General features: G+C 59.9%; 50 protein-coding genes (2 of these 50 cut by a window edge). 35 read left to right on the top strand and 15 right to left on the bottom strand.

Going from position 1 to position 57,671, the window contains the following annotated elements; translation table 11 throughout:
* From ICY20_RS06175 to ICY20_RS06185, 3 genes are all read right to left on the bottom strand, one after another.
* Window positions 1-826, bottom strand: partial view of a sarcosine oxidase subunit beta gene (locus ICY20_RS06175; RefSeq protein ID WP_010207084.1) — the 5' portion only. Its footprint begins 425 nt before the window's first position; 826 of the gene's 1,251 nt are visible here — the first part of the coding sequence; it begins with the start codon at window positions 824-826; the stop codon falls past the left edge of the window.
* 22 nt (window positions 827-848) lie between these two features.
* The gene (locus ICY20_RS06180; protein WP_159962992.1) at window positions 849-2,102 is read right to left on the bottom strand and encodes a serine hydroxymethyltransferase; all 1,254 of its coding nucleotides are present in this window, start codon (window positions 2,100-2,102) and stop codon (window positions 849-851) included.
* A 247-nt stretch (window positions 2,103-2,349) separates the two neighbouring features.
* Window positions 2,350-3,072, bottom strand: a complete 723-nt coding sequence (locus ICY20_RS06185) for a TraX family protein (RefSeq protein ID WP_159962991.1) — start codon at window positions 3,070-3,072, stop codon at window positions 2,350-2,352.
* Window positions 3,073-3,162: 90 nt separating this feature from the next.
* Between ICY20_RS06185 and ICY20_RS06190 the strand changes: the two genes are divergently transcribed.
* A complete protein-coding gene (locus ICY20_RS06190) occupies window positions 3,163-4,203 on the top strand; it encodes a threonine aldolase family protein (protein WP_032883981.1) in 1,041 nt (346 codons plus the stop codon).
* 142 nt (window positions 4,204-4,345) lie between these two features.
* Here ICY20_RS06190 and gbcB read toward each other — a convergent pair whose 3' ends face one another.
* Entirely contained in the window at window positions 4,346-5,446 is a 1,101-nt protein-coding gene (gbcB, locus tag ICY20_RS06195) for a glycine-betaine demethylase subunit GbcB (protein WP_159962990.1), read from the bottom strand.
* A 282-nt stretch (window positions 5,447-5,728) separates the two neighbouring features.
* Between gbcB and gbcA the strand changes: the two genes are divergently transcribed.
* The 14 genes from gbcA (at window position 5,729) to ICY20_RS06265 (ending at window position 18,967) form a co-directional block, all read left to right on the top strand.
* Window positions 5,729-7,024 (top strand): glycine-betaine demethylase subunit GbcA, encoded by a 1,296-nt coding sequence (gbcA, locus tag ICY20_RS06200; protein WP_159962989.1) that lies wholly within the window; start codon window positions 5,729-5,731, stop codon window positions 7,022-7,024.
* An 868-nt stretch (window positions 7,025-7,892) separates the two neighbouring features.
* Window positions 7,893-8,387 carry a prepilin-type N-terminal cleavage/methylation domain-containing protein gene (locus tag ICY20_RS06205; protein WP_159962988.1) on the top strand — a complete coding sequence of 165 codons (495 nt, stop codon included), beginning with the start codon at window positions 7,893-7,895 and terminating at the stop codon, window positions 8,385-8,387.
* Complete coding sequence (locus ICY20_RS06210) at window positions 8,362-8,742, top strand: type II secretion system protein (RefSeq protein WP_159962987.1); 381 nt, start codon at window positions 8,362-8,364, stop codon at window positions 8,740-8,742. Before ICY20_RS06205 ends, ICY20_RS06210 begins: the two co-directional genes overlap by 26 nt.
* On the top strand, window positions 8,729-9,235 hold the full coding sequence (locus ICY20_RS06215; RefSeq protein WP_194937149.1) for a type II secretion system protein: 507 nt from the start codon (window positions 8,729-8,731) through the stop codon (window positions 9,233-9,235). Before ICY20_RS06210 ends, ICY20_RS06215 begins: the two co-directional genes overlap by 14 nt.
* 73 nt (window positions 9,236-9,308) lie before the next feature.
* The gene (locus ICY20_RS06220; RefSeq protein ID WP_159962986.1) at window positions 9,309-10,814 is read left to right on the top strand and encodes a lytic polysaccharide monooxygenase; all 1,506 of its coding nucleotides are present in this window, start codon (window positions 9,309-9,311) and stop codon (window positions 10,812-10,814) included.
* A 206-nt stretch (window positions 10,815-11,020) separates the two neighbouring features.
* The gene (gene gspG, locus ICY20_RS06225; protein WP_194937150.1) at window positions 11,021-11,452 is read left to right on the top strand and encodes a type II secretion system major pseudopilin GspG; all 432 of its coding nucleotides are present in this window, start codon (window positions 11,021-11,023) and stop codon (window positions 11,450-11,452) included.
* Window position 11,453: 1 nt separating this feature from the next.
* Window positions 11,454-11,918 carry a transglycosylase SLT domain-containing protein gene (locus ICY20_RS06230; RefSeq protein WP_194937151.1) on the top strand — a complete coding sequence of 155 codons (465 nt, stop codon included), beginning with the start codon at window positions 11,454-11,456 and terminating at the stop codon, window positions 11,916-11,918.
* A complete protein-coding gene (locus ICY20_RS06235; protein ID WP_194937152.1) occupies window positions 11,915-13,099 on the top strand; it encodes a type II secretion system F family protein in 1,185 nt (394 codons plus the stop codon). The genes ICY20_RS06230 and ICY20_RS06235 overlap by 4 nt, the downstream gene beginning before the upstream one ends.
* Before the next feature lie 4 nt (window positions 13,100-13,103).
* Window positions 13,104-14,741, top strand: a complete 1,638-nt coding sequence (locus ICY20_RS06240) for a GspE/PulE family protein (RefSeq protein ID WP_194937153.1) — start codon at window positions 13,104-13,106, stop codon at window positions 14,739-14,741.
* Entirely contained in the window at window positions 14,722-15,447 is a 726-nt protein-coding gene (locus ICY20_RS06245) for a hypothetical protein (protein ID WP_200846630.1), read from the top strand. The genes ICY20_RS06240 and ICY20_RS06245 overlap by 20 nt, the downstream gene beginning before the upstream one ends.
* Window positions 15,444-15,986 carry a hypothetical protein gene (locus ICY20_RS06250; RefSeq protein ID WP_194937154.1) on the top strand — a complete coding sequence of 181 codons (543 nt, stop codon included), beginning with the start codon at window positions 15,444-15,446 and terminating at the stop codon, window positions 15,984-15,986. The genes ICY20_RS06245 and ICY20_RS06250 overlap by 4 nt, the downstream gene beginning before the upstream one ends.
* Before the next feature lie 6 nt (window positions 15,987-15,992).
* Window positions 15,993-16,529: a hypothetical protein gene (locus tag ICY20_RS06255; protein ID WP_194937155.1), complete on the top strand. Its 537-nt coding sequence runs from the start codon at window positions 15,993-15,995 to the stop codon at window positions 16,527-16,529.
* The gene (locus ICY20_RS06260) at window positions 16,526-17,011 is read left to right on the top strand and encodes a hypothetical protein (RefSeq protein WP_159962979.1); all 486 of its coding nucleotides are present in this window, start codon (window positions 16,526-16,528) and stop codon (window positions 17,009-17,011) included. Before ICY20_RS06255 ends, ICY20_RS06260 begins: the two co-directional genes overlap by 4 nt.
* Window positions 17,012-17,029: 18 nt before the next feature.
* On the top strand, window positions 17,030-18,967 hold the full coding sequence (locus ICY20_RS06265) for a secretin N-terminal domain-containing protein (protein ID WP_194937156.1): 1,938 nt from the start codon (window positions 17,030-17,032) through the stop codon (window positions 18,965-18,967).
* 121 nt (window positions 18,968-19,088) lie between these two features.
* Here ICY20_RS06265 and etfB read toward each other — a convergent pair whose 3' ends face one another.
* From etfB to ICY20_RS06295, 6 genes are all read right to left on the bottom strand, one after another.
* Complete coding sequence (gene etfB, locus ICY20_RS06270; protein WP_159962977.1) at window positions 19,089-19,859, bottom strand: electron transfer flavoprotein subunit beta; 771 nt, start codon at window positions 19,857-19,859, stop codon at window positions 19,089-19,091.
* 10 nt (window positions 19,860-19,869) lie between these two features.
* Window positions 19,870-21,090, bottom strand: coding sequence for an electron transfer flavoprotein subunit alpha (gene etfA / locus ICY20_RS06275; protein WP_159962976.1), 1,221 nt, complete (start codon window positions 21,088-21,090; stop codon window positions 19,870-19,872).
* Window positions 21,090-23,033, bottom strand: a complete 1,944-nt coding sequence (dgcB, locus tag ICY20_RS06280; protein ID WP_159962975.1) for a dimethylglycine demethylation protein DgcB — start codon at window positions 23,031-23,033, stop codon at window positions 21,090-21,092. Before dgcB ends, etfA begins: the two co-directional genes overlap by 1 nt.
* Before the next feature lie 153 nt (window positions 23,034-23,186).
* Window positions 23,187-25,247: a dimethylglycine demethylation protein DgcA gene (gene dgcA / locus ICY20_RS06285; RefSeq protein WP_122487180.1), complete on the bottom strand. Its 2,061-nt coding sequence runs from the start codon at window positions 25,245-25,247 to the stop codon at window positions 23,187-23,189.
* Window positions 25,248-25,262: 15 nt separating this feature from the next.
* A complete protein-coding gene (locus ICY20_RS06290) occupies window positions 25,263-25,793 on the bottom strand; it encodes a DUF5943 domain-containing protein (RefSeq protein ID WP_122512650.1) in 531 nt (176 codons plus the stop codon).
* A 55-nt stretch (window positions 25,794-25,848) separates the two neighbouring features.
* Window positions 25,849-26,826 (bottom strand): dipeptidase, encoded by a 978-nt coding sequence (locus ICY20_RS06295; protein ID WP_015373138.1) that lies wholly within the window; start codon window positions 26,824-26,826, stop codon window positions 25,849-25,851.
* Window positions 26,827-27,045: 219 nt separating this feature from the next.
* Between ICY20_RS06295 and ICY20_RS06300 the strand changes: the two genes are divergently transcribed.
* Genes ICY20_RS06300 through ICY20_RS06310 form a run of 3 tightly spaced genes read left to right on the top strand, consistent with a single transcriptional unit; the run spans window position 27,046 to window position 28,413 of the window.
* Window positions 27,046-27,447, top strand: coding sequence for a lysozyme inhibitor LprI family protein (locus ICY20_RS06300; protein WP_159962973.1), 402 nt, complete (start codon window positions 27,046-27,048; stop codon window positions 27,445-27,447).
* 39 nt (window positions 27,448-27,486) lie between these two features.
* Window positions 27,487-27,969 carry a DUF3592 domain-containing protein gene (locus tag ICY20_RS06305; RefSeq protein WP_194937157.1) on the top strand — a complete coding sequence of 161 codons (483 nt, stop codon included), beginning with the start codon at window positions 27,487-27,489 and terminating at the stop codon, window positions 27,967-27,969.
* A gap of 27 nt (window positions 27,970-27,996) precedes the next feature.
* The gene (locus tag ICY20_RS06310; RefSeq protein WP_159962971.1) at window positions 27,997-28,413 is read left to right on the top strand and encodes a DUF3010 family protein; all 417 of its coding nucleotides are present in this window, start codon (window positions 27,997-27,999) and stop codon (window positions 28,411-28,413) included.
* Between the two features lie 125 nt (window positions 28,414-28,538).
* On the opposite strand, the gene ICY20_RS06315 is transcribed toward ICY20_RS06310, so the two are convergent.
* Window positions 28,539-29,717 carry an ATP-binding protein gene (locus ICY20_RS06315; protein ID WP_159963404.1) on the bottom strand — a complete coding sequence of 393 codons (1,179 nt, stop codon included), beginning with the start codon at window positions 29,715-29,717 and terminating at the stop codon, window positions 28,539-28,541.
* A gap of 272 nt (window positions 29,718-29,989) precedes the next feature.
* Here ICY20_RS06315 and ICY20_RS28305 point away from each other — a divergent pair, with 272 nt between their 5' ends.
* Window positions 29,990-32,698 (top strand): RHS repeat-associated core domain-containing protein, encoded by a 2,709-nt coding sequence (locus ICY20_RS28305; protein ID WP_159963403.1) that lies wholly within the window; start codon window positions 29,990-29,992, stop codon window positions 32,696-32,698.
* Here the strand turns inward: ICY20_RS28305 and ICY20_RS06325 are convergent.
* Window positions 32,695-33,645 carry a GlxA family transcriptional regulator gene (locus ICY20_RS06325; RefSeq protein WP_194937158.1) on the bottom strand — a complete coding sequence of 317 codons (951 nt, stop codon included), beginning with the start codon at window positions 33,643-33,645 and terminating at the stop codon, window positions 32,695-32,697. The genes ICY20_RS28305 and ICY20_RS06325 overlap by 4 nt on opposite strands.
* 193 nt (window positions 33,646-33,838) lie before the next feature.
* On the opposite strand from ICY20_RS06325, the gene ICY20_RS06330 reads away from it, so the two are divergent.
* The 5 genes from ICY20_RS06330 to ICY20_RS06350 all read left to right on the top strand — a co-directional run bounded on the left by ICY20_RS06330 (window position 33,839) and on the right by ICY20_RS06350 (window position 37,907).
* Complete coding sequence (locus ICY20_RS06330) at window positions 33,839-34,771, top strand: choline ABC transporter substrate-binding protein (protein ID WP_159963401.1); 933 nt, start codon at window positions 33,839-33,841, stop codon at window positions 34,769-34,771.
* A 73-nt stretch (window positions 34,772-34,844) separates the two neighbouring features.
* Window positions 34,845-35,732, top strand: a complete 888-nt coding sequence (locus ICY20_RS06335) for a BKACE family enzyme (protein ID WP_159963400.1) — start codon at window positions 34,845-34,847, stop codon at window positions 35,730-35,732.
* Window positions 35,733-35,855: 123 nt separating this feature from the next.
* The gene (locus ICY20_RS06340) at window positions 35,856-36,821 is read left to right on the top strand and encodes an L-carnitine dehydrogenase (RefSeq protein ID WP_194937159.1); all 966 of its coding nucleotides are present in this window, start codon (window positions 35,856-35,858) and stop codon (window positions 36,819-36,821) included.
* Between the two features lie 112 nt (window positions 36,822-36,933).
* Window positions 36,934-37,419: a thioesterase family protein gene (locus ICY20_RS06345; protein ID WP_194937160.1), complete on the top strand. Its 486-nt coding sequence runs from the start codon at window positions 36,934-36,936 to the stop codon at window positions 37,417-37,419.
* Window positions 37,420-37,643: 224 nt separating this feature from the next.
* A complete protein-coding gene (locus tag ICY20_RS06350; RefSeq protein WP_122487171.1) occupies window positions 37,644-37,907 on the top strand; it encodes a hypothetical protein in 264 nt (87 codons plus the stop codon).
* Between the two features lie 106 nt (window positions 37,908-38,013).
* Here ICY20_RS06350 and gbdR read toward each other — a convergent pair whose 3' ends face one another.
* Both gbdR and ICY20_RS06360 read right to left on the bottom strand, forming a co-directional pair.
* Window positions 38,014-39,117: a choline metabolism transcriptional regulator GbdR gene (gene gbdR / locus ICY20_RS06355; protein WP_005792167.1), complete on the bottom strand. Its 1,104-nt coding sequence runs from the start codon at window positions 39,115-39,117 to the stop codon at window positions 38,014-38,016.
* A gap of 520 nt (window positions 39,118-39,637) precedes the next feature.
* Window positions 39,638-41,014 (bottom strand): L-serine ammonia-lyase, encoded by a 1,377-nt coding sequence (locus ICY20_RS06360; RefSeq protein WP_194937161.1) that lies wholly within the window; start codon window positions 41,012-41,014, stop codon window positions 39,638-39,640.
* A gap of 414 nt (window positions 41,015-41,428) precedes the next feature.
* Between ICY20_RS06360 and ICY20_RS06365 the strand changes: the two genes are divergently transcribed.
* From ICY20_RS06365 to choV, 3 genes are all read left to right on the top strand, one after another.
* The gene (locus ICY20_RS06365) at window positions 41,429-42,376 is read left to right on the top strand and encodes a choline ABC transporter substrate-binding protein (RefSeq protein ID WP_159958093.1); all 948 of its coding nucleotides are present in this window, start codon (window positions 41,429-41,431) and stop codon (window positions 42,374-42,376) included.
* A gap of 68 nt (window positions 42,377-42,444) precedes the next feature.
* Complete coding sequence (gene choW / locus ICY20_RS06370; protein WP_017735985.1) at window positions 42,445-43,290, top strand: choline ABC transporter permease subunit; 846 nt, start codon at window positions 42,445-42,447, stop codon at window positions 43,288-43,290.
* Window positions 43,287-44,465: a choline ABC transporter ATP-binding protein gene (gene choV / locus ICY20_RS06375; RefSeq protein ID WP_194937162.1), complete on the top strand. Its 1,179-nt coding sequence runs from the start codon at window positions 43,287-43,289 to the stop codon at window positions 44,463-44,465. Before choW ends, choV begins: the two co-directional genes overlap by 4 nt.
* Window positions 44,466-44,635: 170 nt before the next feature.
* Here the strand turns inward: choV and ICY20_RS06380 are convergent, their stop codons facing one another.
* Complete coding sequence (locus ICY20_RS06380) at window positions 44,636-46,570, bottom strand: BCCT family transporter (RefSeq protein ID WP_324187950.1); 1,935 nt, start codon at window positions 46,568-46,570, stop codon at window positions 44,636-44,638.
* A 380-nt stretch (window positions 46,571-46,950) separates the two neighbouring features.
* On the opposite strand from ICY20_RS06380, the gene betI reads away from it, so the two are divergent.
* The 8 genes from betI to dbpA all read left to right on the top strand — a co-directional run.
* A complete protein-coding gene (gene betI, locus ICY20_RS06385; RefSeq protein WP_194937163.1) occupies window positions 46,951-47,544 on the top strand; it encodes a transcriptional regulator BetI in 594 nt (197 codons plus the stop codon).
* A gap of 110 nt (window positions 47,545-47,654) precedes the next feature.
* Entirely contained in the window at window positions 47,655-49,127 is a 1,473-nt protein-coding gene (betB, locus tag ICY20_RS06390; RefSeq protein ID WP_194937164.1) for a betaine-aldehyde dehydrogenase, read from the top strand.
* Between the two features lie 161 nt (window positions 49,128-49,288).
* A complete protein-coding gene (gene betA / locus ICY20_RS06395) occupies window positions 49,289-50,983 on the top strand; it encodes a choline dehydrogenase (protein WP_159958087.1) in 1,695 nt (564 codons plus the stop codon).
* 189 nt (window positions 50,984-51,172) lie between these two features.
* Entirely contained in the window at window positions 51,173-52,615 is a 1,443-nt protein-coding gene (locus ICY20_RS06400) for a TldD/PmbA family protein (protein ID WP_159958077.1), read from the top strand.
* Window positions 52,615-53,931 (top strand): TldD/PmbA family protein, encoded by a 1,317-nt coding sequence (locus tag ICY20_RS06405; protein ID WP_194937165.1) that lies wholly within the window; start codon window positions 52,615-52,617, stop codon window positions 53,929-53,931. The genes ICY20_RS06400 and ICY20_RS06405 overlap by 1 nt, the downstream gene beginning before the upstream one ends.
* A gap of 257 nt (window positions 53,932-54,188) precedes the next feature.
* On the top strand, window positions 54,189-55,037 hold the full coding sequence (locus ICY20_RS06410) for an alpha/beta fold hydrolase (protein WP_194937166.1): 849 nt from the start codon (window positions 54,189-54,191) through the stop codon (window positions 55,035-55,037).
* A gap of 37 nt (window positions 55,038-55,074) precedes the next feature.
* Window positions 55,075-56,502, top strand: coding sequence for a multidrug transporter subunit MdtD (gene mdtD / locus ICY20_RS06415; protein ID WP_194937167.1), 1,428 nt, complete (start codon window positions 55,075-55,077; stop codon window positions 56,500-56,502).
* A gap of 130 nt (window positions 56,503-56,632) precedes the next feature.
* Window positions 56,633-57,671, top strand: partial view of an ATP-dependent RNA helicase DbpA gene (gene dbpA / locus ICY20_RS06420; protein WP_267463997.1) — the 5' portion only. Its footprint extends 299 nt past the window's final position; 1,039 of the gene's 1,338 nt are visible here — the first part of the coding sequence; its start codon is at window positions 56,633-56,635; the stop codon falls past the right edge of the window.

Raw genomic sequence — 57,671 nt, forward strand, 5'->3', positions numbered from 1 at the left:
TGATCACGCTATCGATAATCGGCTTGATCGGCTCCGACACCAACGCTTGCAGCGGGTGGGATTCAATCGGCAGACGAAAACCGGCCAGCGAGGCCATGTGCCCGGAGTTACCGGCGGTGACTACACCGACGCGCTTGGCGCCGATAAAGCCCTTGTTGGTTTCCACACCGATGCACACGCCGTTTTCCTTGCGAAAACCGATCACTTCGGTCTGCTGGATCAGGTCCACGCCCAATGCGTCAGCGGCGCGAGCAAAGCCCCACGCCACGGCATCGTGACGGGCCACGCCGCCGCGACGTTGCACGGTGGCGCCGAGTACTGGATAGCGGGTGTTCTTGGAGCAATCGAGGTACGGGATCTCGTCGGCCACTTGCTTGGCGTTGAGCAGCTCGCCGTCCACGCCGTTGAGGCGGTTGGCGCTGACGCGGCGCTCGGAATCACGGATGTCTTGCAGGGTGTGGCACAGGTTGTACACACCGCGCTGGGAGAACATCACGTTGTAGTTCAGGTCTTGAGACAGGCCTTCCCACAGTTTCATCGCGTGTTCATACAGGTGCGCCGACTCGTCCCACAGGTAGTTGGAACGCACGATGGTGGTGTTGCGCGCGGTGTTCCCGCCGCCCAACCAGCCTTTCTCGACCACGGCCACGTTGGTGATGCCGTGCTCTTTGGCCAGGTAGTAGGCGGTCGCCAGACCATGCCCGCCGCCGCCGACGATGACCACGTCGTAGACCTTTTTAGGGGTCGGCGTGCGCCACATCTTCTGCCAGTTTTCGTGATGGCTGAGGGAGTGCTTGAAGAGGCCGAAGCCTGAGTAGCGTTGCATAGTCATTACTCCAAAACCGCGCTCAGCGATAAACCGGGAAATCAGCGCACAGGGCAGACACGTGCTTGGCCACGTTGGCCTCGACATCGGCGTCGCCGAGGTTGTCGAGGATGTCGCAGATCCAGCCAGCCAACTCGACGCACTGCGCCACTTTGAAACCACGGGTGGTCACCGCCGGGGTGCCGATACGCAGGCCCGAGGTCACGAATGGCGACTGCGGGTCATTGGGTACGGCGTTCTTGTTGACGGTAATGTGGGCGCGGCCCAGGGCGGCATCCGCCTCTTTGCCGGTGAGGCCCTGACGGATCAGGCTGACCAGGAACAGGTGGTTATCGGTGCCGCCGGACACTACATCGTAGCCACGTTTGATAAACACGCTGGCCATGGCCTGGGCGTTGTCGATCACTTGTTGCTGGTAAACCTTGAAGCCAGGCTCTTGTGCTTCCTTAAAGCAAACAGCCTTGCCAGCGATGACGTGCATCAGCGGGCCACCCTGGGCGCCCGGGAATACGGCAGCGTTGAGTTTCTTTTCAATTTCTTCGTTGGACTTGGCCAGGATCAAACCGCCACGTGGACCGCGCAGAGTCTTGTGGGTGGTGGTGGTGACCACGTCGGCGTACGGCAGCGGGTTCGGGTACAGGCCAGCAGCAACCAGACCAGCGACGTGGGCCATGTCAACGAACAGCAGCGCGCCCACCTTGTCGGCGATCGCACGGAAACGTGGGAAATCCAGGGTCTTGGAGTAGGCAGAGAAACCGGCCACAACCATTTTCGGCTTGTGCTCCACCGCCAGACGCTCGACTTCGTCGTAGTCGATCAGGCCGGTGTCGGTGTTGATGCCGTATTGCACCGCGTTGTACAGCTTGCCCGAGGACGACACTTTGGCGCCGTGGGTCAAGTGACCGCCGTGGGCCAGGCTCATGCCCAGGATGGTGTCGCCCGCATTGATCAGCGCCAGGTACACGGCGCTGTTGGCCGACGAACCGGAGTGCGGCTGCACGTTGGCGTAATCGGCGCCGAACAGCTGCTTGGCGCGTTCGATGGCCAGGGCTTCGACTTTATCCACATGCTCGCAGCCACCGTAGTAGCGCTTGCCTGGGTAACCTTCGGCGTATTTGTTGGTGAGGCCGCTGCCTTGAGCTTCCATCACGCGCTTGCTGGTGTAGTTCTCTGACGCGATCAGCTCGATATGATCTTCCTGGCGCTGCTCCTCGGCATTCATGGCCGCCAGCAGTGCGTCGTCATATCCCTGAATCTGGTCTTGTTTGCTGAACATCGCGTCTCTCCCAGCCTTTCGTATTGTTGAGGCCCGTGTGGGGCCCTTTGATGCGATGGTAGGGCTGGCGCCTGTAGATCAAATGCCTACGGGCGCCACGCAAAGGTGCGTTTACGACATTGCTGAAACAACACCGGATAAATGTGGAAGGACTTCTGTGGGAGCTGGCTTGCCTGCGATGGCATCCCCTGGGTGAAACTGACACACCGAGGTGCCAGCATCGCAGGCAAGCCAGCTCCCACAAGGGTTAGGCGATGGTCTGGCGGACGAGTAGCAGCAGCAGGAAGTGCAGCGGATAAAGGGTATAAGCCCAGCGCCGCATGGCCGGTGGCGAGGCATTTTTGGCATGTCGCAATAAGACCAGCCCCGCCAATGGCGCGATCAGGCATGCGGCCAATCCCGACAGCGCCACCAGCGACCCACTGTTGAGCAGCACTTGCCATTGGTTGGCCGCCACACACACCAACCCCGGCAGCACGCTGAAATACCAGGGCCGCCGAAACACCAAAAGCATCGCCAACGGCAGCAACACACCAAAAACTCCGAACATCAGTTGATTGGAAAACACTGCGCCGATCGTGACGGCAACCATCGCCAATCCCCGATCAAAAAGCGCCTTCTGCTGCCATCCCCGCGCAACCAGCAGCCCCAGCGCCAATGTCGGCAACACATTCAACGTATCGGCATCTTCGATAAACAGGCGATACGGCACTTCGCTGATCACACTGAACAGCAGCAGCCAGCCCAGGTAGCGCCAACTGACCTGCGCGCTTTTCATCCGATGCAGATTGGCCGCAATCGCCAGGCAAAACCACGGGAACGCCAGGCGCCCCGGCACATAGAGGCCATCCAGACTCAAACCGACATAGCGCAGGTGATCAAGCACCATGCACAGCAGCGCCAGCCACTTGAGCAGGTCCAGGGCGCCATCTCGGACGCGTCCGACAGGCAAGGTGTGAGTCCCGTGCATAATTCCTCAACGACTTTGCATTTACAGTACGTGCGCAGCGCCAACAATCTTGGTTACAGTGCGCACCAACATCGACCACAGGAACGGGCCATGACCGACAAGAGCCAACAATTCGCCAGTGACAACTATTCCGGCATCTGCCCGGAAGCCTGGGCCGCCATGGAGCAAGCCAACCAAGGCCATCAACGGGCCTACGGCGATGATGAATGGACCCACCGCGCCGCCGACGGTTTCCGCAATCTGTTCGAAACCGACTGCGAAGTGTTCTTCGCCTTCAACGGCACCGCCGCCAACTCCCTGGCGCTGTCCTCGTTGTGCCAGAGCTACCATAGCGTGATTTGCTCGGAAACCGCCCACGTCGAAACCGACGAATGCGGCGCGCCGGAGTTTTTCTCCAACGGCTCCAAGCTGCTCGTCGCCCGCACTGAAAATGGCAAGCTGACCCCGGAGTCGATCCGCGAGATCGCCCTCAAGCGCCAGGACATCCATTACCCCAAGCCCCGCGTCGTCACCCTGACCCAGGCCACTGAAGTCGGCAGCGTGTACACCCCGGAAGAAATCCGCGCCATCAGCGCCACCTGCAAAGAGCTGGGCCTGAACCTGCACATGGACGGCGCGCGCTTCTCCAACGCCTGCGCGTTCCTCGGCTGCTCGCCGGCCGACCTGACCTGGAAAGCCGGTGTGGACGTGCTGTGCTTTGGCGGCACCAAAAACGGCATGGCGGTGGGTGAAGCGATCCTGTTCTTCAACCACAAACTGGCCGAAGACTTCGACTACCGCTGCAAGCAGGCCGGTCAGTTGGCGTCGAAAATGCGCTTTTTGTCGGCCCCGTGGGTGGGCCTGCTGGAAAACGATGCGTGGCTCAAACACGCGCGCCATGCCAACCACTGCGCACAGCTGCTGAGCAGCCTGGTGGCGGATATTCCGGGCGTTGAGTTGATGTTCCCGGTGCAGGCCAACGGCGTGTTCCTGCAACTGTCAGAACCGGCGATTGCGGCGCTGACGGCCAAGGGCTGGCGGTTCTACACCTTTATCGGTAAAGGCGGCGCGCGGTTTATGTGTGCGTGGGATACCGAGGAAGAGCGTGTGCGCGAACTGGCGGCGGACATCCGCGAAGTCATGGGCGCCTGACAATTACTCACTGATGTACACAGAAAACATGTGGGAGGGGGCTTGCCCCCGATTGCAAAGTGTCAGTCGATATCTATGTGACTGACCCACCGCTATCGGGGGCAAGCCCCCTCCCACATTTGAATTGTGCATGTCTGGAAAATCAGAACTCTATGCGCACATCACCCTTCGGCACACTGCAGCACGACAGGATGTAACCCTCGGCTTCATCTTCCTCGGTGATCCCGCCGTTGTGCTCCATCTCGACCTCCCCGCCCAGCTTCATCACCTTGCAGGTGCCACAGATCCCCATGCCGCAGGCTTTGGGGATCATCAAGCCCAGCTTGGCGGCCGCCGCGTGCACGGTTTCGCCCGGCGCCACACGAATGCTTTTGCCGGAAGCAATGAACTCCACCTGGTGCAGGTCCGCCAGGTCGACTTCCGGCGCATCCGCTGCTTGTTCGGCTTGCTCTACCGCATCGGCACGGGCTTCCGGTGGCGTGGCGCCGAAGGACTCTTCGTGATAACGCGTCATGTCGAACCCTGCCACTTCCAGCAGGCGCTTCACCGCGTTCATGTACGGCGTCGGGCCGCAGCAGAACACTTCGCGCTCCAGGAAGTCGGGCACCATCAGTTCGAGCATCTTGTGGTTCAGGTAGCCGCGATAACCGGCCCAAGGCTCGCCCAAGCCGTGTTTCTCGCAGATCAGGTGCAGGCTGAAGTTGTCGATCCGCGACGCCATGTGCTCCAGCTCGCGGTGATAGATGATGTCTTTGGGCGAGCGGGCGCTGTGGATAAACGTCATGTCGACGTTGGCGTTGGTGTCATAGAACCAGCGCGCCATGGACATGACCGGCGTGATGCCGACGCCGCCGCTGAGATAGAGCACTTTCGGGCTTGGGAAGTCGATGGCGTTAAACAGCCCCACCGGCCCGTGCACTGCCAACTCTTGCCCTTCATGAAGGGTATCGTGCAGCCAGTTGGACACCTTGCCGCCCGGCACGCGCTTGATCGTCACCGAAAAACTGTAAGGCACCGACGGCGAGCTGGAAATGGTGTACGAACGCATGATCGGCTGGCCTTCGATCTCCAGCTCCAGGGTGACGAACTGCCCCGGTTTGAAAAAGAACAAAATCGGCTGGTCGGCCATAAAGCAGAAGGTGCGCACATCCCAGGTTTCCTGGATGACTTTGACGCAACGGACGATGTGCCGACCATTGGCCCAGGTCTGGGTGGTTACCGGGTTCAGGAAGCTGTTGGACATGCTGATTCTCCACTGCCGATGTTCGGCTTTATGGTGGCGATTCTGCGTAACGCCGCAATCGCCCATTTACCTATCTGCGACATTCACATACTTATCGCGACCAGCCCCCAACGACCTAGGGTTGCGCGTCGGGAACAGATTGGGCCATGTCGCCCATGGATAAGGTTCGACGCATCGGCGGCCCCACACTCGCAGCCAACAACGACGCTTTCTTTACGCCTTGCTGCAAACCTGATTAGCCACTTATCTGGGCCACACAGAATGGCCACGAGGACACACACGATGGACGTCACCGCAACCTTAAGCTTGGGCGATCCGCTGGAACCCGCACGCAAGGCCACCGCGCAAATGCTGCAAGAGCGTGAGCGCACGTTCTCGCTGCCGCAGCCGTTTTACTCTGATGAGCGGCTGTTTGATATCGACATGCAGGAGATCTTCCAGAAAGAGTGGTTGATCGCCGGCATGACCTGCGAGATCCCCACCAAGGGCAACTACATCACCCTGCAAATCGGCAAGAACCCGATCATCGTGATCCGTGGCGCCGAAGGCGTGGTGCATGCGTTCCACAACGTGTGCCGCCACCGTGGCTCGCGCTTGTGCACCAGCGACAAGGGCAAAGTCGCCAAGCTCGTGTGCCACTACCACCAGTGGACTTACGAGCTGGACGGCCGCCTGCTGTTCGCCGGCACCGAGATGGGCGCCGACTTCGACATGAAGCAATACGGCTTGAAGCCTGTGAACGTGAAGACTGCCGGCGGCTACATTTTCATCAGCCTGGCCGAAACTCCGCCGGCCATCGATGACTTCCTGTCGACGCTGAACCACTACATGGAACCCTACGACATGGAGAACACCAAGGTGGCGATTACCACCACCCTGGTCGAAAAAGCCAACTGGAAACTGGTGCTGGAAAACAACCGCGAGTGCTACCACTGCAACGCGTCGCACCCGGAGCTGTTGAAAACCTTGCTGGAATGGGACGACGTCACCGACCCCCGCGCCGACCAGGCCTTCAAGGACCACGTGGCCGCTTCGGCCGCTGCCTGGGATGCCGAAAAGATCCCTTACGCCCACGCCAGCTTCGGCCTGCGTAACCGCATCGTGCGCATGCCATTGCTCAAGGGCACCGTATCGATGACCCTGGACGGCAAACAGGGTTGCCAAAAATTGATGGGCCGCATCAAGAACCCCGACCTGGGCTCGATGCGCATCCTGCACCTGCCCCACTCGTGGAACCACTGCATGGGCGACCACATCATCGTGTTCACCGTGTGGCCGATCAGCGCCCAGGAAACCATCGTCACGACCAAGTGGATCGTGCACAAGGACGCTGTTGAAGGCGTGGACTACGACGTGGAGCGCATGCGCCAGGTGTGGGACGCCACCAACGACCAGGACCGTCGCCTGGCCGAAGAGAACCAACGCGGCATCAACTCCACCGCCTACCAGCCAGGGCCGTATTCAAAGACCTATGAGTTTGGCGTGGTGAACTTCGTGGACTGGTACAGCGAACGCCTGCTCAGCAACCTGGGCGCGGCGCCGGCGCCGTACCTTAAAGGCGTCGCCGCCCACGAATAACTGACACTCACAGATCAAACTGTGAATACAGGCTTATGTGGGAGGGGGCTTGCCCCCGGTAGCGGTGTGCCAGTCTGAGTATTTCTCACTGGTCCACTGCCATCGGGGGCAAGCCCCCTCCCACATTGGGCTCTGCACAATGTTCAAAATTTGAGCAACTCCCACGAAAGCCACTAATCCTCTGCCTTACAGCCTTTGCCCAACAACTTATCCACAGAGCCACCCACAGCAATTGTGGGCAAGTGCATGGCTGTATCGAAATTAAATCAAGAAAATCCGTGACTTATTCAACTTCACGGTTTTAACCCACACCTGATCAATTATTAACCAAACCTCCAAGAACCCTGTATTCCGTGGCCTGTAGCGGTACGCAAACACCTTATCCACAGAAGCGCCAACAGACTTTGGGTGTAACTTTGCCAGCGTTGTGGAAAACCCCGCCAAACCTTCATAAACCGGGGGCCTGAGCGTTTTCATTCTCATCCAGCAGCACTTTGATCAATTTTTAACCAGAACCATGAAAGCCTTTAAACATATGGCCTGTAGCCGATAGCAAACATCTTATCCACAGAAGCGCCAACAGACTTTGGGGGCAAGTTAAAAGTGGATCACGCGCTTATCCACACAAAAATGCTCGTAAAAACCGTCACTTAGCCTGGTCATTTTTCGTACAAGGGCCTGTAACCCTTTATTCATATGGCCTGTGGGCAACCACGAACACCTTATCCACAGCTGCGCTCACAGCAATTGTGGGTAAACCATCAACTGTACAAAAAACATCCTGCATCTACACTCTCCCTTGCAGTTCATTTCACATGCCTGGGTTAATGCGGAAGTCCTTGGCGGGATTACAGGAGAGACGACGGTGATGCGGCAGGGTCAAACCAGCCATCACTACGCCACAGGTTTTACGCTGATTGAATTACTACTGACGCTGGCCCTGTTGGCCACGCTCGCGACAGTGGCTTATCCGCTGACGGCATTGATGGGTAAACGCGATCGGGAATTGGACTTGCAACGTTCATTGCGGGAGGTTCGCCGCGCCATCGATTTGTATAAAGAAGCCAGCGACGACGGGCGCATTGAAAAGAGCGTCACCGACTCGGGTTATCCACCCACCCTGCAAGTGCTGGTTGCAGGGGTCACCGATAAAACCAACCTGCAAGGCAACAAACTCTATTTCCTGCGACGCATTCCCCGCGACCCGGTGTGTGAATGCCCCGAACGTGCGCCCGAACAAACCTGGCAACTGCGCAGCTACAAGAGCACCGCCGACAACCCACAAGAGGGAGAAGATGTATTCGACGTTTCATCCCGCAGCACCCGGGAGAGTTTGAATGGAACGTCATACAGCCAGTGGTAATCGGGGTTTTACCCTGATCGAGTTGCTGGTGGTCATGGCCATCATCGCCACCCTCATGACCCTGGTGACGCCCCAGTATTTCCGCCAGCACGCCAAGGCCCAAGAAACCGTGCTGCGCCATAACCTGTCGTCAATCCGCCAGGCGCTGGACCAATACCGTGAAGACCACGGCGCGAATCCCGAATCACTGCAAGCCCTGGTAGACCGCCGCTACCTGCGCGAAATCCCCGTAGACCCCGTGACCGGCAAGCGCGACACCTGGCAACTGCAACCCTCCGACGAGCAAGGCCTGGGCGACGTACGCAGCGGCGCGCCCGGCACCGCCAAAGACGGGAGTGCCTATGCCGACTGGTAAGCAGCGCCAGCATGGCTCGGTGTTCATGGGCATGTTGGTGACGGTGGCCGTAGTGGCCGTGATGCTGATGGAAGTGGGCACGCTGTGGTCCAGCGTGTTGCAGCGCGAGCGCGAGTTGGAATTGCTGGCACGCGGCAATGAAATCCGCCGGGCGATTGGGTTGTATTACCGGGAGGGCAATATGTTTCCCAAGTCCCTCGAAGACCTGGTGCTCGACCGACGCCAGCCTACGATCAAGCGCTACCTGCGCAAGGTCTACACCGACCCCATGACCGGCACCACCGACTGGGGTGTGGTTGAAGGGCCCGGTGAAACCATCATGGGTGTGTTCAGCAATGCCAAGGGCACGCCGTTTAAACAAGGCAATTTCATAGCCGCCAATCAACGTTTTACAGGGCAAGGTAGTTATCAAGGGTGGGTGTTTCTGTATGGCTCTGTACAGAGTAATCCTGCAACCCGCGTCGCTCCCATGGGAGATCAGCCAAACCAATGATGTATTGCACTTAACACACTGATCGTTCCAGCAGTTCGGAACTTGTTTATCTGAATTGAAGGTGGACTAGAGCATGAATAATTTATTGCGAACCCTACGTTTTTATCTTAAGTGGGCACTGGCGGGAATTGCCTTGATTCCGGCACTGGCATTGGCCCATGTAGCCACCGACATACCGGTGGCGCGGCAGTTACATTGTTATGTCCAGCCGGATTTCTGGAGTAACCCGAAAGACCCCGGTTGCAAACTACTCAACGAAGTCAGTGGCACCTACCCTGGGCAACAATGGAACGAAGTGGCCAAGTTGATCGAAGACTATAACAACCAGGCTACCGTCGAACGCTTAATTCCTGACGGCAAGCTTTGCTCCGCTGCCGACCCGCAGAAAGCGGGTCTCGACCGACCTTCTGCCAATTGGTACAAAACCCCCATGACGCCAAAAAACGGCTTCGTGGAAGTGCGAATTGCAGGCACTGCCCCTCACGTCAGCAGCATCGTAGAAATTTACTTGAGCAAACCCGGTTATAACCCCGCGACAACGCCGTTGAAATGGAGTGACCTTGAATTGGTTCACAAGGAAACCGTCACCGTCGCACGGACCGATTGGACTCCCCCCTCTCTAATAGGCGGTCTGCCAGGTAACTTCGTATTCAAAGTAGCCGTCCCCGCCGGACGCTCGGGCGATGCCGTGCTGTTCTCTCGATTCCAGCGAATAGATCCTGCTGGTGAGGGCTTCTACAACTGCAGCGATATCACGCTTCACAACGATGGCCCCACCCCTACACCCGAATGGCACGCCAAAGGGCTTTTCCAACCGCCTGGGTTTAATCCAAAAGTGGGCGACAAAATTCACTTTCGGGTACTGGGGTCAAGCAAGTCGCATGACGAAGTCGTAGATATTATGTATCCCGTTACCGATGCCAACCCAATCGTCTGGGGCCCGGGGTTGGTGCAAGCGTTGTCATCCTCAAAAGCGATTGTTCAGATAGGCGAATTGAAGGGCACAAGCATCGTCTACAACACTGCAGAGCCTGCAAACAACCAGATCTACCTCGCGGACGAGAACGCCTCTAAAGCGATGTCGATCATTGCTGGAGAAGACCCAGGGCCTGTCAACCCTGCGCCGCCGATTGCACGGATTACCGGGCCAACCACATTGACGTCCGGGCAAGCCTATACATTCAACGGCACTGGATCGACAGGCAGCAACGGACCATTGCTCTACCAATGGGCCGTTCTTGGGCAAGAGGGTGCAACTAATGGCAGCACTGTCAGCGGCAAAGCTTACAAGGTCACTGTACCGACCAAGTTCGAGGCACGCCTACTTGTGAAAGACCAACAAAATAGCAAGAGCCACGATACGTTCCTCGAGTACACCATCGTGCCAAGTGGTGGTGGCGAAGAATACCCGGCTTATGTAGAAGGCACCGCCTATAAAGCCGGCGATAAAGTGACCAACATCGGTGAAAACTATGAGTGCAAACCCTGGCCGTACACCAGCTGGTGCGCAGGCGCTAGAGAAGTTTATGGCCCAGGCGAAGGCAGGGCGTGGCAAGAAGCCTGGAACAAAATTCCGTGATTCGCCGTCGTACTATCGCCTATTCAGTATTGAATAAGCGTTAGCGCCAAACGTTATAGGGCGCCTCAAGGCGCCTTATATCGAGCACCGCTACAGTTCAATATGTACTTGTTGTAACGCAGTTCTACCGGCGGTGCCCGCTCAACAGCGGGCCGGGAGAGTTATTTACAACCGCCTTACCTTGGCACTCCCAACAGGGTATCCCCATGCGCGCATCCGAACTTATCCACAGCTCAAATCGTGGCTTCACTTTACTGGAGCTACTGGTCGTCCTGCTGATCATCGCCCTGCTCGCCGGCTACGTCGGCCCGAAGATGTTCGACCGACTCGAACTCGCCAAAATCCAAACCGCCCAAGGCCAGATGAAATCGCTGGCTGATGCCTTGAACCAGTACCGCTTGGACAACGGCAACTATCCCGATGAAACCCTGGGCCTGAACGCGCTCACCACCCGGCCCGCCAACACAAACAACTGGCAAGGCCCGTACCTGAAGACCCTGCCGCCAGACCCGTGGGGCAACCCTTATCTGTTCAAGAACCCCGGCGCCCCGCCCAACGACGCAGAGATTATCTCCCTGGGCCGCGATGGCAAGGCCGGAGGTGAGAACACGTACGCCGACATCGTCTACGGCCTGTGACATGCGCACCCCGTGGATTGCCCTGACCCTGCTGTGCCTGGCGGGCATCGCCCAGGCCAACTGCTGGCAACTGGCGGCCAGTCGTTACCACGTCGACCCGTTGTTGCTGTACGCCATCGCCCAGGTCGAGTCCGGCCTCAACCCTCGCGCACGCAACATTAACGGGGACGGTAGCCAGGACATCGGCCTGATGCAGATCAACAGCCGCCACTTACCCGCCCTCGCCCAGTTCGGCATCACCGAACAGCACCTGATCAACCAACCGTGCACCAGCGTAATGGTCGGCGCGTGGATTCTGGCCGGGTTCATTCAAGAAAAAGGTTACGGCTGGCAGGCTGTCGGTGCCTATAACGCAGGCGCCAAACCGGGTCGCGAAGCGCGCCGTACACGCTACGCCATGGCGGTGTGGCGCTACTACGGCACGCTTGTGCAACAACGCCAGCAGTTAGCGAGGCAGGCGCCATGATCGACATCGACGCGCGCATCATCCGCGACGGCCATTTGCAAACCCTGCGTGTGCAAGCCCACGACGTCGCCCAGGCCCGCCAGCAACTGCAAGCCGATGGTGCCCAGGTCATCTCGCTCAAGGCGCAGCGCCAGCTCACGTTGCCCAGTCGTCGCGCCAAATTCGCACTCGGGTTGTTTATCCAGGAACTGGTGGTGCTGCTCGACGCCGGGCTGGTACTGGTTGAAGCGGTGGAAACCCTGCGGGACAAGGCCCCACCGGGGGTCAACCGACACGTCATGAGCGACTTGCTGGCCTCTATGTACGAAGGCAACTCACTGTCCAAGGCAATGCAGCTCAAGCCACAGACGTTTCCCGAGTTATTGATCGCTACCGTGGCTTCTTCCGAGCACAGCGGCCAACTGGCCGTGGCGCTGCGCCGCTATCACCATTTCGAAGCGCACCTGGAGACGGTGAAAAAACGCGTCAGCGGCGCCCTGATGTACCCCTTGGTGGTGCTCAGCGTGGGCGCGTTGATCTTGCTGTTTTTGCTGTTTTTCGTGATCCCGCGCTTTGCCTCGGTGTTCGACGCGGTGGCCGACCTGCCCGCCACTGCGCGCTTTATGGTGTGGTGGGGAGCACTGGTCGACACGCGGGGCACAGAGCTGCTGATTGGCCTGGTGCTGGCGGTTGTCGCCCTGGTACTGCTGTTTCGCAGCGCCGCCTTCAAGCGCCGCGCCGCCCACCTGTTCTGGAAAATTCCCAGCCTGGGCGCCCAGCGCACGTTGTTTATCCTGGCGCGGTTTTATCGCACCGCCGGCATGTTGCTGATGGGCGGCATGCCGGTGGTCACGGCGGTGCAATTGTCTGGCGCGCTGCTGCCCGTTGAGCGTCAGGCCGACCTGCGCCACGCCATAACCGAGATCCAGGCCGGCCAGCCGCTCTCCACTTCACTGGCCCGCCATCAACTGACCACCGCCGTTGCCGAGCGCCTGCTGCGCGTAGGTGAACAAAGCGGCGAACTGGCGGCGATGTGCGAGCGCATTGCGCAATTTCATGATGAGGCGCTGGAACGCGCCATCGAGCTGTTCAGCAAAGTCTTCGAGCCGTTGCTGATGCTGGTGGTGGGCGGGCTGATCGGCCTGATCGTGTTCATGTTGTACATGCCGATTTTCGAACTGGCGGGTTCCATTCAGGGGTGACGCAATGAGCGACGAGACGCGCAAATGGCAAGCGCTGGCAACGCAACGGGGCATCACCCTGGCCGCCTACCTGACCGAGGTACTGACAACAGCTCCCGACCAATTGCATACCATCGCCCGGCCTCTGGGGCTGCTCGACATCCCGCCGCCAACCCTCAGCGAAGGTTGGCGTTTTGACCTGCTCCCTCTGCCCCAGGCGTTGACCCACAACGTGCTGCCAATGGACTACCTGGGCCAGCCTTGCCTGGTACTCGGCGACCCTTTCACCTTGGGCAGCCGACAGTGGCTGCAAGCCTCCAAGACGTTAGGGCATTTGCCGTTGGCCATGAGCCTGCCGGGCGCGGTCAAGGCTCAACTGGCCTTGGCCGAAGCCAGCCAACGTGTGATGCAGCCGTTTGGCGACGACGATCTCGGCACCCACGTCAGCGCGGCCGCTCAAGAGATTTCCCTGAGCAGCATCGCCCGCGACGACAACCCGGTGGTGCGCCTGGTCAACTCGATGCTGTTCGATGCGCTGCAAAGCCGCGCCAGTGATATTCATGTGGAAACCACGCCTGCGGGGCTGGTCATCAAGTACCGCATCGACGGCGTATTACAGCAGATGGGCCAAGCCAACGGCCTGGAGATGGCCGAGCAAGCCCTGTCGCGCATCAAGGTCTTGTCAGAGCTGGATATCGGCGAACGACGGGTGCCTCAGGACGGGCGCTTCAAGATGAGAATCCAGGGCCGCGAAGTGGATTTTCGGGTGTCGATCATGCCCAGCATCCACGGTGAGGACGCGGTGCTGCGTATTCTCGACAAATCGCAACGGGGCGAATCCCTGAGCCTGGAAAACCTCGGCCTGGCCGCCGACACCATCGCCCGCATTCGCGTTTTGGCCAGCGAGCCCTACGGCATGTTGCTGGTCACCGGGCCCACCGGCAGCGGCAAGTCCACCACCTTGTACGCAGCCTTGTCAGAGACCAATACCGGCGAAAAAAAGATCATCACCATCGAAGACCCGGTGGAATACGAACTGCCCGGCGTGCTGCAGATCCCGGTGAATGACAAGAAGGGCCTGACCTTTGCCCGTGGCCTGCGCTCGATCCTGCGCCATGACCCGGACACGATCCTGGTGGGGGAAATCCGCGACGGTGAAACCGCTGGTATTGCCGTGCAAGCTGCACTCACCGGGCATTTGGTGCTGTCCTCGGTGCATGCCAACAGCGCGTTCAGCGTGCTGGAGCGCTTTACCTACATGGACGTGGACCCCGCCAGCTTTGTCGAAGCCCTCAATGGCGTAGTCGCGCAACGCCTGGTGCGGCGCATCTGCCCGGACTGTGGCATAGACGCCAAACCCGACCCGGACATAGCCCGGCTCGCCCAACTGCCCGCCGTTCAACTCAAACAAGGCACCTACCGCGTCGGCCAAGGCTGCGAGGCCTGCCGCCATACCGGCTATCGCGGTCGGTTGGCCCTGGCCGAAGTGCTGACGGTCACCGACAGCATCAAGGAGGGCCTGCTGAGCCGCAGTTCGGCGTCCACCTTGCGCGAACTGGCGCGTGAAGCCGGCCATGTGTTTATCCGCGATATCGCCTTGGCGCACGCGGCCCAAGGCGACACCACGCTCAAGGAGATCCACCGTGTCATTTCCCTTTATTGAGCATGTGGTGTGGCTGCACAGCACCGGTGCCGCCTGGGCTGCGCGCCAGCGTTGGCGTGGCGCGCAGATCTGGCATGGGCAACAGGCCGACGAGCCACTGGGGGCCTGCGCCGAGCTGCTGGAGCAGGCACCTCGCGGCCGCGTGCGCTTTCTTGACCGGGCCACGGTGTTGCTGGGGTTTCCCCATGTGCACTACCTGATGTTGCCGTGGCAGGCGGGCCTGAACAGCCCGGCTGACTGGCAAGGCTTCGCCCAAGCCACGTTCAGGCAACAGGCCGGTATCGACCCTGAGCAGTGGCACCTGCAGATCGCCAACAGTACATTCGGCAGCGAACGCCTGGCGGTGGCGGTGTCGCGCGAACTGCTGCAAGACCTGCGAGAGCTGTTCAAGCTGCACCGTCTGCCGCTGGTGACCTGCACGCCGCTGCTGACGGCGGTGGCGCAGCAGTACTGGCGCCAATTGCCCGATGACTGCGTGCTGGCGGTGCCTGAAGCGCAAGGCCTCAGTTGCCTCTACCGGCAACACGGGGCGCCCCATCAGGTGTGCGTGTTGCCCACCCTGCCCGGCAGTGACTTGAGCGACAACCTGTTCACCGCCGACCTGTTGGCACAACACCATGCGCCCACCACGCTGATCGTTGCCAATCGACCGACCGAGCATTGGCTGGGGCCATTGCACCCGTGGCTGGAGGAGGCGCCGGTATGAAGTTCGCATGGCCACGCTTGCACGCTTCGCGCCCGCCCGGCGTGAATTTTCAGCAGCCCGGCAACGCTCATCGCCCACTGGTGGCGGTGCTGTGGGCGGTGGCCGTGGGCGTGACCTTTATCACCTGGCAGCACTGGCAACACATGGAGCACGCGCAGCAGCAGACCGATGTTCTGGAACAGCAATTTATCCAACTGACGCGCCGTCAGGAGCAGTTGATCCAAGCGGCCATCCGACTCTCGCCCCATCAAAAACAACAGATGGCGGCCTTCGCCCAGCAAACGGCCACACCCTTTTCATTGATAGACGCCGTGGCCCGGTCGTGGTCCGGCGAAGTCGCCCTGACGCGCGTCGAGGTCAACACCCTGGCCGGTCAGTTGCAACTGGAGCTGGAAGCGAAAAAATTGGGCGACGCGTTTCGCTTTGTCGAGCGGCTCAACGCCCAACCCGGGGTGCACGTGAACCTGCAACAAAGCGCCCGCAAGGCCAACGACCCGCAGCACCCTGTGCAAGTCAAACTCACCGTTGGCGCGGGGTAGCCTGAAATGCGTACGCTCACTCGCCACTGGCCCCGCCTGCGCTGGCAACTGATGCAATGGCACCAAGGCCTGGGCTTTTGGGGCCTGCTGGCGTTGGGTGTGATGGCGGCAGCGTTGCTGGTCGACGTGGCGGTGATCCACCCCGCCAACGTCGCCGACACTCAACGCCGCCTTGAGCTGCAAGCCGGCATCGCCGAACAACCGCAGGACGTGCAAGTGACCGAGCCGGCAATGGTGGAAAAGCTGCCCACCGCGCAGGACTTCCCCCCGCGCCTGGAAAAGCTGCTGGCCGTTTTGACCCAACGCGGCTTCGTCATCGAGCAGACGACCCTGGCTTACTCCGCACCGGGCGATACCGGCGTACAGAGACTGGATGTAGAAATCCCCCTCACTGGCCCTTACGTACTGCTGCGCGACGCCCTGACAGATGTAGCACTGGAACCGGCCGTGCGCATCGAAAGCCTGACCCTGGAACGCAAAGAGATCACCAGTGGCATGCTGACAATCAACCTCAAGCTGAGTGTGCTGGGGGTGGTGGAATGAAACTTCCCCTGTATCTGCGCGCACTGCTGTTGTTGACCCTGGTCGCTTGCGCCTGGCTGTTATGGCAAGACACGCCCGACAGCCCCGTTACCGCACCTGTCGCTGGGGTTGCCAAGCCCGTCGAACCCGCGCCGCTACCAACGCCTGAGCCCACAGCGGCCGCAGTGATCGACCTGTTCCCCTCGCAAACCTGGGCACCGCCCCCCCTGCCGACAGCGGTGGATAACTCCCCGCCCAAGCCACCGCCGTTGCCCTTCACTGTCAGCGCGCAATGGCGCTACGAGAACCAAGCGAAGATCGTCGTGCTGCGCGGCAACGGCACCCAGTACACCCTATGCAACCGTTGCTCGGTGCCGGGTCGCATCGTGCCCGGCAAGATGCTCGACGCCCACTACCGGCTGGACAAACTGACCGACACCGCCGTGGTGCTGACCTACATGCCGTTGAAGCATGCCAGCACCTTGCGCCTGGACACTCACTGACTCGCAAAGGCTAGGATCATGACGCTACGTACGCTGTTGCCCCTGAGCCTGGTGCTGATACTGGCAAGCGGCTGCGAGACACAAAGGGCGCTCAAAGAAAGCGAAGCCTTGCGCCAGCAGGGCGATATCGTTCGTTCGGTAGAAGTGCTGCAAGCCGAAGCCAAGGAAGATCCCGACGATATTCAATTGCGCATCGCACAGTTCGGCAAACTCGAACTGCTGGTAGCCCAATACAGCCGTGAGGCCAGCACCGCCCTGATGCGTGGCGATGACACTGGCGCCATACGCGCCCTGGAAACCATCCTCAAATACGACCCCAGCAACCTCGGCGCCCGCCAGGAAATCCAAAGCATCCAGGCCATGAAACACCTGCGCCCGCAATTGGCGCGGGCCTATGAAATGAAACGCGCCAACCCGGTGGAGGCTCTTAACCTGGTACGCCAGATCATCGCGCAAAAACCCAACTACCGAGAGGCGCTGGATTTTCGCAATGCCCTGACCCGCGAACTGGTGAGTGCCGACTACCTGAGCGCCAACCTGTCCGACGCTATGCGCAAGCCCCTGAGCCTGGAGTTCAGTTCCCAAAGCCTGAGCACGATCTTCGAGACCATCGCCCGCCTGTCGGGGGTCAACTTTGTCATCGACAAGGACGTCAACCCCAGCGCTGCCGCCAGCATGACGGCCACGCGTACCACCGCCGAAGATGCGTTGAACCTGCTGCTGACCACCCAGGGCCTGGAGAAGAAAATCCTCAACCAAAACACCATTCTGGTTTACCCCCGGCGCCCCGACAAAGAACGCGAATACCGCGAGTTGGCGGTGCGCACGTTTTACCTCAGCCACGGTGACGCCAAGATCGTCGCCGCCGAGATCAAGCAGGTACTTAAACCCAAGGAAGTACTGGTGGATGAGCGCCTGAATGCGGTGATCGTGCGCGATGGGTTGGACACTTTGAGCGCCGTGGAAAAGATGGTGGAGGCCATTGATATCGCGCAGTCCGAAGTGACCGTGGACATCCAGGTGCTGGAGGTCAGCCTAACGGACGAACTGAACCTGGGCATCAAGTACCCGGAGAGCATCGGCCTGTCGGTGGGCAACCTGGCCAATGTGCCGGCCGGGCTGGCCGGCACCCCCATCAGTGCGCTACGCGGCATCAATGGCGACAACATCCTGCTGGACTCGGGCAGCACCTCGGCGCGCATCAATATGCTGCAGCGCAGCGGCAATACCGTGACCCTCGCCAACCCTCGCGTGCGGGTGCGCAACCGGGAAGAAGCCCAGGTCAAAATCGGTGACAAGATCCCGGTGGTGACCACCACCACGGCCAACCAGATCACCACGTCATCCGTGGCCTACCAGGACGTCGGCCTGCAAATCACGGTCAAGCCCATTATCAGCCTGAGCGATGAGGTAAACCTGGAAGTGGATGTGGAAATGAGCCATATCACCAAACGCATCCCCGGTTCCGAGAACGTACCGGCGACCTTCGAACTGGGCTCGCGCGCCACCAAGACGCTGCTGACCGCCCGCAACAATGAAACCCAGATTGTCTCGGGGCTCATCCGCACTGCCGATACCGACGAAGGGACAGGCCTGCCGTGGCTGAGCCAAATTCCGTGGATCGGCAAAAAACTGTTCGGCACTAACCAGAACACCCAGCAGAAGACCGAGATCATCCTGCTGCTCACGCCCAGGATCGAACGCAATCTGGACCTGCCGATCTCGCAGATCAGCACCTTCCACAGCGGCACCGAGGCGCGCAGTTCGACGGAGGGGATGATTTTGCGTGATACGACCGAGAAGATGATCCTCAAGCCCACCGGCGGCGACCCGACACCTGCGCTGCCACCGCCGATGCAACAGCCGGATGCCAACTGGGCACCGCTGCCGGCGCCGTTGCCGGAGTTGGTACCCAAACCAGCACCTGCTCCGGCACCAACACCTCAGACACAATGAAGATCCAATGTGGGAGGGGGCTTGCCCCCGATGGCAGACTGTCAGTTGATACATCTGTAGCTGACACACCGTCATCGGGAGCAAGCCCCCTCCCACAGTTAGTTTTGTGGTGAGTTTGGGGTCAGCGTACGACACCTTCCTCAACCAACAACTTGAGAATGGCCTGCGCGCCCTCCTCCGGGCTCACGCCCTTGAGCACCTGCCCGCCGCCGCCACTGGCCTTGGCCGTGGCCGCTTTCATCCGGTCCGCACCGCTCTTGGCCTTGATCACCTTCAAACGCTTGGGCCGAGGCTTGGCCGGTTGCAGTACCGCGCCTGTGAATAACTCATCGGCTTCGACCTCAACCTCATGGGCCGCCAGCTCGCCGCGCTGCGCCGGGCCATAGGCACTCTGGCGTGGCTTGGGCGCGGCGTTATCCACCGTGGCCAGGAACGGCAAGCGCACCTTCAACCGCCGGCGCTGGCCACGGGGCAAGGCTTGCAGCACATGCGCCACGCCACCGTCGATGGACTCCACTTGGGCCAGCCCGACAATCAACGGCCAGCCCAATTGCTCGGCGAGCAAAAACGGCAACATACCCGAGCCTTCACCGGTTTCCGCCTGGCTGCCGGCAAGTACCACGTGGGCACCGGCATCACGCAGGTACTCACTGAGCACCGGCAACGCATCGCTGCCCACCGGTTGCTCCAGCACATGCAGTTGCGGCAGGCCCATGCCGAGGTAGCTGCGCAGGGTTGGCTCATTGATGTTGCCGGCGTGCAGCACCTGCAACTTATCCCCAGCCAGTTGCAAACCCAGCTCCACCGCACGCGCATCTTGCTCGGCGCGGCGCGGGCGGCCGGAGGTGGGGTGGGCACCGATGGACACCAGGCTGATTACATTCGTATTCATAGCCATTTCCTTAAGCCGCATCGCGCTTGGCGCCGTTGCGGTAGGTCTCGACCGCGGCGATCAAGGCTTGCAGAATCGCGGCGCTTTCGCCGATCACCGACAGGTCGGCACGCTTGATCATGTCGCAGCTTGGGTCGAGGTTGATCGCCACCACCTTGTCGCAGGCACCAATGCCTTGCAGGTGCTGGATCGCGCCCGAGATACCCACCGCCACGTAAACCCGCGCGGTAACCCAGGTGCCGCTGGCCCCGACCTGACGGTCGCGGGCCATAAAGCCGTCGTCCACCGCCACCCGCGAGGCGCCTTCAGTGGCCCCCAGTGCAGCGGCGGTCTGATGGAACAGCGCCCAGTCCTTCACGCCGTTGCCGCCAGAGAAAATAAACTCTGCTTCGGCCATCGGAATCGCTGCCGGGTCCACCGCCACCGCGCCGAGGTCCTCAATACGCGGCAGGCTGCGCGCCAAGGTTGTGGATAACTCCACGGGCAACGCTTCGTGACGGGTTTCGCTGACCGGTTCCGCGCATTCGACGGCGGCCAAAATCAGGCGTGGCAGCGAGCGAGCCAAGTCTTGCTGGCCGGCACCGGCGCGGCCGATGCACTCCTCGCCCTTGATCTGCCACACGCGGGTGGCCGGGCGCTCCTTGAGGGCCGCGGCAAAGCGCCGGCCCAACTCACCACCACCGCTGCGGCTGTCCGGCAGCAACCAGTGGCGCGGGTTGAACTGGTTATCCACAGCCCGTAAACCTTGAACGCGTTGCTCAGGTGAATAGCCGTCGAACTCGTGGCCTTCCAGCACCAGCAGGCGATCGACACCAGCGGTCGCAAACGCGCTTTCCTTATGTTCACCAAACACCACCGCCAGAACAGCACCGTCGCTGCCCGCCAACTGACGCGCCAGGCCAAGCAAGTCACGGTCGTGGCTGCTCAGGCGGCCGCCGACCATGTCGGGTACCACGTTGATGTAGAACGCCGGCGCAGGCACCTGATGCAGCGGCAATTGCACGTCCACTGCTGCCGTACGCTTGGCCGCGCCGCCTTGTTGGGCGCCGCTACGGTCAATACGCTTGATGCCGTTGGGGCCGATAAAACCGACGCCATGTACGTTCTTGCGGATGACGCCGTTAGGCCCCATCCAACTGTGTTGTACCGGCTGCATGGCTGCATGCAGCGGGTGCAAGCGGTTGCGGGCGATCCATTCGGCCCGGGGGTCGCGGCGGATAATGTCGCTCATCAGTGCACCTCCGCAGGTTCACGCTTGATAGGGGCCTTGGTGGGCGCAGCATCGTCGAGCAAGGCGTCGGCCACCAGCTCTGCGATGTCCTTGATCAACGGGCGCGGTTCAACCACACCTTCGAGCATCGCGGTGCACTGCGGGCACCCCACCGCCACCAACTCGGCACCGGTTTCGCGAATGTCGTCCATGCGCATGTCCGGGATACGTTGCTTGCCGGGAATGTCGGTAATCGGCGCCCCGCCGCCACCGCCGCAGCAGCGCGAACGGAAGCCCGAACGTTGCATCTCCTTGACCTCGATGCCCAGCGCCCTTAGCACTTGGCGCGGCGCCTCGTATTCGCCGTTGTAGCGGCCCAGGTAGCATGGGTCGTGATAGGTCACGCTGTTGCCCTTGTGCTGGCCCAGGTTCAGCGCGCCTTCGCCGATCAGCTCGGCCATAAAGGTGCTGTGGTGCTGCACGATGTAGTTGCCGTTGAAGGCGCCGTATTCGTTTTTCAGCACGTGGAAGCTATGGGGGTCGCAGGTGACGATGCGCTTGAAGCAGTACTTTTCCAGGGTCTGGATATTGCGTTTGGCCAACAGCTGGAAAGTGGCTTCATCCCCCAGGCGACGGGCCACGTCGCCGCTGTCGCGTTCTTCCAGGCCCAGTACGGCGAAGTCCACTTTGGCGGCTTTCAGCACTTTGACGAACGCACGCAGGGTGCGTTGGTTGCGCATGTCGAACGCGCCATCGCCGACCCAGAACAGCACGTCGCAGCTGCCTTTTTCGCTGAGCAACGGCAGGTTCAAATCTGCCGCCCAGTTCAGCCGACCGCCCGGTGCGAAGCCGCCGGGGTTGTCGGTGGCGATGAGGTTTTCCAAGACTTCAGCGCCCTTGTTCGGCGTGGCACCTTTTTCCAGGGTGAGGTGGCGGCGCATGTCGACGATGGCGTCGACGTGCTCGATCATCATCGGGCACTCTTCCACGCAGGCGCGGCAGGTGGTGCACGACCACAGGGTCTCGGCGTCCACCAGGCCATTGACGATCGGTTGATGCGGGTTGCCGCTGTGTTCGCCAATGGCTTTGCCCGGATAGGGGCTACCGGCGAACTTGGCATCGGTGCCGCCGGCCAGGCCGACGACCATGTCCTGAATCAGCTTTTTCGGGTTCAGCGGCTGGCCGGCAGCAAACGCCGGGCACGCCGCTTCGCACTTGCCGCACTGTACGCAGGCGTCGAAGCCGAGCAGTTGGTTCCAGGTGAAGTCCTTGGGTTTTTCTACGCCCAGTGGCGCGGTTTTATCGGTGAGGTCCAGCGGTTTCAAACCGGTGGAACGGCCGCCGCCAAAACGTTCAGCGCGGCGGTGCCAGGCCAGGTGCAGGGCACCGGCGAAGGCGTGTTTCATCGGGCCGCCCCAGGTCATGCCGAAGAACATCTCGCTCACGCCCCACAGCACGCCGACGCTCAACAATGCCGCGAGCAGCCAGCCGCCGAAGTCCGCCGGCAAAATCCCGGCCACAGGGAGCGTCAGCAGGAAGAAGCTCACCGAGAACGCCATCAGGCTTTTCGGCAGGCGCATCCACGGGCCTTTCGACAAGCGCGACGGCGGGTTACGCCGACGCAGGTAGACGAAGGTGGCGCCGACAAACATCAGCACCGAGGCCAGCAGCAAGGCATAGCCAAGGATGCGGCTTTGCAGGCCGAAGCCGTGTACCAGAATGGCCAGCAGTGCCGACAGCACAAAGCCCAACGCCGTGGCGACGTGGGTGTTGGCGATGTATTTGTCGCGGGCGACTACGTGGTGCAGGTCGACCATGTAGCGCTTGGGCATGGCCAACAGGCCGCCGAGCAGGTCGACTTTGGAGGCGCGGCCACGGCGCCACATGGCGACACGTCGCAGTGCGCCAAGGACGGCAAGGCCCAAGGCGGCAAACAGGAGAATAGGCAGCAAGGTGTTCAACATGGTGAAGCTCCCACAGACCACACAGATCTAATGTGGGAGGGGGCTTGCTCCCGATGGCAGATTGTCAGTTGATGCATCTGTAGCTGACCTACCGCTATCGGGAGCAAGCCCCCTCCCACATTTAGACCGAGTTCACTTTGGTTCGGTGTCGGGTCAGAAATCCTTGCACAAGCGCAGGGCGTCATAGATCGCGGCGTGGGTGTTGCGCTGCGCCACGCAGTCGCCGATGCGGAACAGCAAGTAGCCCTCGCCCGCCTCGCTCAAGCACGGCTGCGGCTTGATCGCGAACAAGGCTTCAACGTCGATCTGGCCCTTGTTGCGCGAACCTTCCTTGAGCCCGTAGTAGATGGCTTCATCAGGGCGCACGCCGTTCTCGACCACCACCTGGTCCACCACCCGCTCTTCTTTGGCGCCGGTGTATTCGTTCTCCAGCACCGCCACCAGCTTGTCGCCTTCGCGGTAGACCTTTTCCAGCATCATGTCGCCGGTCATGATCACTTCTTTGGGGTACATGCTGCGGTAGTAAGTCGGGAATGACGTACCGCCGATGGCCACGCCGGGCTTGATGTCGTCGGTGACGATCTCGACCTGGCTGCCTTTGTCTGCAAGGAAATCCGCCACCGACATGCCGGTGAATTCGCAGATGGTGTCGTACACCAGCACGTTCTTGCCCGGCGCGACTTTGCCGTCGAGCACGTCCCAGCTGCTTACCACCAGGCCTTCAGCCGCGCCCCAGTGCTCGTTTTGCTCGATGAACGGATGCCCGCCCACCGCCAGCACGACTACGTCCGGGCGCAGGTCCAGGATGGTGTCGGCATCGGCCGCCACGCCCAGGCGCAGGTCGACTTTCAGGCGCGCCAATTCCAATTGGAACCAGCGGGTGATGCCAGCAATCTGGTCACGTTGCGGCGCTTTCGAAGCAGTGGTGATCTGCCCGCCAATAAATTCTTTTTTCTCGAACAAGGTCACGTCGTGGCCACGTTCGGCGGCCACCCGTGCGGCTTCCATCCCGGCTGGGCCGGCACCCACCACCACGACTTTGCGCTTGACCCCGGTGGATTTTTCGATGATGTGCGGCACGCCCATGTATTCACGGGAGGTCGCGGCGTTCTGGATGCACAGCACGTCCAGCCCTTGGTACTGGCGGTCGATGCAGTAGTTGGCGCCCACGCACTGCTTGATCTGGTCGATCTGGCCCATCTTGATCTTGGCGATCAGGTGCGGGTCGGCGATGTGTGCACGGGTCATGCCGACCATGTCCACGTAGCCGCCTTCCAGAATGCGCGTGGCCTGGTTCGGGTCTTTGATGTTCTGCGCGTGCAGCACCGGGACCTTGACCACTTCCTTGATACCGGCCGCCAGGTGCAAGAACGGCTCCGGCGGGTAGCTCATGTTGGGAATCACGTTGGCCAGGGTGTTGTGGGTGTCGCAACCCGAACCCACCACGCCGATGAAATCCAGCATGCCGGTGTCGTCGTAGTACTTGGCGATCTGCTTCATGTCCTCGTGGGACAGGCCGTCCGGGTGGAACTCGTCACCACACAGGCGCATGCCCACGCAGAAATCGTCACCCACCTCGGCGCGCACGGCCTTCAACACTTCCAGGCCGAACTTCATGCGGCCTTCAAAGCTGCCGCCCCATTCGTCGGTACGCTTGTTGACCCGCGGGCTCCAGAACTGGTCGATCATGTGCTGGTGCACCGCCGACAACTCCACACCGTCCAGGCCACCGGCCTTGGCACGGCGCGCAGCCTGGGCGTAGTTGCCGATCACGCGCCAGATTTCTTCCGGCTCGATGGTCTTGCAGGTAGCACGGTGCACCGGCTCACGCACGCCGGACGGCGACATCAGCGTCGGCCAGTTAAAGCCGTCCCAACGCGAGCGACGGCCCATGTGGGTAATCTGGATCATGATCTTGGCGCCATGCTTGTGCATGGCGTCGGCCAGGTTCTGGAAGTGCGGGATGATGCGGTCGGTGGAAAGGTTCACCGAACTCCACCACTCCTGCGGGCTGTCGATGGCCACCACCGAGGAGCCGCCGCAGATTGCCAGGCCGATACCGCCCTTGGCTTTCTCTTCGTAATACTGAACATAGCGCTCGGTGGTCATGCCGCCGTCGGTGGCATACACCTCGGCGTGGGCGGTACTGAGCACGCGGTTGCGGATGGTCAGTTTGCCGATCTGAATCGGCGCAAACATTGCTTCGAAAGCCATGGCACGGTCCTCGGCTTACAACGGCTTGACGGTGAACAGGCCGTCATCGTGGCCCTCTTCGGAGCCTCCGTAGACTTGCTCTGCAACGGTGCGGATCTGGCTGCCGCGCGCTTCAAGAATCTGGTCCATGGCGCCGGCAAACCAGCCGGTGAACATGTAGTCCACTTTGCGCCCGACCTTGCCGTACACGTAGACAAAAGCCGAGTGCTCAAGCTTGACGCTGCAGGTGCCCTTGTCGAGGTCGATGTCCTGGATCTTGAACAGGCCCCAGCCGCGTTGCGACAGGCGCTTCATGTAGTGTTCGAACACCGCAACGCCTTCCAGCCCATGGCATTCGGCTTCTTTTTCACACCAGTGCCAGGCGGATTTGTAGCCGGCCTTGTAAAGGATTTCGGCGTAGGCGTCGGCGCCCAACACCTCTTCGATACCCTTGTGGTTGTTGACGAAAAAGTGGCGCGGCACGTACAGCATCGGCAGGGCGTCAGAGGTCCAGACACCGGTTTCGCTGTCGACTTCGATAGGTAATTGCGGGGCGATCTTGGCCATGGAAACTTAACTCCAGAAAATTTGTTGTAGTGAGAGTGCGCAGTGATGCGCTGGCTTATTCGCCCCAGACGTCCTTCAGGACGTTGACCCAGTTTTCGCCCATGATCTTGCGCACCACGCGTTCGCTGTGGCCGCGCTTGAGCAGAGTCTCAGTGAGGTTGGGGAACTCGCCCACGGTGCGGATGCCCAGCGGGTTGATGATCTTGCCGAAGCTGGTCAGGCGGCGGGCGTAGCCCTTGTCATGGGTCAGCATTTCGAAGAAATCCTGGCCATGGCCCTGGGTGAAGTCGGTGCCGATGCCGATGGCGTCTTCGCCGACGATGTTCATGGTGTATTCGATGGCTTCGGCGTAGTCGTCGATGGTCGAATCGATGCCTTTAGCCAGGAACGGCGCAAACATGGTCACGCCGACAAAACCGCCGTGGTCGGCGATGAACTTGAGTTCTTCATCGGACTTGTTGCGCGGGTGCTCTTTAAGGCCGGACGGCAGGCAGTGGGAGTAGCACACCGGTTTTTTCGATTCGAGAATAACTTCTTCGGAAGTTTTGGAACCCACGTGGGACAGGTCGCACATGATGCCGACGCGGTTCATCTCGCCGACGATCTCACGACCAAAACCCGACAGGCCGCCGTCGCGCTCGTAGCAACCGGTGCCCACCAGGTTCTGGGTGTTGTAGCACATCTGCACCACACCGACGCCGAGCTGCTTGAAGATCTCGACATAACCCAGTTGGTCTTCAAACGCATGGGCGTTCTGGAAGCCGAAGATGATGCCGGTCTTGCCCTGCTCCTTGGCCTTGCGGATGTCGGCGGTGGTTTTAACCGGGATCACCAAGTCGCTGTTTTCACGGATCAGGGTCTGGCTGGCCACGATGTTATTGATAGTGGCCTGGAACCCTTCCCACACCGACACGGTGCAGTTGGCAGCGGTGAGGCCACCTTTGCGCATGTCCTCGAACAGGTCGCGGTTCCACTTGGCAATAATCAGCCCGTCGATAACGATGCTGTCGGCGTGCAATTCGGCTGGGCTCATCAGGCGTCCCCTTATTGGCGATTCATGCGCCGAATCGTCTGCCGGCGCTTTGGGGCCAGCATATGCCCAGGGGCAACCCGAGCCGGGTGCAAAAACGACAGGGGAATTGCCGAAAGCGTCAATCCGCGACAAAGGCTGCTATGACAGCTCTGACTGGCGGCTGTTCTTTGTCCTACTCTTGAGCCAGAATTCCCGCATCACCTGATATGAGACGGCGCAATGAAATCGATTTTCCTGGCTTTGGCACTCATCGCAACCACCGCCCATGCGGCCGAAGACACCGACAGCACGCCATGTGATGGCATTGAAAACGACAAGCAAACCCTGGAATGCGCCTCTTACAACAAAACCACTGCTGAGCAACTGCTCAAAGACAACTACCAAGGTTTGCTGGAGCGCATGGCCTCCACCTATGGCAGCGACAAGACCAAGCTGTCGGACATTACCGCTCGTCTGAAGGATGCCCAGCAGAAGTGGGAGAAATTGCGTGATGCCGATTGCGCCGTAGACACCTTCCCGGCGGTGACCGGCACCAAGGCCTACGCGATTGCGGTGAATGATTGCCTGGCGCGCATGAGTGATGAGCGCTCGGAGTTTTTGGAGTCGATCGGGCAGGATTAACCCGGTTCAAGCAACTTGATTCAATGAAAAGGACGTCACATGTACTACGCTCGCGAAGCGGAACGGGATTTCCTGTTCACGCGCGCTGTTCTGCTGTTTCTGTTCACCTTGATTCTGGCGCTGATGCTGTCTCTGTCCATCAGCCGGGGCACACCCTACGGGCTGATCAAGGCAGCCCCAATAGAAACGGTGGGGCAGATCACCCAACTGGAAAGCATCGGCCCCCGCCATTCAAGTACCAACGTCTATTACACGTTCAGCCATGAAGGCCGACGTGAAGACGGCATGGTCAATAATAGTTTCTACGTCGAAGACCCTGGCTACGAAGTGGGAGACCCGGTGCCCGTGGTCTATTCAAAGTGGTTTCCGACGGTGCATAACATCAAGGCCAACTTTCATGCGAGTTCGCCGAATTTCTACATCATGAGCGTCAGCGCCGGCCTGATACTTCTGTTCTGGGCGATGATCACCTGGACCGTGTACCGGATTTATCAGCACAAAGCCGAAGATCGCTACTACTGACACCCTCTTATTCCTATAGGTTTGAACATGACCATCTGCGGCATCGAAATCAAAGGCAGCGAAGCCATCATCGCCGTCGCCTCCCTGGACAACCAGGCGCTCACTCACATCGCCCTGGCCACCAAGAAAATCGCCCTCGAAGACGACGATGAAGCGGCCAACGTCAAAGCCTTCGCCGCGCAGGTGAAGGCGTTTGTGCAGGCCAACGGCATTGAACGTATCGCGATCAAGAAGCGCAGCAAGAAGGGTGAGTTTGCGGGTGGGCCGACCACGTTCAAGATTGAGGGCGTGTTTCAGTTGCTCGACGGTGTGGAGGTGACGCTGCTGTCGCCGCAGACCATCAATGCACAGAACAAGAAGCACAACTTTGAGCTGCCGGCCAGCCTGAACAAATACCAGCATGAAGCCTACAAAGCGGCATGCTCGGCCCTGCTGAAGAAATAAGCCACACCAGAGATCCAGTGTGGGAGCGGGCTTGCTCGCGAAGGCGGTGTGTCAGTCAGTACATCTGAAACTGACATACCGCCTTCGCGAGCAAGCCCGCTCCCACCTTTAGCCTGCGTTGTCTTTTAGATAGATGCCTGGCGCTTGTATTGCAGCCAATCACCGAACGATTTGTCTTCCAGGGCATAGCCTCCCCGGCTCGACTTCCATACCAGCTCCTTGTCGCGCAGGGCGTCGATGCAGGCCTGGATAGTCTGTGTGCCAGGCACCACGTCACTGCCCATCTGTTCCAGTTTCTTGCTCACCGCTGCGAGGGTGCTGTCGGTAAAGGGGGCGAAGGGTTCGTCGCTTTGCGAACGTTCCACCATCACTTCCAGCACCGCACGCTGGGGGATGGTCAGGGCGTTCCAGGCACTTTCGAATTCGGTCCACACACCAGCGCGCAACGATTCGGCGCGGCTGTGCAGCAGTAGGCCCAGGTTACTCGCCTCTCCCAACTCAAGCGCGACTTCACCAATGATGGTACGCAACATCTCCGGACGCCGCCCCACCCGCTCAAAGGCTTCATCCACATCAGTAGCATTGAACTGGTTTGTCGTGGCGAGAAGCGCGTTGAGATGCGAGGTGTAAGCTTGGGTGAACGCCTTACTCAACAGTGGAAATGGTGTGACGCAGGCGCCGAAAAACGGGCGGCTTTTGACCAACATCATGTGGGCAAGTTTGTCGCGATTGGAACTGGTAAACACTAGGCGTAACCCCGTGTCCTCTCCTACTTTTCCTTGATTGAACTGCTCCCTCGCAGCCCTTAAAGCAAACATCGCATTGAGCCCTGACTCGCTGGTTAACGCGTGCTGCGCCTCGTCAATCACCAGCACAACGGGTTTCTCTGCCGCACTATGGAGCAGTTCCAGCGCTTGGGTCAGCGTGGCACCGACCGGCAACTGTGGCTTGGTAAAGTCCCAGGACAGGGTACGCAAAAAGCTTAACTTCTCGATGCCGATGTTCTTGGCCAACTTGCGAATGCCCTTTTCATAGGGAACCAGGGCAGCGGCGATGGCATTGGCAATCAACTCGGCTGGATCTTTCTCTTTGTCGGCCCACAGATCGACATACACGGTTATCCACCCCCGAAGCTGGCATTGCGGTATCAAATCTTCCCGCAAAAAGGTGCTTTTACCGGTGCGACGTGGCGCTGCGAGAAACAGGCCAGAAGTGAAATCTTGAATACCAGCCCCCATCAAACCGTCAGCGATGCTGCTTGCCAGGGTGGCGCGACGGAACACGAAGCCGCTGTGTTTGGACATGGCTTATACCAAATTATCAAACTGACTATAATTTATACCACAAACTATAATTAGCTATAGTTCATAGTCAAAACATCAAGCCCTTCGACCGCCCACTCACCCAAGGCACCTGTTACTTTTCACAGTTACCCTAATCACCAAAGAGGGTCAGAATTTAGCTCACCTACTCCAGCCGGTGTGCTTATCAAATGTCGAACGCGCGCCTTAACGCTCTGCACACAGCCACGCCGACACTTTCAGTGTGGGATGGCCGTGGCCTGAGCGTACGGAGCGTGGCCTATCATCGAACGAATACTGCCCAGCAGGCTGAAACACGAGTCACCCGCCAGACATTTGATCACAGCGCACGTGCAGCGAGCCATTGGGACCCTCGCTTATGGGCCAACGGGCAAGGGCCTAACCTATCCACCGTTTATTCTCTCTCGGGCAATGCCCTGCGAAGCGAAAATGTCGACTCTGGCTGGCGGGTGCGGCTTATGGGCGTTGCGGGAGAACTGCTGAGTGAATGGGACGGGAGGCACTCTCACCTTCACATTGAGTACGACAACCTGCTGCGGCCGATTTTCATAACCGAGAAGGCTGATGGCGAGCCGCCCAATGTGACCGAACGCCTCACCTACGGCGACAGTACCAATGAGTCATCTGCGCATAATCAATGTGGGGCACTCAAACGGCACGATGATACGGCTGGTTGCCGTCACATCGCAGACTACGGCTTGTCAGGCAACGTGTTGAGCGAGTCACGACAGTTCCTGATCGCGTTGTCGACGCCCAACTGGCCGCAAGCATTGAACGATCGAGACGCGCTGCTAGAAACCGAAGTCGCGACCACTCGCTGGCAATTCGATGCGACTGGGGCGGTGGTCAGCCAGCTGGACGCCCGCCGCAATGAAACACTCACGAGCTACAACGTCTGTGGCCAATTGGAGCAAATAGAACTAAAGCGCGAAGGCTTGCCGGATAAGGTGTTGCTCAATCAGAGAATCTACAACGCTACAGGCCAATTAGAGCAAGAAACCGCGGGCAATGGGGTTCGCACGCTTCGGCGGTACGACACCCAGAATGGCCGATTGCTGCAACTGACCTCTCGCCTGGGCCTACGTTACTACCAAGACTTCCACTACGACTATGACCCTGTAGGCAATGTCGTTCGAATTAGCGACAGCGCGCAACCTGCCCGTCACTTTAGAAACCGGCACACAACGCCGACTGACAGTTATCGATATAATACTTTGTATCATCTGATTGAAGCCACTGGCCGGGAGTCAATCCCGACGAATCAAGGTCCGGGGCTACCGGAACTGCATAGTCCACAACTTGATCCGACGCGAATGTGGCCATACAAACAAACCTTCAGCTACGATGAAGCGGGAAACTTGAATACTCTAGTTCATGAAGGGCATAACTCTTACACGCGTGAAATGATCACCCCCCTTAACAACAATCGCAGCGTGTTAAAAACTAAAACCGGCACCCCAGATGTCGATTCCAGTTTCGATGACAATGGCAATCTTCAGCTATTGAATCCTGGCGCATCTTCTTTATCCTGGAACACACGCAACCAACTTATTAAAACAATACTATTACTCAGACCCACAAATGACAGCGACAGCGAGCACTATCAATACAGTGCCCAAGGGCTACGCGCTCGCAAGATCAGCACACGCACTACTAACGCTACAGTCAACCGCCGTGAAACACGGTACTTGCCAAATCTGGAAATCCATCGGGATTCATTAGGGCATGAGCATCATGTCATCAACATTGAAATAGGCGATAACGCCACGCGCACTTTGCATTGGGTTTCCCCTCCCCCTCGCGGAGTTAACAACAACCAGATTCGCTACAACTTTGGCAACCACCTCGGTTCCTGCATGCTGGAATTAAACGAATACGCGGGTTTATTAACCCAGGAAAGCTACTACGCTTTTGGCGGTACGGCCAGTTGGTCAGCAACCAACGAAAGTGATGCAAAATTCAAGACCATTCGATATGCCATGAAAGAACGGGATATTACAGGTCTGTATTATTACGGCTTTCGCTATTACGCACCTTGGCTGCATCGCTGGTTGAATCCAGACCCCCTCGGCAGCCATGACGGTCTGAATACTTATCCGATGACGCACAACAATCCGGTGAGATTTACGGACAGTTATGGGCTTGCAGCATTCGACGTACTGAATGAACACGAAACCAAACTTTCCAACAACAAGCAACATATTACCCACAGAAACCCAGACGAACTTTCAGAACCCGATAAGTCTGATTTCATAGGCGCTGCAAATACCGCAATAGAAATAGGTGAGCGGGCGTTAGTCGCACTCAACGAAGAAGTGCTTTCGGCAGACACCACGGATAAACTTAAGCATTTATTCGGTTCAGACATTATAAACAATGAAGCAACAAAAAAATCTGCTGCCGCAGCCCTTTCAGGCGTTTTAGAAAAAACTCTATTCGGCCTTAAAAAGGACCGCACTGAAAACTATTCAAGGTTTGTGTTTACGACAGCCGACCCTAAAAACCCGTCTGTCTCAGCCCATGTACCCGGAAACATACCGCAGGAACAAAAAATGATTTACATGCATCAAAATGTAAAAAACACAAATCGAGTTTTTAAATCCCGACTGATTCTCCATGAGGCCACACACTTATACTCGGGCACAAAAGATTTCTGGTACCTCAACGCAAATAGTTCAAAAGTAGAAACCCATGAGGAAATAAAACAGCATGATACGTTAGTGCTTACTTCATCCTCTGCGATAGCAAATAGCTCTCCAAATGAAGAAAACATGAACAACTACCAGAAAACCTCTTACACCACGCTTGTTGACAGCATACATGGCTCGGAACAGTTAGCACCCTGGCCGCATATCCATAGAATGGCTGCATTCAAAAAGAACAGTGCCGTGCGTATCGCCGTAATCGCTAATAATGCAGAAAGCGTGGCGGCTTTTTCCTCACTGTTCTACAAACACCACTAGATCAACTCAATCGTCTGTCGCCGATCCTCCCTCGGACATTTCGCAAACCGCGCCCGATAACTACGGGTGAAATACGACGGCGACTCAAACCCGCACGCAATGCTCACCTCCAGCACGCTCATGTCGCTTTGACGCAACAGCTGCCGGGCTTTTTCCAGGCGTAGGCCCAAGTAGAAGTTGCTGGGGGTGTCGTTCAGGTGCAGACGAAACAGGCGTTCCAGTTGGCGGCGCGTGACTTTGATCAACTCGGCCAGGGCCAGGGTGGTCAGCGGTGGTTCGCTGTGTTGTTCCATCTCGCCAATCACATGCACCAGTTTCTTGTTGTTGATGCCGTAGCGCGTGGCGATCTGCATGCGCTGGTGGTCTTTGCGTGGGCGGATGCGGCCGAGCACGAATTGCTCGGAGACCTGGATCGCAAGCTCCGAGCCGTGGGCCTGGGCGATCAGGTCGAGCATCAGGTCGATGGAGGCGGTGCCGCCGGCGCAGGTGATGCGGCGGCGGTCGATCTCGAACAATTCCTGGGTCACGGTGAGCTGTGGATAAGATTCCTTGAAAGCGTCGATGGCTTCCCAGTGCAGAGTCAGGCGGTGACCGTCGAGCAAGCCCGCTTCGGCGAGTACGCAAGCGCCAGTATCGATCGCGCCGAGGGTGACGCCGTCGTGATCGAGGCGGCGCAGCCAGTGTTCCAGCGCAGGCGTGGTGAACTTCAAGGGTTCGAAGCCGGCGACCACCAACAATGTCGCGCCCTTCTTCAACGGTTCCAGCGCCGCATCGGCGTTCACCGACATGCCATTGCTCGCCAATACCGCACCACCATCGGCACTCAGCACGTGCCAGCGGTACAACTCACCCCGAAAGCGGTTGGCCACCCGCAATGGCTCCAGCGCGGAGATAAAGCCAATGGCTGAGAAGCCTGGCATCAGCAGAAAGTAGAAATCCTGGGACATGGTGGCGCTCTCGTCAGGCGGGCAGCGTGGCACTGTGATACTCCCGTTCCGGGGTGGATTCAAGGGGGCAGGTCGCTCCAGTGCAAGAGCCGGTCGCCGCCGTGCGTTTTATCGCCCCTAAGCTTGCGTAACGTGGCGTCACGGTGCGCAAAGACGCCGGCCCCCACAATAACGACCTGCCGAGGGAACCACCATGAAACGACTGATGCTCGCACTCAGCGCCAGCGCCATCTTGAGCACCAACGTGATGGCCGCCGACGCGGCGTCCTGCCAGAACGTGCGCATGGGCGTGGTGAACTGGACCGACGTGATCGCCACCAGCGCCATGACCCAAGTGTTGCTCGATGGCCTCGGCTACAAGACCAAACAGACCAGCGCCTCCCAGCAAATTATCTTCGCTGGCATCCGCGACCAGCGCCTGGATATGTTCCTGGGCTACTGGAACCCGCTGATGACCCAGACCATCACGCCCTTTGTGGACGCCAAGCAGGTCAAAGTCCTCGACAAACCGAGCCTGGAAGACGCCCGCGCCACGCTCGCCGTGCCGACCTATCTGGCGGACAAGGGTCTGAAAACCTTCGCCGATATCGCCAAGTTCGACAAAGAGCTGGGCGGCAAGATCTACGGCATTGAGCCGGGCTCGGGCGCCAATACGCAGATCAAGGCGATGATCGCCAAGAACCAGTTCGGCCTGGGCAAGTTCCAACTGGTGGAGTCCAGCGAGGCCGGCATGCTCGCCGCCGTTGACCGCGCGGTACGCCGCAAGGAAGCCGTGGTGTTCTTCGGTTGGGCGCCGCACCCGATGAACGTCAACGTCGCCATGACTTACCTCACCGGCAGCGACGACGCCCTGGGCCCGAACGAAGGCATGGCCACCGTGTGGACAGTCACCGCGCCGACCTACGCCGAGCAATGCCCGAACGTGCAGAAATTGCTGACCAACCTCACCTTCACCGCCGCCGACGAGAGCCGCATGATGCAGCCGTTGCTGGATCACAAGGACGCCATCGAGTCTGCCAAACAGTGGCTCAAGGATCATCCTCAAGACCAGGCGCGCTGGCTCGAAGGCGTGACCACCTTCGACGGCAAACCGGCTGCGGCCAACTTGCAATTGACCAGCAAGTAACCCCATTCCAACCACCGTTTCGCGGTCACTTTCGACCGCGAACGGCACCACCACGCCTGTAAGGAACCGCCCCATGAACCACGACGTCATCATCACCTGCGCACTCACCGGTGCTGGCGACACGACCAGCCGCAGCCCCCACGTGCCGGTCACCCCCAAACAAATCGCCGCCGCTGCCGTGGAAGCCGCCAAGGCGGGCGCCACCGTTGTGCACTGCCATGTGCGCGACCCTGAGACCGGCAAGTTCAGCCGTGACGTCGCGCTGTACCGCGAGGTGATGGAGCGCATCCGCGAGGCCGATATCGACATCATCGTCAACCTCACCGCCGGCATGGGCGGCGACCTTGAGATCGGTGGCGGCGAGAACCCGATGGAGTTCGGCCCCAACACCGACCTGGTCGGCCCGTTGACCCGCCTGGCCCACGTGGAAGCGCTGCTGCCGGAAATCTGCACCCTGGATTGCGGCACGCTCAACTTTGGCGATGGCGACACCATTTACGTGTCCACCCCGGCCCAGTTGCGGGCGGGTGCCAAGCGTATCCAGGAGCTGGGCGTAAAGGCCGAGCTGGAGATTTTCGACACCGGCCACCTGTGGTTTGCCAAGCAAATGATCAAGGAAGGCCTGCTGGATAACCCGCTGTTCCAACTGTGCCTGGGCATCCCCTGGGGCGCGCCGGCCGATACCACCACCATGAAAGCCATGGTCGACAACCTGCCCGCCGACGCGGTGTGGGCGGGGTTTGGGATTGGCCGTATGCAGATGCCGATGGCAGCGCAGGCGGTGTTGCTGGGGGGCAATGTGCGGGTGGGGCTGGAAGACAACCTGTGGCTGGACAAGGGCGTGCTGGCGACCAATGGGCAGTTGGTGGAACGGGCCAGTGAAATTCTCAGCCGCTTGGGTGCGCGGGTCATGACCCCAGCCGAAGGGCGCATAAAAATGGGCCTGACCCAACGCGGATAAAAATGTGGGAGGGGGCTTGCTCCCGATGGAGGTGTGTCAGCCAAAAATATAGTGACTGACACACCGCTATCGGGAGCAAGCCCCCTCCACAGGGGTAACTCACATTATTCAGGATTGTCGCCAATGAGCTTTATCACCGAAATCAAAACCTTCGCCGCCCTCGGCAGCGGTGTCATCGGCAGTGGCTGGGTATCCCGCGCCCTCGCCCACGGCCTGGATGTAGTCGCCTGGGACCCGGCCCCCGGCGCCGAAGCCGCCCTGCGCAAACGCGTCGCCAACGCCTGGGGCGCGCTTGAGAAGCAGGGCCTCGCCCCCGGTGCCTCCCAGGACCGCCTGCGCTTTGTCGCCACCATCGAAGAATGCGTAAAAGACGCCGACTTCATCCAGGAGAGCGCCCCGGAACGCCTCGAACTGAAACTGGATTTGCACAGCAAAATCAGCGCAGCGGCAAAGCCCAACGCGCTGATTGGCTCCAGCACTTCAGGCCTGTTGCCAAGCGAGTTCTACGAGAGCTCAACCCACCCGGAACGCTGCGTGGTCGGCCACCCGTTCAACCCGGTTTACCTGCTGCCGCTGGTGGAGGTGGTCGGCGGCAAGAACACTGCACCCGAGGCGATTCAGGCGGCGATCAAGGTGTATGAATCCTTGGGCATGCGCCCCTTGCATGTGCGCAAGGAAGTGCCTGGGTTTATTGCCGACCGCCTGCTGGAAGCGCTCTGGCGTGAGGCGCTGCACCTGGTAAATGACGGCGTGGCCACCACCGGCGAGATCGACGATGCGATCCGCTTTGGCGCGGGGCTGCGCTGGTCGTTCATGGGCACGTTCCTCACCTACACCCTGGCGGGCGGGGATGCGGGCATGCGCCACTTCATGGCGCAGTTCGGGCCGGCGTTGCAGTTGCCGTGGACGTATTTACCGGCGCCCGAGCTGACTGACAAATTGATTGATGATGTGGTGGATGGCACCAGCGATCAGTTGGGTACACACAGCATTTCGGCGCTGGAGCGCTATCGTGATGATTGCCTGTTGGCGGTGCTGGAAGCGGTAAAAACCACGAAGGAAAAACACGGTATGACCTTCGCCGAATAACCAATGTGGGAGGGGGCTTGCTCCCGATAGCGGTGTATCAGTAACAGATGTACTGACTGACACACCGCTATCGGGAGCAAGCCCCCTCCCACATTTTGACCGAGTACATCCCATGCCTACACTGACGACTTACACAACAGCGATCCATTCCGACTGGGTCGACTACAACGGCCACCTGCGCGACGCGTTCTACCTGCTGATCTTCAGCTACGCCACCGATGCGCTGATGGACACCTTGGGCCTGGACAGCCAAAACCGCGAAGCCAGCGGCCACTCATTGTTCACCCTGGAGCTGCACCTGAACTACCTGCACGAAGTGAAACTGGGCGCCGAAGTCGAAGTCCACACCCAACTGATCGCCCATGACGCCAAGCGCCTGCACCTGTATCACAGCCTGCATTTAGTGGGGGATGAGAAAGCGTTGGCGGGCAACGAGCAGATGCTGCTGCACGTCGACCTCACTGGCCCGCATTCGGCGCCCTTTACCGAGACCACGTTGCAACGCCTCTGGGCGATCAGCCAGGAGCAAACCGACCTGCCGCTGCCCGACCTGCTTGGCCGCGTTATCGGCATAAAAAAAGCCCCGATCAAGCCGTGACAAGATCGGGGCAGAATGTTTTGTGTGAGCCGTACATCCCGAGGGTGACCAAACCTTCAAGCTGCTTGCTTGAGCTCAGTGTGCCTATTAGTGGTGCGGGTAAATGGCCCGAAAACGACATGTTCATAGCCATCTGAGGCATTCATGCAATCTGCCCTTGCCGACCGCTAGGGCGGCTACCAGAATCCAGGTCAAACCCCGCTCCCTTCACCAGGATAAACGTCATGATGCATGCGGATTTGATTGACCAGGATGACCTGCTGAGCCAACTGCGCTCGCTGGGTTTCGAGGTGTCCAGCGGCTCGACGGCCGAGCAGGCGTGCGAGTGTGCCGTGCGCGGTTTGAGCGCGGCGCGGGCCAAGGCGCTCAAGGGCATGGTTGAGCAGATGTACACCGGTAGCGCGACGATTTTGCCGGCGGTGCGTCAGGCGATCGATAAGCAGTTGTTGCCGGCGTTGGTGCAGTTCAAGCAGAGCTCTGGCGCCTGATAGATTGCTATCGGGGGCAAGCCCCCTCCCACAGTTGACCGAGTTTCAACATGAGAATGCGGTCAAAATGTGGGAGGGGGCTTGCCCCCGATGCAGACGACTCGGTCTAGAGCCTCACACTGGCGAAAGTCGACTCATTGCGCGCCTGGCTCAACGCCGACATCGGCCCCGACAACGGTGACAACACCAATGCCTGCGGAATCGGCATCATCGCCACTTGCTGAGTGGTGTTGGAGCCCACACGCTCATCCCGTGGCGGTATGCCGAAGTATTCGCGGTAGCACTTGGAGAAGTGCGGCGTGGACACAAACCCGCACACCGACGCCACTTCGATGATCGACATCGGCGTTTGCTTGAGCAATTGCCGTGCACGGATCAGACGCAACTTGAGGTAGTAGCGCGACGGCGAGCAGTGCAGGTATTTCTGAAATAACCGCTCCAGCTGGCGACGCGAAACGGCGACGTACACCGCCAGTTCATCCAGGTCGATGGGCTCTTCCAGGTTGGCTTCCATCAGCGCGACGATTTCCTGCAATTTCGGCTGGTTGGTGCCGAGCATGTGCTTGAGCGGCACGCGCTGGTGATCCTGTTCGTTGCGGATGCGTTCGTACACGAACATCTCGGAGATCGCGGCGGACAGTTCACGCCCATGATCACGGCTGATCAGGTGCAGCATCATGTCCAGCGGCGCAGTGCCGCCGGAGCTGGTGAAGCGGTTGCGGTCGAGGGTAAACAGGCGTGTGCTCATGGCCACGCGGGGGAAGGCTTCCTGCATCGACGCCAGGCATTCCCAGTGCACGCTGCAATCAAAACCATCGAGCAGGCCGGCGCAGGCCAAGGCCCAACTGCCGGTGCACACCGCACCCAGGCGGCGGGACTGACGCGCCTGGCTTTGCAGCCACGACACGTGCTCACGGGTAACGGTGCGCTGGATACCCACGCCGCCGCACACGATCACGGTGTCCAGGGCCGGGGCTTTGTGCATGGAAGCATCGGGGGTGATCTGCAGACCGTCGCTGGCCCAGACCTGGTTGCCGTCGACGCTCAGGGTGGTCCAGCGATACAACTCGCGACCGGAGAGCTGGTTGGCCATGCGCAGGGGTTCGACTGCGGACGCCAGGGAAATCAGCGTGAAATTGTCCAGCAGCAAAAAGCCGATGGATTGAGGCGCACGGTTCTGGGGTTGGGCCCCTGAGTTGAACGACGTCATCGCGGTATCTCCTCACACAAAGCGGGTGATGGCCTCAGGCGAGGCTCTTGTTATTGCGCTCTTCAACCGGCGAGGTGAGAGGCTTTGGATTGATAGAGCAATTGCCATGCCTAAAATTGAATGGCCGTCCAATAACTCCTAAAAACGACGTTTTGACGCGTCTATATAAGCCCGTGCGTTAAGTGCGGGATAGGGTCGAAAAGGACGTAGGAGAGGCCCTACTCAAGGTGCGTGAGCAGTTCGGTAGCACTTGTGGGAAGGTGCTTTGAGGCCGTAGGAGAAGTCTGTCACCCAAAGCACAGGTGACGGGTGGTCGGACGGGAAATCGTTCGCAAGCTACTTATCTGTTTGCGACGCGCTAAAAGGTGGCGCTTTTGGTTTGGGTGTTCACTTTATGAGCAGTGGTGACTGGGCTATTGCTATCGGGGGCAAGCCCCCTCCCACATTTTGACCGCATCCTCATATTGGAACTCGGTCAAATGTGGGAGCGGGCTTGCTCGCGAATGCAGGCGACTCGGTCTCAGCACTCCACCGCGCTAACCGCCAACCCCCCACGCGATGTCTCTTTGTACTTGTCATGCATATCCGCCCCGGTATCGCGCATGGTGCGGATCACCCGGTCCAGTGAAATAAAGTGCTGGCCATCACCCCGCAACGCCATTTGCGCCGCGTTGATCGCCTTCACTGCGGCGATAGCGTTGCGCTCAATGCACGGCACCTGCACCAACCCGCCCACCGGGTCGCAGGTCAGGCCCAGGTTATGTTCCAGGCCGATCTCGGCGGCGTTGCACAATTGCTCCGGCGTGGCGCCGAGGATCTCGGCCAAGCCCGCAGCCGCCATGGCGCAAGCCGAACCCACTTCGCCTTGGCAGCCCACTTCGGCACCCGAGATCGACGCGTTCTTTTTACACAGGATGCCCACCGCCGCCGCGCCGAGCATGTAATCCACGACGTTGGCTTCGGTGACTTCTTCGCTGAATTTCATGAAGTAGTGCAGCACCGCCGGGATGATCCCAGCAGCGCCATTGGTAGGCGCGGTGACCATGCGCCCACCGGCGGCGTTTTCTTCATTGACCGCCAGGGCGAACAGGTTCACCCACTCCATGGCACTCAACGTCGAGCCGATCACGTTCGGCTTGCCCAGTTCCTGCAAGCTGCGGTGCAACTTGGCGGCGCGGCGGCGTACGTTCAGGCCGCCGGGCAGGATGCCTTCGTGCTTGAGGCCTTGCTCCACGCAGTCCTGCATGGCGCGCCAGAGCTTCATCAGGCCGCTGCGGATTTCTTCTTCGCTGCGCCACACCTTTTCATTGGCCAGCATCAACTCGGCGACGCGCAGGTTGTGGGTCTTGCACAGCTGCAACAGCTCCACCGCGCTGGAAAAATCGTAGGGCAATACGGTGCGATCCATATCCGCCACGCCGCTTTGCGCCTGGGCTTCATCCACCACAAAGCCGCCGCCTACCGAGTAATAGGTGTCACGGAACAACTCGCCTTTATCGCCATGCACAATCAGGGTCATGGCGTTGGGGTGAAACGGCAGGTTTTCGTCGAGCAGTTGCATGTCTCGGGCCCACACGAAGGGCACCGGCAAACACCCGTCCAGCAGTAGGGTGTCGGTTTCGCGCAGGGTGCTGATGCGGATGCCGATTTGCGACGGGTCGATTGCATCCGGCCACTCGCCCATCAAGCCCATGATGGTAGCGGTGTCGCTGCCGTGGCCAATGCCGGTGGCCGAGAGCGAGCCGTAAAGCTGAACTTCGACGCGTCGCACTTGTTCCAACAGTTCACGTTCACGTAACCCTTGAACGAACAACGCCGCGGCGCGCATGGGGCCAACGGTGTGAGAACTCGAAGGCCCGATGCCGATCTTGAACAGGTCGAAAACGCTGATAGCCATTGCGGTAGAACTCCTCGATAAGCACGGCCAGGCTTGAACGAGGTGCTACGCTCAGATCGCCCAGATGGCCGCATCATCAAGCTTTTGGCAGCCCTCACGGCGTCTCACACCGACGCACCCATGCTCACCAGCGTCGCTGCCGTGCGATGAGGTGTTTTGGCCGTTTTTTACGGTGCAGAACGGCAAAAACAGCAGTTTGGCCGTTTAGAAAATCTGTAAGCGACGTCACCGACACTGGATACGACCATCCCTGTACTGGATACGACGCCCCCTGTAGGCGACAGATTTTCACTGGTCCATGATCAGTCTCGACTCGTTTGCAAGGCGCCGTGCCAGAGCTGTCACCGCACGCTCTAACCGCAACACTTATAAAGCGCGGCGAACGCCGCCAGAAAAACACAGGAGTCTAGCCCTATGAAAGCTTCACCCTCGTTGCTGTTGGCCGCCATGCTGAGTCTGCCAGCCCTGGCGCACGCTGCAGAACCGGAACAATGCAAGACCGTCAACTTCTCCGATGTCGGCTGGACCGACATCACCGTCACCACCGCGACCACCAGCGAGATCCTCAAGGGCCTGGGCTACAAGCCGCGCACCACGATGATTTCGGTACCGGTGACTTACAAGTCCCTGGCCGACGGCAAGAACATGGACATCTTCCTCGGCAACTGGATGCCGACCATGGAAAACGACATCAAGCAGTACCGTGATGCCGGCACCGTGGAAACCGTACGCGCCAACCTGGAGAACGCCAAGTACACCCTGGCGGTGCCTGAGGCGCTGTACGACAAAGGCCTCAAAGACTTCGCCGACATCGCCAAATTCAAGGAAGAGCTGGGCGGCAAGATCTACGGCATTGAGCCAGGCAACGACGGCAACCGCACCATCCAGACGCTGATCGACAAAGACGCCTTCGGCCTGAAAACCGCCGGTTTCAAAGTGGTCGAATCCAGCGAAGCGGGCATGCTCTCCCAGGTTGAACGCGCCTCCAAGCGTGGCCAGGCGATCGTGTTCCTCGGCTGGGAACCGCACCCGATGAACACCCGCTTCAAGATGAAGTACCTGACCGGGGGTGACGATTCGTTCGGCCCCAACTACGGCCAGGCCACCATCTACACCAACGTTCGCAAGGGCTACACACAGGAATGCAGCAACGTAGGTCAGTTGCTGAAAAACCTGGTGTTCACCCTGGACATGGAAAGCACCCTGATGGGCAAAGTTTTGGACGACAAACAAAAACCCGACGCTGCGGCCAAAGCCTGGCTCAAAGCCAACCCACAAGTGCTCGACACCTGGCTCGCCGGTGTCACCACCGTTGATGGCAAGCCTGGCATCGACGCCGTAAAAGCCTACCTCGCCAAGTAATCCGTTGTCCCCGGGGCGGTGCGCTGCCCCGGGATGTTTTCCCTCTTCGCATGTGGACACTCACTACCATGCTGACTGAACAGAAAATCCCACTAGGCCAGTACATCGCTGCCTTCGTCGAATGGTTGACCCAACACGGCGCCAACTACTTCGACGCAATCGCATCGACACTGGAAACGATGATCCACGGCGTGACGTTTGCGCTGACCTGGTTCAATCCACTGGCATTGATCGGTCTGATTGCGCTGCTGGCTCACTTTATTCAACGTAAATGGGGACTGACTGTTTTTGTCATCGCCTCCTTCCTGCTGATCCTCAACCTGGGGTACTGGCAGGAAACCATGGAGACCCTGGCGCAAGTGCTGTTCGCCACCCTGGTCTGCGTGGTTATCGGTGTGCCGCTGGGCATTGTTGCCGCGCACAAACCGTTGTTCTACACCATGATGCGGCCGGTGCTCGATCTGATGCAGACCGTACCGACCTTCGTCTACCTCATCCCTACCCTGACCCTCTTCGGGCTGGGTGTGGTGCCCGGCTTGATCTCAACGGTGGTGTTCGCGATTGCCGCGCCGATCCGCCTGACCTACCTGGGTATCCGAGACGTTCCCCAAGAGCTGCTCGACGCCGGCAAAGCCTTCGGCTGCTCGCGCCGTCAGTTGCTCTCACGCATTGAACTGCCCCACGCCATGCCGAGCATCGCTGCCGGTATTACCCAATGCATCATGCTGTCGTTGTCGATGGTGGTGATCGCGGCCCTGGTGGGCGCCGACGGCCTCGGCAAACCCGTGGTCAACGCACTCAACACTGCCGACATTGCCCTGGGCTTTGAAGCAGGCCTGGCAATCGTATTGCTGGCCATCATGCTCGACCGCATCTGCAAACAACCCGACGCCAAAGTAGGGGGTGATGCATGAGCATTATCCGATTCGACAATGTCGACGTGATCTTCTCCAAAGACCCACGCGAAGCGCTCAAGCTGCTGGACCAGGGCATGAGCCGTAACGAGATCCTGAAAAAGACCGGGCAGATTGTCGGCGTTGAAAAGGCCAGCCTGGATGTAGAGAAAGGCGAAATCTGCGTGCTGATGGGCCTGTCGGGCTCGGGCAAGTCGAGCTTGCTGCGTTGCATCAACGGCCTCAACACCGTCAGCCGCGGCCAGCTGTTTGTGGAGCATGAAGGTCGTCAGATCGACATCGCTTCCTGCACGCCGGCCGAGCTGAAAATGATGCGAACCAAGCGCATCGCCATGGTGTTCCAGAAGTTCGCCCTGATGCCGTGGCTGACGGTGCGCGAAAACATCAGCTTCGGCCTTGAGATGCAGGGCCGCCCGGAGAAAGACCGACGCAAGCTGGTGGATGAAAAACTTGAGCTGGTGGGCCTGACCCAATGGCGCAACAAGAAGCCCGATGAACTCTCCGGCGGCATGCAGCAACGTGTGGGCCTGGCCCGTGCGCTGGCAATGGATGCCGACATCCTGCTGATGGACGAACCCTTCTCGGCCCTCGACCCGCTGATCCGCCAAGGCTTGCAGGACGAACTGCTGGAGCTGCAACGCAAGCTGAGCAAGACCATCGTGTTCGTGAGTCACGACTTGGATGAGGCGCTCAAATTGGGCAGCCGCATCGCGATCATGAAAGACGGCAAGATCATCCAGTACAGCGTGCCGGAAGAGATCGTGCTGAACCCGGCGGATGACTATGTACGCACCTTCGTCGCCCACACCAACCCGCTCAACGTATTGTGCGGCCGTAGCCTGATGCGCACCGTGGATAACTGCACCCACGTCAACGGCTCTATCAGCCTCGACCCAGGTGGCGACTCGTGGCTGGACCTGACCGAGGGCAACGTGATCAAGGGCGCACGCCAGAATGGCACGCCGTTGAACCTGCAGAACTGGGCGCCGGGGCAAGCGGTGGAAGGTTTGGGTCGGGTACCGACGCTGGTGGATTCGAATATCGGCATGCGTGATGCGTTGCAGATTCGGTATCACACGGGGAATAAGTTGGTGTTGCATGACAACAACCAGGTGGTGGGGATCTTGGGGGACAGTGAGCTGTACCACGCCCTCCTAGGCAAAAACCTGGGTTAACAAACACTGCAAATCAAATGTGGGAGGGGGCTTGCCCCCGATAGCAGTGGATCAGTAACAGATGTACTGACTGACACACTGCCATCGGGGGCAAGCCCCCTCCCACATTTAGTTCTGTTTACACATTGAGACCCAGTGGTGTCAGTGAGGACACCACCAGGCTTCAACTATCAGCTATAGACCCGGCCAAGGAGCTGCCGATGGCTTTCAAACTGATCGAGCACGTCCCGGGTGATCTGGTCCTGGGTAAAGCCCATCAGGTCGTATTCCTGAGGCCCGTTGTGCAGGTACACCTCGGCACGGTAGTAGCGGGTGCGTTCTTCTTCAGGCAAGTCAGTCGGTGCCGACGAATAAGCGTCCAGGCTTACTTCGTAGACAAACGGGTTGCCCTCTTCCATCTCAATGCGCACACCGATGCAACGCTTGGATTTACCCAGCAGCGTCTGCACTTCCAAGCCCTGGTCACGCAGCGCAACGGCCGCTTCTTCCAACGCCGGCGTTACGTGCTTGTCCATGAAGCGCTGCACCGTACCCTGGCTCGGTTGCAGGTCCAGGGCCGTCAGGCGCTCGCTGAAACCCCGACGGCCACGCTCGGCCAATTGCGCCTGCTCTTGTTCGATGGCCACGTCCTGGCGCATCGCCTTGTGCAAGCCGAACATAAAGAACACCAGCACCACCGAGAACGGCAGCCCTGCCAACACCACCATGGTTTGCATGGCCTGGAAGTTGCCGGCAAACAGCAGGCCGATGGTCACCAAGGTAATGACCGCCGACCAGAAGATCCGCAGCCAGTGCGGCGCGTCTTCATCCACATTGCCGCCTTTGCAGGAAAGGTTGGCCATCATCACCGCGCCGGAATCCGCCGGGGTCAAAAACAGCACGAAGCCCACAAAGATCGACACACCGATGACGATTTTCGACGCAGGGTAATGCTCAAGCAGTTGGTAGATGGCCATCGATGGCTGTTCCAGCGCCGTCTTGCCCAACTCCACCGCACCATGGTTCAACACCAGGTCCAACGCCGAGTTACCAAAGATCGACAGCCACGCCAGGGTAAAGCCCAGCGGGATCAGCAGCACGCCGGCCACCAGTTCACGCACCGTGCGACCACGGGAAATACGCGCGATGAACATGCCCACAAATGGCGCCCAGGAAATCCACCAGGCCCAGTAAAACAGGGTCCACAGGCCCATCCAGCCTTCGGTCTTGGCCGCGTCGCCTTCGTACACATAGAGGTCGAAGGTTTTCAGCACGATACCGTTGAGGTAGTCACCGGTGTTTTGCACCAGGCCATTGAGCAGGTGCAGGGTGGGGCCAAACAGCAGCACAAAGATCAGCAGGCCGCTGAACAGCACGATGTTGAGGTTGGACAAGCGGCGAATACCGTTCTCCACGCCCGACACGGCGGCGATGGTGGCCACGGTGCTCATCACGATGATCACGATCAACAGATTGGTGTTGTTGTGCTCCATGCCGAACAGGTTTTCCAACCCGGACGACACTTGCATCGCGCCAATCCCCAGGTTGGTCACCAGGCCCAGCAGGGTCACGAACATGCCGAAGCCGTCTACCGCGTGGCCGGCCGCGCCCTTCACCCAACGCTCGCCCACCAGCGGGTACAGCGCCGAACGCAAGGCCAGCGGCTGGTTGTGACGGTAGGCGAAGTACGCCACGGCCAGGCCGACCAAGGCGTAGATCGCCCAGCCGTGCAGGCCCCAGTGCAGGAAGGTCAGTTGCAACGCCTGGCGTGCGGCGCCATTGCTGGCGGCAGCACCTTCGGGCGGGTTGAAGTAGTGGTCCAACGGCTCCGACGCGCCGAAGTACAGCAGCGAGATGCCAATGCCCGACGAGAACAACATGCCGGCCCAGGCGCCGTAGCTGAAGTCCGGGGTGTCGTCCTTGCTGCCCAGTTTCAGTTTGCCGTAGGAAGAAAATGCCAGGCCGACCACAAATACGAGGTAGGCGGCGATGACCACCATGTAGTACCAGCCAAAGCTTTTCGACAGCCACGCCTGGGCGACGCCGAGCAAACGCCCGGCCTCCTGCGGGGCGATGATCAGGATGGCGGTCAACAACAGAATCAACGCGGTGGAGGTGTAGAACACCCAACCGTTGACCCGCACCTTTTCTGGCGGGGTCTTTATAAGAGAGGCAGAACTCATGGCGCAGATGCTCCGGGCAGTGCGAGAGAGAAACACAAGGCAGCGGTTATCCCGGGACATCGCTTTATGGGCAGGCGACGGACGGGTGTTATAAAGACACCCCGAAAAACCTTGCACCCCTACCGAACCAGTAGACAGGGCGTTTCAAGGGTTTTTGCAGGTGTCATTTGTCGCGGCTCCCAGGTAGGAAACTTCTGTAGGCAGCGACCATTTGTCGCAGATCTTATTCTTTGTTGATTGAACGTTCAATCAAAACAAAATAGACTGGCCATCAAGCCGACGGACGTTCATCGCCCATCGGCAGGCCTAAGGAGAGGTGCTACATGCCCAAGGTCGGTATGCAACCCATACGCCGCCAGCAATTGATCGAAGCCACTTTGACGGCCATCGATCAGGTCGGGATGGGAGATGCCAGCATTGCGCTGATCGCCCGTTTGGCCGGCGTTTCGAACGGCATCATCAGTCACTACTTCAAGGACAAGAACGGCCTTATTGCAGCGACGATGCGCTATTTGATGAACGCGCTGATCGACAACGTCCATGAACGCAGGCGTGCGCTTACGGACGACAGCCCACGGGCACATCTTCAGGTGATCATCGAAGGCAACTTCGACGCCAGCCAGGTCAACGGCCCGGCAATGAAAACCTGGTTGGCCTTCTGGGCCACCAGCATGCACCACCCGTCATTGCACAGGTTGCAGCGGATCAACGATCAGCGTCTGTATTCCAACCTGTGCTGTCAGTTCCGCCGAGTGCTGCCGCTGCCGCACGCACGCAAAGCAGCCCGAGGGCTGGCGGCCCTGATCGACGGTTTGTGGTTGCGCGGCGCCCTGTCGGGAGACGCTTTCGACACAGCGCAGGCGCAACGGATCGCTTACGAATACATGGATTTCCAATTGGCCAAGCAGGTGAGTTAGAGCACACATAACCGCTCAACCCCTGAACTGCTGTCGCTCAGTGTTGCCACACCCTTATGGCCCACTTTGCGGCGGTTAACGCCAACCACTTATGCACTTGCGAGGACTTTATGGCCCGTTTCGACCTGCAAAAACTCTACATTGACGGCGGCTACAGTGACGCTGGCAGCGATGCCACCTTCGAAGCCATCAACCCGGCTAACGGTGAAGTTCTCGCCCAAGTGCAACGCGCTACGTTCGATGACGTTGAACGCGCCGTGGTCAGCGCCGAAAAAGGCCAGAAAATCTGGGCCGCCATGACCGCCATGGAGCGTTCGCGCATCCTGCGTCGTGCCGTCGATATCCTGCGCGAGCGCAATGACGAGCTGGCTGCCCTGGAAACCCTGGACACCGGTAAAGCCTTCTCCGAAACCAAGTACGTCGACATCGTCACCGGCGCCGACGTGCTGGAATACTACGCAGGCCTGGTGCCAGCGATCGAAGGCGAGCAGATCCCACTGCGCGACACCGCTTTTGTCTACACCCGCCGCGAGCCGCTGGGCGTGGTGGCCGGTATTGGCGCGTGGAACTACCCGATCCAGATCGCCCTGTGGAAATCCGCGCCAGCCCTGGCTGCCGGCAACGCAATGATCTTCAAGCCAAGCGAAGTCACCTCGCTGACCACCCTGAAACTGGCCGAGATCTACACCGAAGCCGGCGTTCCAGCAGGTGTGTTCAACGTACTGACCGGCAGCGGCCGTGAAGTCGGCACCTGGCTGACCGAGCACCCGCGTATCGAAAAAATCTCGTTCACCGGCGGCACCGACACCGGCAAGAAAGTCATGGCCAGCGCGTCGAGCTCCTCGCTCAAAGACGTGACCATGGAGCTGGGCGGCAAGTCGCCGCTGATCATCTTCGACGACGCCGACCTCGACCGCGCCGCCGACACCGCGATGATGGCCAACTTCTACAGCTCCGGCCAGGTCTGCACCAACGGCACCCGTGTGTTCGTGCCCAAGCACCTGCAAGCGGCGTTCGAAGCCAAGATCGCTGAACGTGTTGCGCGTATTCGCATTGGCAACCCGGAAGACGAAAACACCAACTTCGGCCCACTGGTCAGCTTTGCCCACATGGAAAGCGTGCTGGGCTACATCGCCAAAGGCAAAGAGCAAGGCGCACGCCTGCTGTGCGGCGGCGACCGCCTGACCGATGGCGACTTCGCCAAAGGCGCCTTCGTGGCTCCGACCGTGTTCACCGACTGCACCGACGACATGGTCATCGTGCGTGAAGAAATCTTCGGTCCAGTGATGGCGATCCTGACCTACGAAACCGAAGAAGAAGTGATCCGCCGCGCCAACGACACCGACTTCGGCCTGGCCGCTGGCCTGGTCACCAAAGACCTGAACCGCGCGCACCGCGTGATTCATCAGCTGGAAGCGGGTATCTGCTGGATCAACGCCTGGGGCGAGTCCGACGCGAAGATGCCGGTGGGCGGCTACAAGCAATCGGGTGTTGGCCGTGAGAACGGGATCAGCTCGTTGAACAACTTCACCCGCATCAAATCGGTACAGGTTGAGCTGGGCGATTACGCCTCGGTGTTCTAACACCCGAGCCTTGTATTGCCTGTGAGTGCCCTATCGCAGGCAAGCCAGCTCCCACATTTGACTGTATTTACACATCTGGATTTGTGAACACAGTCAGTGTGGGAGAGGGCTTGCCCCCGATGAGGCCCTACCTGACCACACTTCAAAAAGGGGTACATCCAATGTCCCAAGAATACGATTACATCATTGTGGGTGCCGGCTCCGCCGGTAACACCCTGGCGACCCGTCTGACCGAAGACGAAGGCGTCACCGTTTTGCTGCTGGAAGCCGGTGGCCCCGACTACCGCTTCGACTTCCGCACCCAGATGCCAGCCGCCCTGGCCTTCCCACTGCAAGGCCGCCGCTACAACTGGGCCTACGAAACCGATCCAGAGCCACACATGGACGGCCGCCGTATGGAATGCGGTCGTGGCAAGGGCCTGGGTGGTTCTTCCCTGATCAACGGCATGTGCTACATCCGCGGCAACGCCATGGACTACGACAATTGGGCGAAGCTGCCTGGCCTGGAAAGCTGGACCTACCTCGACTGCCTGCCGTATTTCAGAAAAGCTGAAACTCGGGACATCGGCCCCAACGATTGGCACGGTGGCGACGGCCCGGTCAGCGTGACCACGCCTAAAGCCGGCAACAACCCGCTGTTCCACGCCATGGTTGAAGCCGGCGTGCAAGCCGGTTACCCGCGCACCGTGGACTTGAACGGCTACCAGCAAGAAGGCTTCGGCCCGATGGACCGCACTGTCACGCCTAAAGGCCGTCGCGCCAGCACCGCTCGCGGTTACCTGGACACCGCCAAGAAGCGCTCCACGCTGACCATCGTCACCCACGCCCTCACCGACAAAGTGTTGTTTGAAGGCAAGCGTGCCGTTGGCGTGCGTTACCTGATCGGCGCGGCCGAAGAACGCGTTGAAGCACGCGCCCGCAAAGAAGTCATCGTGTGCAGCGGCGCAATCGCTTCGCCGCAACTGCTGCAACGCTCCGGTGTGGGCCCGGCCAAACTGCTGGAAAGCCTCGACATCCCGGTGGTCCACGACCTGCCTGGCGTCGGCGAAAACCTGCAAGATCACCTTGAGTTGTACCTGCAATACGCCTGCACCCAACCGGTGTCGCTGTACCCGTCGCTGCTCTGGTACAACCAACCGGCCATTGGTGCCGAGTGGCTGTTCAACGGCACCGGCATCGGCGCCAGCAACCAGTTCGAAGCGGGCGGGTTTATCCGTACCCGTGAAGAATTCGAATGGCCGAACATTCAGTACCACTTCCTGCCGGTAGCGATTAACTACAACGGCAGCAACGGTGTGAAAGAGCATGGCTTCCAGGCGCACATGGGCTCCATGCGTTCGCCGAGCCGTGGTCGTATCCAACTGAAGTCGAAGAACCCGCGGGACTACCCGAGCATCCTCTTCAACTACATGGCCACCGAACAGGACTGGCAAGAATTCCGCGACGGCATCCGCCTGACCCGTGAAATCATGCAACAGCCGGCTTTGGACCAATACCGTGGCCGCGAAATCAGCCCCGGCATCGAAGTGCAAACCGATGAACAGTTGGACACCTTCATCCGCGAGCACGCCGAAACCGCGTTCCACCCGTCCTGCTCGTGCAAGATGGGCACCGACGACATGGCCGTAGTGGATGGCGAAGGCCGTGTGCATGGCATGCAAGGCTTGCGCGTTGTGGATGCGTCGATCATGCCGATCATCACCACCGGCAACCTGAACGCGCCGACGATCATGATCGCCGAGAAAATCGCCGACAAAATCCGTGGCCGCCAGCCACTGCCGCGCAGCACTGCCGACTACTATGTGGCCGGCGATGCGCCGGTGCGTGGTAAGCCGATGCGTGAGATCGCGCAGTAACTGATACACCGCGGTGCCCCTATCGCAGGCAAGCCAGCTCCCACAGTTGACCGAGTTCGTCTGAACAACTCGATCAACTGTGGGAGCCGGGCTTGCCCGCGAAGAGGCCCGACCAACCAATGCAAAACCCCTCCTTGATCAGCTACTCTGTCCGCCTGCCCGCGACGAGCCGCCCACAAGGAAGGCCCCATGTTCGATCATCACGCCACCCTCAAAAAACACTTCAGTGCCCTGCGCAGCCGCGCCGAGTTCTTCTCGCTGCGCTACGTCCGCGAATCCGGCCAGTACCTGTCGGTACGCAAGAACGTCGCCGAACCGCCCCACTTGAACCACGACGAAGGCGCCATGCTCACCGTGCGTCTCAACGGTGTGGAAGCCTACGCCGCGACCAACGATATTTCCCTGGCTGGCCTGCAAGCCGCCCTTGAGCGCGCCGAGCAACAGGCTCGCCTCATCAAACCCCACGCCCTGCTCGACCTGCGTGACCAGCCCGTCTCTCGTGATGTGGCCGATTACCTGTCCCCCGAGCTGAACCAAGCGTTCCCCTCCCTGAGCGACTGCTACCAATTGCTGGGCGACGAGTCTGCCGCCGTGCCCAAGGACGAGCGCCTGGTGAACTGGGAAGTCAGCCTGGGCCTGACCCACGTCGAGCAGATCTACCTCAATACGGCGGGCGCCGAACTGCGCCAGGCCCAGCGCTTCGTGTTCCCCGGCGTCAACGTCACCGCCTACGACGGCAACGACAGCCAGAGCCGCACCCTGGGCGGCAGCAACTTTGGCCAGCAAGGCGGCTTTGATGTGATCAACCGCTTCGGCCTGGTGGGCGCCGCGCCGCGTATTGCCGACGAAGCCCTGCAATTGCTGCTAGCGCCCAACACGCCCAACGGCCCGCGCGACCTGCTGTTGATGCCCGACCAGATGATTTTGCAGATCCACGAGTCCATCGGCCACCCGCTGGAACTGGACCGCATCCTGGGCGATGAACGTAACTACGCGGGCACCAGCTTTGTGAAGGCCAGTGACTTCGGCCACCTGCAATACGGCTCACCGTTGCTCAACGTGACCTTCGACCCGGACATCCCCGAGCAGTTGGCCAGTTACAGCCATGACGACGACGGCACCCCGGCCAGCAAGCAGTTCCTGATCCGTGAAGGCTTGTTGCTCAAGCCGCTGGGGGGCGCGCTGTCGCAGTACCGCTCCGGCATGGGCGGCGTGGCCAACAGCCGCGCCAGCAGTTGGAACCGCGCACCCATCGACCGCATGGCCAACCTGAATATCGAAGCGGGCGACAAGAGCCTGGCGCAGCTGGTGGGCGGTATTGAAACCGGCATCCTGATGTCGACCAACCGTTCGTGGTCCATCGACGATGCGCGCAACAAGTTCCAGTTCGGTTGCGAATGGGGCCAGTTGATCGAAAACGGCGAGCTTAAAGGCGTGGTGAAAAACCCCAACTATCGGGCGATTTCCGCGCAGTTCTGGCGCAACCTCAGTGCCGTTGGCGATGCCAGCACCTTCAAGGTGTTGGGCACGCCGAACTGCGGCAAAGGCGAGCCCAACCAAGTGATTCGCGTCGGTCATGCTTCGCCGGCCTGTGTATTCAGCAACGTTGATGTGTTTGGGGGAGATGCCTGATGAACAATTTCAAGGCATTGGTGCACTGGCTGACGCAGGCCATCACCGACAGTGAACAGTTCCACCTGGGTTATGCGGATGAGTCGTCCGAGTTTGTACGCTTCAACCACGCCAAAGTCCGCCAGGCGGGGCACGTGCAACAGGCCAGCCTTACACTGAAACTGATCAACGATGGCCGCCACGCCGACCTGGGCATCACTTTGGCTGGCGAGCCTGAGCTTGACCAACAGCGCCTGGCCGACGGCCTGCAACAACTGCGCGAAACCTTGCCGTTGCTGCCACAAGACCCGTATCTGCTGCTGAACCACAACGCCTGGCAAAGCAGCAATGAACAGGCGCAGCCATTGCCGGAGCTGGCCCAGGTACTGGAAGACATCAGCCAGGCCGCCGAGGGTGTCGACCTTGTTGGCTTCTATGCCGCCGGGCCCATCAGCCGGGGTTTCGCCAGCTCTTCGGGGGCGTTCGGCTGGCATCAGGCCAATAGCTTCAACTTCGATTTCAGCCTGTTCCACGCCAATGGCGAAGCGGTGAAGGCCAGCTACGCCGGGCACACGTGGAACAGCACCGAGTTCGCGGCGCGCGTACAGCAGGCCCGCGAGCAGTTAGCATTTCTCGGTCGCCCGCTGCACACGTTGGCGCCTGGGCACTACCGCGCCTACCTCGCCCCGGCGGCGATTGAAGAAATCATCAGCATCATCACCTGGGGCGGCTTTTCCGCCCAAGCCATCGCCAGCAAAGGCAGTTCGTTGCAAAAGCTCTATGCCGGCGAGCAGTTTCTGAGCCCATTGGTGACGGTCAGCGAGCAGGTCAGCGGCTCCCTGAGCGAAGCATTTTCCAGCGAAGGCTACCCACGCGGTGACGTCACGCTGATCAACGCGGGCAAGGCGGCGGGCGAGTTGATCAATTCGCGCAGCGCCGCCGAATACGGGCTGAGCACCAACGGCGCCAGCAGTGACGAAGCGCCGAGCGCGTTGCAGATGGCCGCAGGCAGCCTGGCCCAGGCCGAGATCCTCAAGCAGCTGGGCACCGGCTTGTACATCAGCAACCTGTGGTACCTGAACTACTCCGACCTGCCGGCGGCGCGCCTGACCGGCATGACGCGCTTTGCGACGTTCTGGGTGGAGGATGGAGAGATCAAGGCACCGGTGAATACGATGCGCTTTGATGACAGTGTGTACAGCTTGCTGGGGTCGCAATTGGAGGCGCTGACGGCGGAGCGGGAGTTGTTGTTGTCGGCCAGTACGTATGGGCAGCGCAATACATCCTCCAATCTGCTGCCGGGGGCTTTGGTCAAACGCCTGACACTGACCCTCTAAACACTACAAATCTAATGTGGGAGGGGGCTTGCCCCCGATGGCAGTGTGTCAGTCAGTGCATCTGTTTCTGACACACCGCTATCGGGGGCAAGCCCCCTCCCACATTAGTTTGTGCAGGTTTCTGATACCTCGCTTCGCACCTTCCTACCGCTAATTCCCATCTCTCGCTTGTACCTGCGCACCCTGTTGTCGCCCTCAAAAAACCTCGCTATAACGGTTAGTGGCATACCGCCACCCCACAGGAAGTGAGCGTTGACATGGACCAGGGAAGTTTCGTCATCCACAAGCTGTTCAAGCACTACAACATCCACGTCGAGCAACTCGGCAACGACCCGCAAAAAGACACCGTGCTGATGGTCAACGGCGCGCTCTCCACCACCCGCTCATTCGCCCGCACCAGCAAGTGCCTGGCCGAGCATTTCAATGTGTTGCTGTTCGACTTGCCCTTCTCGGGCTATTCCCGCGAGTACAACCCCGATCTGGAGCTGGTCACCAAGGACGACGAGGTGCAGATCCTGCGGGCGCTGGTGGAGCGCTTCGAGGTCAACCATTTGGTCTCGGCCTCCTGGGGCGGGATCTCCACGCTGCTGACCCTGGCCCATAACCCGCCTTCGATCAAAAGCTCGGTGGTGATGGCCCTGGCGCCCAATCTCAATCAGGCGATGCTCGATTATGTGGAGCGTGTGCGCGTGCTGATCGAGGCCGATGACAAGTCTGCCGTTGGTCACCTGCTCAACGACACCGTGGGCAAGTTCCTCTCGCCTGCACTCAAGCGCAACAACCATCGGCACCTGTCCAACATGGCCACTACCGAATACCGCCAGGCGCGCTTTCACATCCACCAAGTACTGGCCCTGCGCGATGGCAATTACCTGCCCACACTCACCCAGATTGAAACCCCAGTGCACTTCATTAACGGAGCGCTGGATGAATACACCCCCGCTGCCGAGGCCCGGTTGTTCAAGCAGTACGTGGGCCGCAGCAGCTTTGCCGTCGCCGAACATACTGGCCACTTGCTCGACCTCGAATCCAGCGAAGCGGCAGCAGCGGTGCACCGCGCATTGCTGGATTTCCTGGTGGGAAAAGCCGCGACGGATGGCGCATAATCGCCGACACATAGCCTGCTAACAAAAAGGGTTTTCTATGCCGAATCGCGTCCCGCTCGATGCCAAGACCGCCCGCTGGCTCCCCTGGGTGGTGGCGATTGCCTTCTTCATGCAGTCGCTGGACGGGACGATTCTGAACACCGCCTTGCCAGCCATGGCCCGGGACTTGGCAGAAAACCCACTGCGCATGCAAGGGGTGGTGATCGCCTACATGCTCACCGTCGCCTTGCTGATCCCCGCCTCAGGCTGGATCGCCGACCGCTTCGGCACCAAAAAAATCTTCTTCGGCGCCATCATGTTGTTCAGCATCGGCTCATTGCTGTGTGCGTTGTCCAGCAGCTTGAGCATGCTGATTGGCGCACGGGTGATCCAGGGCCTGGGCGGCGCGCTGATGCTGCCGGTCGGAAGGCTCGTGGTGCTACGGGCCTACCCCCGTTCGGAGCTGGTGCGAATCATGGGCTTCATCACCATCCCCGGCCTGCTCGGCCCGTTGCTCGGCCCGACCATGGGTGGCTGGATGGTGCAATACCTGACCTGGCACTGGATCTTCCTGATCAACCTGCCGGTGGGCATGATCGGCTGCTACGCCGTATGGAAATTCATCCCCGACCTGCGCGGCAGTGAGCGCACGCGCTTCGACGGGGTGGGTTTTCTGCTGTTTGGCGCGGCGATGGTGCTGATCACCATCGCCATGGAAGGCCTGGGCGAACTGCACCTGCCGCATTTGCGAGTGATGTTGCTGCTGTTTGGCGGGCTGGCGTGCCTGGCGGCTTATTGGTTGCGGGCGGGGCATATCGATAACCCGCTGTTTTCGCCGGTGCTGTTCAAGACGCGCACTTTTGCGGTGGGCATTCTGGGCAACCTGTTCGCCCGTTTGGGCAGTGGCGCGCTGCCGTTTCTGGTGCCGCTGCTGCTACAAGTGGCGCTGGGATATTCGCCGTCGGAAGCCGGGATGAGCATGCTGCCGCTGGCGGCAGCGGCGATGTTTGCCAAGTCTGTGGCGCGGCCGTTGATTGAGCGCCTGGGCTATCGCATCGTCCTCACGGGCAACACTTTGGCGCTGGGCATGATGTTGGCGAGCATGGGTTTGGTCACTGAACAGACGCCCTACCCGCTGCTGCTGGGCATGCTGGCGGTGCTGGGGGCGATCAACTCCCTGCAATTTACCGCGATGAACACCGTCACCCTCATCGACCTCGACGACGCTCAGGCCAGCAGTGGCAACAGCTTGCTCTCAGTGGTGGCGCAATTATCCCTCAGCCTTGGCGTGGCCTGCGCCGGTGCATTGCTTGGCGGGTTTACCGCCGAAACCGGCAACGATGGCGTGGAAAGCGTACTCGGCGCCTTCCAGCTGACCTTCCTCACCGTGGGCATCATGGCCATGCTGGCGGCGGCGATCTTCCTGCAATTGTCGCCAAAGGACGGCAAACGCGCGGCCAGCCCGGAGCAACATATCGAGCACTAACAGGCTTCCCGTCTAGAACTTGCGGGGAAAATCCTGTGGGACTGGTACACTGCGCAACATTTTGTTTTGCAGAGCCAGTCCCGTGACTACCATCGCCACCGCTTTTAATACTTTGCCCCTGTCCGCCGCCATGCTGGCTAACCTCGACTCGCTGGGTTATGTCGAGATGACGCAGATCCAGGCGCAGAGCTTGCCGGTGATCCTCAAGGGGCTGGACCTGATTGCCCAGGCCAAGACCGGCAGCGGCAAGACTGCTGCGTTCGGCATCGGCCTGTTGAACCCGATCAACCCGCGTTACTTCGGCTGCCAGGCCCTGGTGATGTGCCCGACCCGTGAGCTGGCCGACCAGGTCGCCAAGGAAATCCGTCGCCTGGCCCGTGCCGAAGACAACATCAAGGTACTGACCCTGTGCGGCGGCGTGTCCCTCGGCCCGCAGATCGCTTCGCTGGAGCACGGCGCCCACGTGATCGTCGGCACCCCGGGCCGTATCCAGCAACACCTGCGCAAGGGTTCGCTGGTACTGGATGGCTTGAACACGCTGATCCTCGATGAAGCCGACCGCATGCTCGACATGGGCTTCTACGACGCCATCGAAGACATCATCAGCAAGACCCCACCACGCCGCCAGACCCTGCTGTTCTCGGCCACCTACCCAGTGAGCATCAAGCAGCTGGCCTCGAAATTCATGCGTGCGCCGCAGCAAGTGAAGGCCGAGGCGTTCCACTCCGACGACCAGATCGAACAGCGTTTCTTCGAGATCTCGCCGGAAGAACGCATGGACGCGGTGACCAAGGTACTGGCGCACTTCCGCCCGGCCTCGTGCGTGGCGTTCTGCTTTACCAAGCAGCAAGTGCAGGAAACCGTCGATCACCTGACGGCCAAGGGCATTTCCGCCGTGGGCCTGCATGGCGACCTGGAACAACGCGACCGCGACCAGGTACTGGCGATGTTCGCCAACCGCAGCACCTCGGTGCTGGTAGCCACTGACGTGGCCGCCCGTGGCCTGGACATTGACGCGCTGGACATGGTGATCAACGTCGAACTGGCCCGCGATTCGGAAATTCACATCCACCGTGTGGGCCGTACCGGCCGCGCCGGTGAAACCGGCATCGCCATCAGCCTGGTTGCACCGTCCGAAGCGCACCGCGCCCAGGCCATCGAGCAGTTGC

Source organism: Pseudomonas pisciculturae (genome assembly GCF_015461805.1).
Lineage (GTDB): Bacteria > Pseudomonadota > Gammaproteobacteria > Pseudomonadales > Pseudomonadaceae > Aquipseudomonas > Aquipseudomonas pisciculturae.

What these genes read in the sequence shown, in the direction of transcription:
- ICY20_RS06180 (WP_159962992.1), bottom strand. Translation starts at nt 2,102, where the DNA reads ATGTTCAGCAAACAAGACCAGATTCAGGGATATGACGACGCACTGCTG.
- ICY20_RS06185 (WP_159962991.1), bottom strand. Translation starts at nt 3,072, where the DNA reads ATGCACGGGACTCACACCTTGCCTGTCGGACGCGTCCGAGATGGCGCC.
- ICY20_RS06190 (WP_032883981.1), top strand. Translation starts at nt 3,163, where the DNA reads ATGACCGACAAGAGCCAACAATTCGCCAGTGACAACTATTCCGGCATC.
- gbcB (WP_159962990.1), bottom strand. Translation starts at nt 5,446, where the DNA reads ATGTCCAACAGCTTCCTGAACCCGGTAACCACCCAGACCTGGGCCAAT.
- gbcA (WP_159962989.1), top strand. Translation starts at nt 5,729, where the DNA reads ATGGACGTCACCGCAACCTTAAGCTTGGGCGATCCGCTGGAACCCGCA.
- ICY20_RS06205 (WP_159962988.1), top strand. Translation starts at nt 7,893, where the DNA reads ATGCGGCAGGGTCAAACCAGCCATCACTACGCCACAGGTTTTACGCTG.
- ICY20_RS06210 (WP_159962987.1), top strand. Translation starts at nt 8,362, where the DNA reads ATGGAACGTCATACAGCCAGTGGTAATCGGGGTTTTACCCTGATCGAG.
- ICY20_RS06215 (WP_194937149.1), top strand. Translation starts at nt 8,729, where the DNA reads ATGCCGACTGGTAAGCAGCGCCAGCATGGCTCGGTGTTCATGGGCATG.
- ICY20_RS06220 (WP_159962986.1), top strand. Translation starts at nt 9,309, where the DNA reads ATGAATAATTTATTGCGAACCCTACGTTTTTATCTTAAGTGGGCACTG.
- gspG (WP_194937150.1), top strand. Translation starts at nt 11,021, where the DNA reads ATGCGCGCATCCGAACTTATCCACAGCTCAAATCGTGGCTTCACTTTA.
- ICY20_RS06230 (WP_194937151.1), top strand. Translation starts at nt 11,454, where the DNA reads ATGCGCACCCCGTGGATTGCCCTGACCCTGCTGTGCCTGGCGGGCATC.
- ICY20_RS06235 (WP_194937152.1), top strand. Translation starts at nt 11,915, where the DNA reads ATGATCGACATCGACGCGCGCATCATCCGCGACGGCCATTTGCAAACC.
- ICY20_RS06240 (WP_194937153.1), top strand. Translation starts at nt 13,104, where the DNA reads ATGAGCGACGAGACGCGCAAATGGCAAGCGCTGGCAACGCAACGGGGC.
- ICY20_RS06250 (WP_194937154.1), top strand. Translation starts at nt 15,444, where the DNA reads ATGAAGTTCGCATGGCCACGCTTGCACGCTTCGCGCCCGCCCGGCGTG.
- ICY20_RS06255 (WP_194937155.1), top strand. Translation starts at nt 15,993, where the DNA reads ATGCGTACGCTCACTCGCCACTGGCCCCGCCTGCGCTGGCAACTGATG.
- ICY20_RS06260 (WP_159962979.1), top strand. Translation starts at nt 16,526, where the DNA reads ATGAAACTTCCCCTGTATCTGCGCGCACTGCTGTTGTTGACCCTGGTC.
- ICY20_RS06265 (WP_194937156.1), top strand. Translation starts at nt 17,030, where the DNA reads ATGACGCTACGTACGCTGTTGCCCCTGAGCCTGGTGCTGATACTGGCA.
- etfB (WP_159962977.1), bottom strand. Translation starts at nt 19,859, where the DNA reads ATGAATACGAATGTAATCAGCCTGGTGTCCATCGGTGCCCACCCCACC.
- etfA (WP_159962976.1), bottom strand. Translation starts at nt 21,090, where the DNA reads ATGAGCGACATTATCCGCCGCGACCCCCGGGCCGAATGGATCGCCCGC.
- dgcB (WP_159962975.1), bottom strand. Translation starts at nt 23,033, where the DNA reads ATGTTGAACACCTTGCTGCCTATTCTCCTGTTTGCCGCCTTGGGCCTT.
- dgcA (WP_122487180.1), bottom strand. Translation starts at nt 25,247, where the DNA reads ATGGCTTTCGAAGCAATGTTTGCGCCGATTCAGATCGGCAAACTGACC.
- ICY20_RS06290 (WP_122512650.1), bottom strand. Translation starts at nt 25,793, where the DNA reads ATGGCCAAGATCGCCCCGCAATTACCTATCGAAGTCGACAGCGAAACC.
- ICY20_RS06295 (WP_015373138.1), bottom strand. Translation starts at nt 26,826, where the DNA reads ATGAGCCCAGCCGAATTGCACGCCGACAGCATCGTTATCGACGGGCTG.
- ICY20_RS06300 (WP_159962973.1), top strand. Translation starts at nt 27,046, where the DNA reads ATGAAATCGATTTTCCTGGCTTTGGCACTCATCGCAACCACCGCCCAT.
- ICY20_RS06305 (WP_194937157.1), top strand. Translation starts at nt 27,487, where the DNA reads ATGTACTACGCTCGCGAAGCGGAACGGGATTTCCTGTTCACGCGCGCT.
- ICY20_RS06310 (WP_159962971.1), top strand. Translation starts at nt 27,997, where the DNA reads ATGACCATCTGCGGCATCGAAATCAAAGGCAGCGAAGCCATCATCGCC.
- ICY20_RS06315 (WP_159963404.1), bottom strand. Translation starts at nt 29,717, where the DNA reads ATGTCCAAACACAGCGGCTTCGTGTTCCGTCGCGCCACCCTGGCAAGC.
- ICY20_RS06325 (WP_194937158.1), bottom strand. Translation starts at nt 33,645, where the DNA reads ATGTCCCAGGATTTCTACTTTCTGCTGATGCCAGGCTTCTCAGCCATT.
- ICY20_RS06330 (WP_159963401.1), top strand. Translation starts at nt 33,839, where the DNA reads ATGAAACGACTGATGCTCGCACTCAGCGCCAGCGCCATCTTGAGCACC.
- ICY20_RS06335 (WP_159963400.1), top strand. Translation starts at nt 34,845, where the DNA reads ATGAACCACGACGTCATCATCACCTGCGCACTCACCGGTGCTGGCGAC.
- ICY20_RS06340 (WP_194937159.1), top strand. Translation starts at nt 35,856, where the DNA reads ATGAGCTTTATCACCGAAATCAAAACCTTCGCCGCCCTCGGCAGCGGT.
- ICY20_RS06345 (WP_194937160.1), top strand. Translation starts at nt 36,934, where the DNA reads ATGCCTACACTGACGACTTACACAACAGCGATCCATTCCGACTGGGTC.
- ICY20_RS06350 (WP_122487171.1), top strand. Translation starts at nt 37,644, where the DNA reads ATGATGCATGCGGATTTGATTGACCAGGATGACCTGCTGAGCCAACTG.
- gbdR (WP_005792167.1), bottom strand. Translation starts at nt 39,117, where the DNA reads ATGACGTCGTTCAACTCAGGGGCCCAACCCCAGAACCGTGCGCCTCAA.
- ICY20_RS06360 (WP_194937161.1), bottom strand. Translation starts at nt 41,014, where the DNA reads ATGGCTATCAGCGTTTTCGACCTGTTCAAGATCGGCATCGGGCCTTCG.
- ICY20_RS06365 (WP_159958093.1), top strand. Translation starts at nt 41,429, where the DNA reads ATGAAAGCTTCACCCTCGTTGCTGTTGGCCGCCATGCTGAGTCTGCCA.
- choW (WP_017735985.1), top strand. Translation starts at nt 42,445, where the DNA reads ATGCTGACTGAACAGAAAATCCCACTAGGCCAGTACATCGCTGCCTTC.
- choV (WP_194937162.1), top strand. Translation starts at nt 43,287, where the DNA reads ATGAGCATTATCCGATTCGACAATGTCGACGTGATCTTCTCCAAAGAC.
- betI (WP_194937163.1), top strand. Translation starts at nt 46,951, where the DNA reads ATGCCCAAGGTCGGTATGCAACCCATACGCCGCCAGCAATTGATCGAA.
- betB (WP_194937164.1), top strand. Translation starts at nt 47,655, where the DNA reads ATGGCCCGTTTCGACCTGCAAAAACTCTACATTGACGGCGGCTACAGT.
- betA (WP_159958087.1), top strand. Translation starts at nt 49,289, where the DNA reads ATGTCCCAAGAATACGATTACATCATTGTGGGTGCCGGCTCCGCCGGT.
- ICY20_RS06400 (WP_159958077.1), top strand. Translation starts at nt 51,173, where the DNA reads ATGTTCGATCATCACGCCACCCTCAAAAAACACTTCAGTGCCCTGCGC.
- ICY20_RS06405 (WP_194937165.1), top strand. Translation starts at nt 52,615, where the DNA reads ATGAACAATTTCAAGGCATTGGTGCACTGGCTGACGCAGGCCATCACC.
- ICY20_RS06410 (WP_194937166.1), top strand. Translation starts at nt 54,189, where the DNA reads ATGGACCAGGGAAGTTTCGTCATCCACAAGCTGTTCAAGCACTACAAC.
- mdtD (WP_194937167.1), top strand. Translation starts at nt 55,075, where the DNA reads ATGCCGAATCGCGTCCCGCTCGATGCCAAGACCGCCCGCTGGCTCCCC.